42 protein-coding genes and 1 riboswitch (1 of these 43 running past the window's edge) are annotated in these 57,671 nt (G+C 49.9%); of the genes, 21 read left to right on the top strand and 21 right to left on the bottom strand.

Going from position 1 to position 57,671, the window contains the following annotated elements; genetic code table 11:
• Positions 1–793: the start of a sensor histidine kinase DpiB gene (gene dpiB / locus BN1044_RS00410; protein ID WP_072307081.1), read on the bottom strand. The gene continues 869 nt to the left of window position 1, outside the view; only the first 793 of its 1,662 coding nucleotides appear in the window; it begins with the start codon at positions 791–793; its stop codon lies beyond the left edge, outside the window.
• A 391-nt stretch (positions 794–1,184) separates the two neighbouring features.
• Here dpiB and citC point away from each other — a divergent pair, with 391 nt between their 5' ends.
• From citC to BN1044_RS00375, 7 genes are read left to right on the top strand one after another with little or no spacing between them, the layout of a single operon-like run.
• A complete protein-coding gene (gene citC, locus BN1044_RS00405) occupies positions 1,185–2,261 on the top strand; it encodes a [citrate (pro-3S)-lyase] ligase (RefSeq protein ID WP_072307080.1) in 1,077 nt (358 codons plus the stop codon).
• A complete protein-coding gene (citD, locus tag BN1044_RS00400) occupies positions 2,258–2,554 on the top strand; it encodes a citrate lyase acyl carrier protein (protein ID WP_046457562.1) in 297 nt (98 codons plus the stop codon). Before citC ends, citD begins: the two co-directional genes overlap by 4 nt.
• The gene (gene citE, locus BN1044_RS00395; RefSeq protein WP_025802426.1) at positions 2,551–3,459 is read left to right on the top strand and encodes a citrate (pro-3S)-lyase subunit beta; all 909 of its coding nucleotides are present in this window, start codon (positions 2,551–2,553) and stop codon (positions 3,457–3,459) included. Before citD ends, citE begins: the two co-directional genes overlap by 4 nt.
• Before the next feature lie 11 nt (positions 3,460–3,470).
• A complete protein-coding gene (gene citF / locus BN1044_RS00390) occupies positions 3,471–5,003 on the top strand; it encodes a citrate lyase subunit alpha (RefSeq protein ID WP_072307079.1) in 1,533 nt (510 codons plus the stop codon).
• A 3-nt stretch (positions 5,004–5,006) separates the two neighbouring features.
• Positions 5,007–5,561 (top strand): citrate lyase holo-[acyl-carrier protein] synthase, encoded by a 555-nt coding sequence (citX, locus tag BN1044_RS00385; protein WP_072307078.1) that lies wholly within the window; start codon positions 5,007–5,009, stop codon positions 5,559–5,561.
• Entirely contained in the window at positions 5,533–6,441 is a 909-nt protein-coding gene (citG, locus tag BN1044_RS00380) for a triphosphoribosyl-dephospho-CoA synthase CitG (RefSeq protein ID WP_072307077.1), read from the top strand. Before citX ends, citG begins: the two co-directional genes overlap by 29 nt.
• 31 nt (positions 6,442–6,472) lie before the next feature.
• On the top strand, positions 6,473–7,936 hold the full coding sequence (locus tag BN1044_RS00375) for an anion permease (RefSeq protein WP_072307076.1): 1,464 nt from the start codon (positions 6,473–6,475) through the stop codon (positions 7,934–7,936).
• An 84-nt stretch (positions 7,937–8,020) separates the two neighbouring features.
• Here BN1044_RS00375 and BN1044_RS00370 read toward each other — a convergent pair whose 3' ends face one another.
• Positions 8,021–8,386 carry a diacylglycerol kinase gene (locus BN1044_RS00370; protein WP_025802436.1) on the bottom strand — a complete coding sequence of 122 codons (366 nt, stop codon included), beginning with the start codon at positions 8,384–8,386 and terminating at the stop codon, positions 8,021–8,023.
• Positions 8,387–8,513: 127 nt separating this feature from the next.
• On the opposite strand from BN1044_RS00370, the gene plsB reads away from it, so the two are divergent.
• Positions 8,514–10,991: a glycerol-3-phosphate 1-O-acyltransferase PlsB gene (plsB, locus tag BN1044_RS00365; RefSeq protein ID WP_072307075.1), complete on the top strand. Its 2,478-nt coding sequence runs from the start codon at positions 8,514–8,516 to the stop codon at positions 10,989–10,991.
• A gap of 90 nt (positions 10,992–11,081) precedes the next feature.
• Here the strand turns inward: plsB and ubiA are convergent, their stop codons facing one another.
• The 5 genes from ubiA to malK all read right to left on the bottom strand — a co-directional run bounded on the left by ubiA (position 11,082) and on the right by malK (position 16,233).
• Positions 11,082–11,951, bottom strand: coding sequence for a 4-hydroxybenzoate octaprenyltransferase (gene ubiA, locus BN1044_RS00360; RefSeq protein ID WP_040044761.1), 870 nt, complete (start codon positions 11,949–11,951; stop codon positions 11,082–11,084).
• Positions 11,952–11,975: 24 nt separating this feature from the next.
• Complete coding sequence (gene ubiC / locus BN1044_RS00355) at positions 11,976–12,491, bottom strand: chorismate lyase (RefSeq protein ID WP_072307074.1); 516 nt, start codon at positions 12,489–12,491, stop codon at positions 11,976–11,978.
• A gap of 198 nt (positions 12,492–12,689) precedes the next feature.
• Positions 12,690–13,595 carry a maltose operon protein MalM gene (gene malM / locus BN1044_RS00350; protein ID WP_072307134.1) on the bottom strand — a complete coding sequence of 302 codons (906 nt, stop codon included), beginning with the start codon at positions 13,593–13,595 and terminating at the stop codon, positions 12,690–12,692.
• 132 nt (positions 13,596–13,727) lie between these two features.
• Positions 13,728–15,026 (bottom strand): maltoporin, encoded by a 1,299-nt coding sequence (locus BN1044_RS00345; RefSeq protein WP_139130858.1) that lies wholly within the window; start codon positions 15,024–15,026, stop codon positions 13,728–13,730.
• A 97-nt stretch (positions 15,027–15,123) separates the two neighbouring features.
• Complete coding sequence (malK, locus tag BN1044_RS00340) at positions 15,124–16,233, bottom strand: maltose/maltodextrin ABC transporter ATP-binding protein MalK (protein ID WP_072307072.1); 1,110 nt, start codon at positions 16,231–16,233, stop codon at positions 15,124–15,126.
• A gap of 505 nt (positions 16,234–16,738) precedes the next feature.
• Here malK and malE point away from each other — a divergent pair.
• The 3 genes from malE to malG all read left to right on the top strand — a co-directional run bounded on the left by malE (position 16,739) and on the right by malG (position 20,557).
• Positions 16,739–17,929: a maltose/maltodextrin ABC transporter substrate-binding protein MalE gene (malE, locus tag BN1044_RS00335; protein ID WP_025802450.1), complete on the top strand. Its 1,191-nt coding sequence runs from the start codon at positions 16,739–16,741 to the stop codon at positions 17,927–17,929.
• Between the two features lie 149 nt (positions 17,930–18,078).
• Positions 18,079–19,650 (top strand): maltose ABC transporter permease MalF, encoded by a 1,572-nt coding sequence (gene malF / locus BN1044_RS00330; RefSeq protein ID WP_072307071.1) that lies wholly within the window; start codon positions 18,079–18,081, stop codon positions 19,648–19,650.
• A gap of 16 nt (positions 19,651–19,666) precedes the next feature.
• Complete coding sequence (malG, locus tag BN1044_RS00325) at positions 19,667–20,557, top strand: maltose ABC transporter permease MalG (RefSeq protein ID WP_072307070.1); 891 nt, start codon at positions 19,667–19,669, stop codon at positions 20,555–20,557.
• A 105-nt stretch (positions 20,558–20,662) separates the two neighbouring features.
• Here the strand turns inward: malG and psiE are convergent, their stop codons facing one another.
• The gene (gene psiE, locus BN1044_RS00320) at positions 20,663–21,070 is read right to left on the bottom strand and encodes a phosphate-starvation-inducible protein PsiE (protein WP_025802457.1); all 408 of its coding nucleotides are present in this window, start codon (positions 21,068–21,070) and stop codon (positions 20,663–20,665) included.
• Between the two features lie 240 nt (positions 21,071–21,310).
• Between psiE and BN1044_RS00315 the strand changes: the two genes are divergently transcribed.
• Positions 21,311–22,558 (top strand): dicarboxylate/amino acid:cation symporter, encoded by a 1,248-nt coding sequence (locus tag BN1044_RS00315; RefSeq protein ID WP_040044755.1) that lies wholly within the window; start codon positions 21,311–21,313, stop codon positions 22,556–22,558.
• Between the two features lie 106 nt (positions 22,559–22,664).
• Positions 22,665–23,525, top strand: a complete 861-nt coding sequence (gene dinD / locus BN1044_RS00310) for a DNA damage-inducible protein D (RefSeq protein ID WP_052439879.1) — start codon at positions 22,665–22,667, stop codon at positions 23,523–23,525.
• A gap of 102 nt (positions 23,526–23,627) precedes the next feature.
• Here dinD and pgi read toward each other — a convergent pair whose 3' ends face one another.
• Positions 23,628–25,277: a glucose-6-phosphate isomerase gene (pgi, locus tag BN1044_RS00305; RefSeq protein WP_072307069.1), complete on the bottom strand. Its 1,650-nt coding sequence runs from the start codon at positions 25,275–25,277 to the stop codon at positions 23,628–23,630.
• A gap of 334 nt (positions 25,278–25,611) precedes the next feature.
• Between pgi and BN1044_RS00300 the strand changes: the two genes are divergently transcribed.
• Both BN1044_RS00300 and lysC read left to right on the top strand, forming a co-directional pair.
• Complete coding sequence (locus BN1044_RS00300) at positions 25,612–27,408, top strand: cation:proton antiporter (RefSeq protein WP_072307068.1); 1,797 nt, start codon at positions 25,612–25,614, stop codon at positions 27,406–27,408.
• Between the two features lie 221 nt (positions 27,409–27,629).
• Positions 27,630–27,828, top strand: a riboswitch (Lysine riboswitch).
• A gap of 117 nt (positions 27,829–27,945) precedes the next feature.
• Positions 27,946–29,295 (top strand): lysine-sensitive aspartokinase 3, encoded by a 1,350-nt coding sequence (lysC, locus tag BN1044_RS00295; RefSeq protein WP_072307067.1) that lies wholly within the window; start codon positions 27,946–27,948, stop codon positions 29,293–29,295.
• A 519-nt stretch (positions 29,296–29,814) separates the two neighbouring features.
• Here lysC and metH read toward each other — a convergent pair.
• On the bottom strand, positions 29,815–33,498 hold the full coding sequence (gene metH, locus BN1044_RS00290) for a methionine synthase (protein ID WP_072307066.1): 3,684 nt from the start codon (positions 33,496–33,498) through the stop codon (positions 29,815–29,817).
• Positions 33,499–33,801: 303 nt separating this feature from the next.
• On the opposite strand from metH, the gene iclR reads away from it, so the two are divergent.
• Entirely contained in the window at positions 33,802–34,641 is an 840-nt protein-coding gene (gene iclR / locus BN1044_RS00285) for a glyoxylate bypass operon transcriptional repressor IclR (RefSeq protein ID WP_072307065.1), read from the top strand.
• Between the two features lie 37 nt (positions 34,642–34,678).
• Here iclR and ynfE read toward each other — a convergent pair whose 3' ends face one another.
• The 9 genes from ynfE to nudF form a co-directional block, all read right to left on the bottom strand.
• A complete protein-coding gene (gene ynfE, locus BN1044_RS00280) occupies positions 34,679–37,120 on the bottom strand; it encodes a selenate/tellurate reductase subunit YnfE (RefSeq protein WP_072307064.1) in 2,442 nt (813 codons plus the stop codon).
• 174 nt (positions 37,121–37,294) lie between these two features.
• Positions 37,295–38,713: a cell division protein FtsP gene (gene ftsP / locus BN1044_RS00275; protein ID WP_072307063.1), complete on the bottom strand. Its 1,419-nt coding sequence runs from the start codon at positions 38,711–38,713 to the stop codon at positions 37,295–37,297.
• 128 nt (positions 38,714–38,841) lie between these two features.
• Positions 38,842–39,588: a 1-acylglycerol-3-phosphate O-acyltransferase gene (locus tag BN1044_RS00270; protein WP_046457543.1), complete on the bottom strand. Its 747-nt coding sequence runs from the start codon at positions 39,586–39,588 to the stop codon at positions 38,842–38,844.
• A 208-nt stretch (positions 39,589–39,796) separates the two neighbouring features.
• Positions 39,797–42,076 carry a DNA topoisomerase IV subunit A gene (gene parC / locus BN1044_RS00265; protein ID WP_072307062.1) on the bottom strand — a complete coding sequence of 760 codons (2,280 nt, stop codon included), beginning with the start codon at positions 42,074–42,076 and terminating at the stop codon, positions 39,797–39,799.
• 324 nt (positions 42,077–42,400) lie between these two features.
• Complete coding sequence (parE, locus tag BN1044_RS00260; RefSeq protein WP_040044745.1) at positions 42,401–44,296, bottom strand: DNA topoisomerase IV subunit B; 1,896 nt, start codon at positions 44,294–44,296, stop codon at positions 42,401–42,403.
• A gap of 88 nt (positions 44,297–44,384) precedes the next feature.
• Positions 44,385–44,966 carry an esterase YqiA gene (yqiA, locus tag BN1044_RS00255; RefSeq protein ID WP_040044744.1) on the bottom strand — a complete coding sequence of 194 codons (582 nt, stop codon included), beginning with the start codon at positions 44,964–44,966 and terminating at the stop codon, positions 44,385–44,387.
• Positions 44,967–44,968: 2 nt separating this feature from the next.
• Complete coding sequence (cpdA, locus tag BN1044_RS00250; RefSeq protein ID WP_072307061.1) at positions 44,969–45,796, bottom strand: 3',5'-cyclic-AMP phosphodiesterase; 828 nt, start codon at positions 45,794–45,796, stop codon at positions 44,969–44,971.
• 88 nt (positions 45,797–45,884) lie between these two features.
• Positions 45,885–46,310, bottom strand: a complete 426-nt coding sequence (locus tag BN1044_RS00245; protein ID WP_072307060.1) for a DUF1249 family protein — start codon at positions 46,308–46,310, stop codon at positions 45,885–45,887.
• Position 46,311: 1 nt separating this feature from the next.
• The gene (nudF, locus tag BN1044_RS00240; protein ID WP_072307059.1) at positions 46,312–46,944 is read right to left on the bottom strand and encodes an ADP-ribose diphosphatase; all 633 of its coding nucleotides are present in this window, start codon (positions 46,942–46,944) and stop codon (positions 46,312–46,314) included.
• Between the two features lie 218 nt (positions 46,945–47,162).
• On the opposite strand from nudF, the gene tolC reads away from it, so the two are divergent.
• Complete coding sequence (gene tolC, locus BN1044_RS00235) at positions 47,163–48,659, top strand: outer membrane channel protein TolC (protein WP_072307058.1); 1,497 nt, start codon at positions 47,163–47,165, stop codon at positions 48,657–48,659.
• Positions 48,660–48,874: 215 nt separating this feature from the next.
• Positions 48,875–50,764, top strand: a complete 1,890-nt coding sequence (gene dhaR / locus BN1044_RS00230) for a dihydroxyacetone kinase operon transcriptional regulator DhaR (protein ID WP_072307133.1) — start codon at positions 48,875–48,877, stop codon at positions 50,762–50,764.
• 126 nt (positions 50,765–50,890) lie between these two features.
• Here the strand turns inward: dhaR and gltP are convergent, their stop codons facing one another.
• Positions 50,891–52,195, bottom strand: a complete 1,305-nt coding sequence (gene gltP / locus BN1044_RS00225; RefSeq protein ID WP_072307057.1) for a glutamate/aspartate:proton symporter GltP — start codon at positions 52,193–52,195, stop codon at positions 50,891–50,893.
• Positions 52,196–52,933: 738 nt separating this feature from the next.
• Here gltP and acs point away from each other — a divergent pair.
• The 3 genes from acs (at position 52,934) to actP (ending at position 56,983) form a co-directional block, all read left to right on the top strand.
• Positions 52,934–54,892 (top strand): acetate--CoA ligase, encoded by a 1,959-nt coding sequence (acs, locus tag BN1044_RS00220; RefSeq protein WP_072307056.1) that lies wholly within the window; start codon positions 52,934–52,936, stop codon positions 54,890–54,892.
• Between the two features lie 124 nt (positions 54,893–55,016).
• Positions 55,017–55,328: a DUF485 domain-containing protein gene (locus BN1044_RS00215; RefSeq protein WP_040044737.1), complete on the top strand. Its 312-nt coding sequence runs from the start codon at positions 55,017–55,019 to the stop codon at positions 55,326–55,328.
• Positions 55,325–56,983: a cation/acetate symporter ActP gene (actP, locus tag BN1044_RS00210; RefSeq protein ID WP_072307055.1), complete on the top strand. Its 1,659-nt coding sequence runs from the start codon at positions 55,325–55,327 to the stop codon at positions 56,981–56,983. Before BN1044_RS00215 ends, actP begins: the two co-directional genes overlap by 4 nt.
• Before the next feature lie 34 nt (positions 56,984–57,017).
• Here the strand turns inward: actP and BN1044_RS00205 are convergent, their stop codons facing one another.
• A complete protein-coding gene (locus BN1044_RS00205; RefSeq protein ID WP_072307054.1) occupies positions 57,018–57,446 on the bottom strand; it encodes a YjaA family stress response protein in 429 nt (142 codons plus the stop codon).
• Positions 57,447–57,671 lie beyond the last annotated feature (225 nt).

Below are 57,671 nucleotides of genomic sequence, written 5' to 3'. Positions count from 1 at the left end.
ACCATTGCCTTCCTGGCGAGCGTAACCCTAACATTTTGCGCGCATTTCGGTTGATCGCAGTAATCAACCCATCGGGATCGACCGCAATAAGTCCCTCATATACTGAACCAAACAGCGCGTCTTGTTGGCGTACCACGCGCGCAATTTGGCGCGGTTCCATCCCTAGCATCTGTCGACGAATGTGCGAAGCAAACATCCACGATAGCAGCATCAAGATAATCAGAATCAAGACAAATACGCCTGCCAAAGGCAGTAAAAAGTCTAGCCGCCAGCTATCTATTTTGCTGACCAAATAGCCAAGCGAAACGACACCAATAATTTTGCCCTGCTCATCAAAAATTGGCGTTTTCGCGCGCATTGCCATACCGATAGAGCCTTTGCCGGTGATAAAATAACTCTCACCACGCTCCAGTGCCCCGGGCTTACTCCACTGCATAGGAAGACCAATTTTGGCCGGGTTGGGATGATATAAGCGGATAGAATTTTTATCCCCGATTACAACATAGTCAAAATCCGAACCGGTACCTAATTTATTGGCGATAATGGCAAGACGTTTGGTATCTCTATTTTTCACCGCCGTGACAACACTATCAATTGAAGCAATGATTTTGGCTTGGTTCATTGCCATATCACGTACATGATTGCTGAGATAATCTTCAAAAGAGGCGGATAGATATTTCCCCAACGCAGCGACCAATAATGTCGAGACTAGGAGTAATAAAAGAAATATTCGTAAAGGAAATGCGATGCGGCTAAAAAACCTAAATTCTTTAACATTTGGTTTGCCAAACATCGATATTTCCTCTTTTTTGCGGCGAAAAGATGGACTAGTATCAGGGAAATGTAATGAATATGTTTCCTTGTTTTCTACCCACTATGGATTAGATCGTTGCAGATTCTACGGATTAAATCAATTAAACAAATAAAAACCACGTTAGTTATGCAAATAAAGATAATTAAAGAAATAAAAACCATTAAGTCTATTTAATTCTGATAACTCTTTGTGAAATAGGTCAAGATTTCCCGCCTTAATACTCCTTACGATCATTCCGTCAACGCAAAAATATAAACGAATAAGATTAAAGCGTTGCGTCGAGCAATTGAAAATAAAACGTTATTAATATGCAACAAATCACAACAATTGTGACCCTACTGCACGCATGCGGCAAGCAACAGGAAACTTTATGTTTGGTAATACCGTATTTTCTCAGGTTAAGCGTTCGGAAAATAAGAAGATCGCTGTCATCGCTCATTTTCTTCGAGAAAATGGCCTGAGCATTGATTCCACGGTGGAAGTATTTATTACCGTCACCCGTGATGACCAGCTAATCGCCTGCGGTGGGATAGCGGGGAATATTATTAAATGTGTTGCTATCAGTGAATCTGTTCGTGGTGAAGGCCTCGCGCTCACCCTCGCCACAGAATTAATTAATCTGGCGTATGAAAAGCACTGCACTCATTTATTTATATACACAAAAACCCAGAACGAAGCGTTATTCAAGCAGTGCGGCTTTTATACCGTCACCAGCGTACCCAACGTCATGGTGCTGATGGAAAACAGCGCCACACGAATTCAGCGCTACGCCAGCTATCTCACGACGCTACGCCACGACGGCAATAAAATTGGCAGCATCGTTATGAATGCCAACCCGTTTACCAACGGGCACCGTTATCTGGTTCAGCAGGCGGCGGCGCAATGCGATTGGCTGCACCTGTTCTTGGTCAAAGAGGATACTTCACGTTTTCCTTATGAAGACCGCCTCGAACTGGTGCGTGCCGGAACTTCTGATATCAAGAACTTAACGGTGCACCGTGGCTCGGAATACATCATTTCTCGCGCAACATTCCCTTGCTACTTCATCAAAGAACAAGGCGTTGTTGACGATTGTTACACCGAGATCGACCTTAAAATTTTTCGTCAGTATTTGGCTCCAGCCTTGGGTATTACCCATCGTTTCGTCGGTACCGAACCGTACTGCCAGGTGACGGCCAAATACAACCGTGACATGCGCCACTGGCTGGAGACGCCGTCTCTGCCCGCACCACCGATTGAACTGGTGGAAATTGAGCGTTTGCAACACCACGACACCGCGATCTCCGCCTCGTGGGTACGCAAACTGCTGGTGCAAAAAGATCTTCCGGCCATCGCGCCTTTGGTGCCTGAAGCGACCCGCGCTTATTTACAACGCTTGCTCGTTCCTCGCTCAGAAAACGCGACTGACCGGCCGCAGGAATCCGCATTAGTAACAGGTGAAAAATGAAAATAACCCAAGCAGCCGTCGCTGGCACTTTGGAGTCTAGCGATGTGATGGTGCGAATAGCGCCTATCGACACACCAGAGATTGATCTGCAAATCAGCAGCAGCGTTGAGAAACAGTTCGGCGACGCGATCCGCGCTACCGTTATGGAGATTCTCAAGCGTCATGATATTAGCGGCGTTCAGCTCATCGTTGATGACAAAGGTGCCTTGGACTGCATCCTGCGCGCCCGTTTGGAAACGCTGCTAGTTCGCGCCAGCGATGTGAAAAACCTGCCTTGGGAGGAACGCGCATGACTTCCCGTATCGCACAAGAGCGTAAATCTCGCACTCGCCGCAGCATGCTGTTTGTACCGGGCGCAAACGCGGCTATGGTCAGCAACTCCTTTATCTATCACGCCGATGCGCTGATGTTTGACCTAGAAGACTCCGTGGTTCTGCGCGAAAAAGATGCCGCTCGTCGTCTGGTTTATCACGCATTGCAGCATCCGCTGTACCAAGACATTGAAACCATCGTGCGCGTCAACGCGCTGGATTCTGAATATGGCGTAGCCGATTTGGAAGCCGTAGTTCGCGGTGGCGCAGACATCGTACGTCTGCCGAAAACTGACACTGCCCAAGACGTCATTGATATCGAAAACGAAATTGCCCGCATTGAAGCCGAATGTGGCCGTGAAGTTGGCAGCACCGGCCTTCTAGCGGCGATTGAATCCGCTCAAGGGATTACTCAAGCTGTAGCCATTGCTCACGCTTCTCCACGTTTAATCGGTATTGCTCTGGGTGCAGAAGACTACGTGCGTAACCTGCGCACCGAACGCTCTCCAGAAGGTGTTGAACTGCTATTCGCTCGCTGTTCAATTCTGCAAGCCGCTCGCTCTGCAGGCATTCAGGCTTTCGATACCGTCTATTCCGATGCCAACAATGAAGAAGGCTTTCTACGCGAAGCTGCGCATATCAAACAGTTGGGCTTTGACGGTAAATCACTGATCAACCCACGCCAAATTGAGTTATTGCACAACCTTTACGCCCCAACTCAGAAAGAAGTCAATCACGCGAAACTCGTTGTTGAAGCGGCAGAAGCTTCTGCACGTGAAGGCCGTGGCGTTGTTTCACTGAACGGCAAAATGGTTGATAGCCCAGTGATTGAGCGCGCCCGTTTGGTTCTGTCTCGTGCAGAACTGTCTGGCATCCGTGAAGAATAAGGCGAAAAAAAATGACTCAGAAAAAAGAACTTCTTCAACGACAGGAACGCGTTTCGGCCTATACCCGCCAAACTGAAAGCGCACTGCCAAGCTATAAAAACGTTTCAAAATTAAATCTGCAGGCACAAAAGCCACGCGATAAAAAATTATGCAGCACGCTGGAAGAGGCGATTCGCCGCTCAGGCCTGCATGACGGCATGACCATCTCTTTCCACCACGCATTCCGCGGCGGCGATCTGACCATCAACTTAGTGATGGCTACTATCGCGCAGATGGGCTTCAAGAATCTTACATTGGCATCCAGCTCGCTGAGCGACTGCCACTCACCGCTGGTAGATCATATCCGCAACGGCGTTGTCAGCCGTATCTATACCTCTGGCCTGCGTGGCCCATTGGCGGAAGAAATCTCCCGTGGTCTGCTGGAAGAGCCGGTACAAATCCACTCTCACGGTGGCCGCGTACATTTAGTTGAAAGCGGCGAGCTGAATATCGACGTTGCTTTCCTAGGTGTTCCTGCCTGCGATCCGTTTGGTAATGCTAACGGCTACACCGGCAAAGCCTGCTGCGGTTCTCTTGGCTATGCCAAAGTCGATGCTGAAAATGCCAAACAGGTAGTTCTGCTGACCGAAGCACTGCTGCCGTACCCGCATAACCCAGCTAGCATCATGCAAGATCAGGTTGATTTGATCGTGCAAATCGAACAGGTCGGCGATGCCGACAAAATCGGTGCAGATGCAACCCGTATGACCTCTAATCCGCGCGAACTATTGATCGCTCGCAGCGCGGCTGACGTAGTGGTTAACTCCGGCTACTTCAAAGAGGGTTTCTCGCTGCAAACCGGTACCGGTGGTGCATCACTGGCGGTAACCCGCTTCCTCGAAGACAAAATGCGTAGCCGCGATATTCATGCTGGCTTTGCGTTAGGCGGCATTACGTCCACCATCGTTGATCTGCATGAAAAAGGTTTCATCAAGAAACTGCTGGACGTACAAAGCTTCGACCGTGCAGCCGCAGAGTCTTTGGCTCGTAACCCGAACCACATCGAAATTAGCGCTAATCAGTATGCAAACTGGGGCTCAAAAGGCGCCTCCGTTGATCGCTTAGACGTCGTGGTGCTGAGTGCGTTGGAAGTGGACACTCACTTCAACGTGAACGTGCTGACCGGTTCTGACGGTGTTTTACGCGGAGCCTCCGGTGGCCATTGTGACACCGCCGTAGCTGCTGCGCTGTCCATTATCGTTGCACCATTGGTGCGTGGCCGCATTCCAACGCTGGTTGATGAAGTCACCACCTGTGTCACTCCTGGTTCAAGTGTCGATATTCTGGTTACTGACCACGGTATTGCCGTTAACCCTGCGCGCCCAGAGTTGGCCGACCGCCTAAAAGCCGCTGGCTTGAAAGTGGTTTCCATCGAATGGCTGCGTGAACGTGCACAAATCCTTACCGGACAACCTCGTGCGATCGAATTCACTGACCGTGTTATCGCCGTTGTGCGCTATCGCGATGGTTCCGTGATCGACGTCGTTCGTCAGGTTAAGGAATAAACCATGTTTTACCTGCTCCCAACTTTGGCGACCAGCCACACCGTTACATTGCCGGAACTGCTATTCAGCCGTGAATGCAGGCAGTCCCGGCAAACGGAGTGGCTGGCGCGCCATACCTCAACGCTGCTCTCGTTTACCGTGGTCGCGCCTGGGCCGATTAAAGATAGCGTGATGACACGCAAAATCTTCAATCATGGCCTGAAAGCGCTGTGCCAGCGGGTTGAACAATCAGGTTGGGAATTGAAGGAGCAGGCTTCTTTTGCGTTGGCGACCGGCCCCGAAGGGTTGCTCGCCATCGACGCACCGGCTCGCGTGGTTAAAGAAGCCATGATCGCACTCGAACAACAACATGTGCTTGGGCGTTTATGGGACATCGACGTATTGAACCCGCTAGGAAAAATTCTCTCTCGTCGTGACTTTTTGCTGCCTAGCCGAACCTGTTTGCTGTGCCAACGCGAAGCGGCCGTATGCGCGCGCGAAAGAGCACACGCAATTCCCGATCTGATCACCCGCATGGAGGCATTACTGCATGATGCCGATAACGCAGCAGCCGTCTGATTCCACCGCTACCGATGAGCATTTCGTCGCTCATTGCAGCGAGCTTGCTTACCGTGCCATGTTGGCTGAGGTCAATCTCACGCCAAAACCGGGCTTGGTCGATAGAAATAACTGCGGCGCACATAAAGATATGGCGCTGGAAGATTTTCACCGTAGCGCATTGGCGATCCGCCAATGGTTACCGCGCTTTATAGAATTTGGTGCATCTAGCGCCAATCTTGCTGAATCAGACGTGCTCACCGGGCTACGTCCCATTGGCATCGCCTGCGAAACTGACATGTTCCGCGCAACTGTTGGCGTGAATACGCATAAAGGCAGCATTTTTTCTTTGGGGTTACTGTGCGCGGCTATCGGGCGTTTGCACCAAAGAAAAAGCGCTATCACACCTGAACTAATCTGTAACACCGCCGCCGCTTTTTGCCGTGGGCTGACCGAGCGTGAACTGCGAAATAACCATAACAATCAACAAAAAACCGCAGGACAACGGCTCTATCGACAGCTCGGTCTCACCGGCGCGCGCGGCGAAGCTGAAGCCGGCTATCCATTAGTTATTCAGCTCGCTCTGCCACATTATCAAGCCCGCCTCGCGCAGGGCACCGATCCTGAACTTGCATTGCTTGATACGCTGTTAGTGCTGATGGCACATAACGGCGACACCAACGTCGCCTCTCGCGGGGGCCAAAGCGGCCTCAGTTGGCTGCAACAGCGCGCTAAGGCATTGCTGCGTCAGGGTGGCATTCGCCAGCCCTCCGATCTCAAGCACCTCCATGATTTCGACCAGGAATGCATTCAACGCAACCTCAGCGCTGGCGGCTGCGCCGACCTGCTGATTATTACCTGGTTTTTAGCTCAAATTTCGCACTTCAATTATTCACATTAAACTTTAAAAATTCCTTCTTGGAGAATCAGTTATGTCTGTTTCAAAAGATAAGATATGGAAATTAGTTGCACCTCTGCTGGTTATGGCAGTGATGTTACTTATTCCTGTTCCTGATGGTATGCCTCCGCAGGCGTGGCACTATTTCGCCGTGTTTGTGGCTATGATCGTTGGGATGATTTTGGAGCCTATCCCTGCTACGGCGATCAGCTTTATCGCCGTGACTATCTGCGTTATCGGCAGCAATTATCTGCTGTTTGATGCCAAAGAGCTTGCCGATCCGGCTTTTGATGCTGGCAAACAAGCGCTGAAATGGGGTCTGGCTGGATTCTCCAGCACCACCGTGTGGTTGGTGTTTGGCGCATTCATTTTTGCTCTGGGTTATGAAGTCACTGGTCTAGGCCGTCGTATCGCGTTGTTCATGGTTAAGTTTATGGGTAAGCGAACACTTACTCTTGGCTATGCCATTGTTATCATTGATATCATGCTGGCACCGTTCACGCCGTCTAACACCGCGCGTACCGGGGGTACCGTATTCCCAGTCATCAAGAACCTGCCACCGCTGTTCAAATCATTCCCTAACGATCCCTCATCACGTCGCATCGGCGGCTATTTGATGTGGATGATGGTGATCAGTACCAGTCTGAGTTCTTCCATGTTCGTAACTGGCGCTGCGCCAAACGTTCTGGGCTTGGAATTCGTGAGTAAAATCGCGGGCATTCAGATTAGCTGGCTGCAATGGTTCCTGAGCTTCCTGCCAGTGGGTCTTATCCTGCTGATCGTGGCGCCATGGTTATCTTATGTGCTGTATAAACCAGAAGTTACGCACAGCGCAGAAGTCTCTGAATGGGCCGGTGGCGCATTAAAAGAGATGGGCCGCTTAACCAGCAAAGAGATCACCCTGATTGGTTTAGTGCTGCTGAGCTTGGCCTTGTGGGTCTTCGGCGGCGATTTCATCGATGCCACTGCGGTTGGTCTGTTAGCAGTATCTCTGATGTTGGCCTTGCACGTTGTGCCTTGGAAAGACATCACGAAGTACAACAGCGCATGGAATACGTTGGTTAACCTCGCCACGTTAGTGGTTATGGCAAACGGTCTGACTCGTTCAGGCTTTATCGATTGGTTTGCTAACACCATGAGCACGCATCTGGAAGGCTTCTCGCCAAATGCGACCGTGATTGTGCTGGTATTGGTGTTCTATTTCGCTCACTACCTGTTTGCCAGCCTGTCTGCGCATACTGCTACCATGCTGCCAGTGATTTTGGCGGTTGGTAAAGGTATCCCAGGCGTGCCAATGGAACACCTGTGTATTCTGCTGGTGCTGTCTATTGGTATCATGGGCTGCTTGACCCCATACGCCACTGGCCCTGGGGTTATCATCTACGGCTGCGGATATGTAAAATCGAAAGACTACTGGCGCTTAGGTGCCATCTTCGGTGTGATTTACATCTCCCTGCTGCTGCTGGTGGGTTGGCCGATTCTGGCACTGTGGAGCTAAACCGCTCTGTTCGACCTGCTTAGATAATATTAAGGCCACCCCAGGGTGGCCTTAATGCATTATGAATGTAAGTACACACTCACATTACATGTAGTGTCCCCACAGGATGCTGACCCAAATAAAAGCAGACAGCCATAGGGCAACAAATACGGCGGCAGAGCCCATATCTTTCGCGCGCCCAGAGAGTTCATGGAACTCAGACCCGATGCGGTCGACAACGGCCTCAATCGCGCTGTTAACGATTTCTAAGATCACCACCAGCGTGACGCAGCCTATTAGCAAGATACGTTCTACAATAGAGACATCCAACCATGCAGCAATCACCACGGCCACAATCATCAGCATCAATTCTTGGCGGAATGCAGCCTCGTGTTTCCACGCCGCTTTCAATCCCTTCACCGAGTAACCAGCGGCTTTAACAATTCGAGTCAATCCGGTAGTGCTATTCATTTTAATTCCATCAAAATTTAGAAGTCTTATGTGATTTTAGCGACTTCTCATTCACTCATCACCACAGATCTCAAACCGTGTTTCTGGTATCCTTGCGGCGAATGGCTAACAAGAGGCTTTCTGTTTTATGTCAGGTTGGCGTAAATTTTACTATAAGTTATTGAATCTACCGCTGAAACTACTGGTTAAAAGCAAGGTAATCCCTTCTGAACCGGTGGCTGAGCTACGTTTAGACACCACCCGCCCGGTGTTGTATGTCTTACCTTATAACTCAAAAGCGGATTTATTGACCTTCCGAGATCGCTGTTTGGCTCAGGACCTGCCTGATCCGCTCGACGATAATGAAATTGACGGCACTATATTGCCACGCTACGTCTTCATTGACGATGGCCCGCGCGTATTCCGTTATTACGCGCCGAAGCAAGAATCCGTCAAACTGTTCCATGACTATCTGGATCTGCACCGCAATAACCCTGCACTGGATATCCAAATGATCCCGGTGTCGGTTATGTTTGGGCGCTCTCCGGGTCGTGAAGGCCATCACGGAGCGCCGCAGCTGCGTTTACTTAACGGTATCCAAAAATTCTTTGCCGTTATTTGGTTAGGCCGTGACAGCTTCGTACGTTTCTCTAACGTCGTTTCACTACGTTATATGGCAGACGAACACGGCACCGATCAAACTATCGCCCAGAAACTCGCACGCGTGGCGCGTATGCACTTCTCCCGCCAGCGTTTAGCCGCGGTGGGTCCAAGCCTGCCCGATCGCCAAGCGCTGTTTAATAAACTGCTCTCATCCAAAGCGATAGAGAAAGCGGTTGAGGACGAAGCGCGTAGCAAAAAAATCTCCCGTGAAAAAGCACAGCAAAATGCGGTTGCTTTGATGGAAGAAGTTGCAGCCAACTTCACCTATGAAGCGGTGCGTTTATCCGACCGCGTGCTGAGCTGGACATGGAACCGTTTGTACCAAGGGATCAACGTCCATAACGCCGAGCGCGTGCGTAAATTAGCGCAAGACGGCCATGAGATTGTTTATGTGCCCTGCCACCGCAGCCACATGGACTATCTGCTGTTGTCCTACGTGCTTTATCACCAAGGCTTGGTACCGCCGCACATTGCTGCCGGTATCAACCTGAATTTCTGGCCAGCCGGTCCGATTTTCCGCCGCTTAGGTGCGTTCTTCATTCGCCGTACCTTTAAAGGGAATAAGCTTTATTCCACCGTATTCCGTGAATACCTAGGCGAGCTGTTTAGCCGCGGTTATTCGGTTGAATACTTTATGGAAGGCGGCCGTTCACGTACGGGTCGTTTGCTTGAGCCTAAAACGGGTACGCTGGCAATGACCATTCAGGCCATGCTGCGCGGCGGTAAGCGTCCAATCACGCTGGTTCCGGTGTATATCGGTTATGAGCACGTGATGGAAGTAGCCACCTATGCCAAAGAGCTGCGCGGTGCCACTAAAGAGAAAGAAAGCCTGATCCAGATGGTTCGCGGGCTGCGTAAGCTGCGCAATCTGGGACAGGGTTACGTAAACTTTGGTGAGCCAATCCCAATCAACAACTGGCTGAATCAGCACGTTCCTGAATGGCGCGAGTCTATCGATCCAATCGAAGCGCAGCGCCCTAGCTGGTTAACACCAACGGTTAACGCAATCGCCAATACCGTGATGGTGAACATTAACAAGTCAGCGGCAGCTAACGCGATGAACCTCTGTTCAACCGCGCTATTGGCTTCTCGCCAACGTGCGCTGACGCGTGAACAACTGTTAGAACAGCTAGACTGCTATCTGCAGCTGTTGCGAAATGCGCCTTATGCCGAAGATGCCACCACGCCGAACCAAACCGCTGAGGAGCTACTGCAACATGCTCTTCAAATGGATAAGTTTGAAGTGGAAAAAGACAACATCGGCGAGCTAATCATCCTGCCACGCGAACAGGCAGTATTGATGACGTATTACCGTAACAATATTCAGCATATGCTGGTGCTACCGTCGCTGATTGCCAATATGGTGATGAACCATAACAGCATCTCGCGCACGGAGCTGCTGCGTCAGGTCGATTTACTCTACCCAATGCTAAAAGAAGAGCTGTTCTTGCATAATGAGCGCAGCAACTTACCGCAGGTGCTTGAACCGATTATTACTGAACTATGTCGCCAGCAATTGATTTGCGCGAAGGGCGACGAGCTGGTGATGAATCCGGGCCGTATCCGCACGCTACAGCTTTTGGCTGCCGGCGTTCGTGAAACACTGCAACGTTATGCCATTACTTTCTCTCTGCTCAGCGCGAATCCAAGCATCAGCCGCGGTGCGCTGGAAAAAGAGAGCCGTATTATGGCGCAGCGTTTGTCGGTTCTGCACGGTATCAATGCACCTGAATTCTTCGACAAAGCAGTGTTTGCAACCTTGGTAGGGACCTTGCGTTCCGAGGGCTATATCAACGACGTCGGCGATGCGATCCCTGAACACACCATGGAAATCTATAACCTGCTAGGTGCCATGATAACGCCAGAGATCAAGCTGACCATTGAAAGCGTTAGCGCGCCTGAAATGGAAACCTTACCTCCAGCGCAAACCGCCGCCGAAGACGATAGTGATAAGAGCGAATAACGTCTCGTTAATCACTCTTGGGTAAATAAGAAAAGGCGCCAATTGGCGCCTTTTCTCTAGTTTAAAACCCGCGTTTTTTAGATTCTAATGTCAGATCCAAATTGAAAGCGCAATGCCGATAAACAGCACCAGTCCGGCATAGTTGTTATTCAAGAAAGCTTGGAAGCACGGCATACGCTCACGCAGTGCAATCAACTTCTGTTGGTGAATAAACAGCGCCCCAGCCAGTAAAATGCCCCAGTAATAAGCGCCGCTCAGCTGGTTTAAATAACCAATCCACACCATCAACAACAGCGTCGCCAGCTGTAACAGGCCAATGATGAGCTTATCGAAGCGGCCAAACAGAATCGCCGTAGACTTGATACCAATGCGAAGGTCGTCGTCCCTATCCACCATCGCATACTGGGTGTCATAAGCTACCGTCCAACAAATATTCGCCAGAAATAGCAACCAGCAGCTCAGCGGCAAACTTTCGCTTACGGCGGCATACGCCATCGGGATTGACCATCCAAACGCCATACCCAGTACAACCTGTGGCAAATGGGTAAAGCGCTTCATAAATGGATAGACCCAAGCCAGCGCAAGAGCCGCAACCGATAACCAAATCGTCATGGCGTTAAGCGTTAATACCAGCCCAAAAGAAACCAGCACCAGCGCCACAAACAGAATCTTGCTCTCTTTCTCCGTTACTGCACCGCTTGGCAATGGACGATGCGCCGTGCGCTTAACGTGACCGTCTACACGACGATCGGCAAAATCATTAACCACACATCCGGCGGCACGCATGAAAAAGACCCCTAGCGTAAATACCACCAGCAGCTTTAGGCTTGGAATTTGGCCGCCCGCTAGCCATAACGCCCAATAGGTGGGCCAGAGCAATAATAGCGAGCCAATCGGCTTATCAATTCTCATCAGGCGGCAATAGGCCTGCCATTTAGTTTGAGTCACGAATCCCTCCAGTCATTCATTCCAATGATGACGACATCACAATTCATTATTAACACCATACAACGGAGACTCAGACAAAAAAAGTTCGGTTAACAACAAAGGTTTACCCGACAAACGTAAACGGCTGCGCCGCGCCCACAGTTCTCTCTGAGAACCCACCTGAATAAAATCGCGCGTAAGCTCCGCGGCGTTGAATAAATAGCGCCCAAGTGGAACCGTGCCTAACGTCAATAAGGAAACCTCTTCCCCGGTAAGAGACGTTTCGGGGATCAGCGTACGGCCAAACAACCACGGCACATTATCACCACACAACAAAACTTCGCGTAGCCAAAAGCGCTCACAGTTTGGCAACAGCATGGCTTCTTCACCTAAAGATTGGGCAGTGATGAAACCTTCGCGCCGTGGAACGATAGTGACTTTGTCGCAGTAGCGCTCGAAGCGCGCGGTCATGGATTGACACTCGCCCAGCCAGCTGCGCTGCTGCGCAGTCAAATCGACTTCATGAATGGGGTGCCAATGAGTAACGTCCAACGACGGATGACAGTCAGTCATTCCGGTGACTCCAAAACAGAATTTAGCGCCGACCCTCGCCCACGCTGAAAATAGGACGTTCATTGTAACTCAGATTACCCGACGTAGGCAGAGCAGTAGCAATAGATGATCAATTTGGTAACAAGGAGGGAAAATATAAAATAAAAAAAGGTGCCCCGAAGGGCACCCAGTCAAAGAGCCAGCTTTCACAGCGCGGGTTTAACCCTTGCCTTTCACACTGTGAATAAAGGTTTCACGGGCAGTGGTTGAACCAAGTTGTTCAGCTTCATTCATCAATTTCAACGCTTTATCGATATCTCCGCCTTTCACTGCATCACGGATACCTTTATTGAAATATTCATCGGTATCTTTGAGCATTGGCTGAGCCGGTTTTGACGGCGCGGCAGCAACCGGTGCTGTAGCAGCGCCTACCACGATGGGCTGCTCTTTTTGGACCATAGGCAGGATCCCGCCGATCATCACGTTGCCGGTGTTCTGCTCTGCTTTCACTTTGATCTTGATCGTACCCGTAGACTGATGGATCGCGATCGGATCAGGAATATTTGGCACCGCATTGCCTACGCCAGCCGCGTAGGCTTTCGCAGGATCGACCATCTGGGTTGTTTTGGCTAAATCCTGCGACGTGGTGTAGATCACCATGTAGATCTGTTTTTGCCCTAATGCAGGCGTTAATTTCAGGGTACCTTCCAGACGATCGCCGCTCATCACGCCAGGTTGCTGATAGCTAAAATAGCTGCTTGGATAAAATGCCGCAGGACGCATATTTTCATCTAAAACCATTACGCTTGGGGCATAGACTCTTTTGCCTTCCACTAAGCTGCTGATGGTAATTTCAAGCGAGCCCCGATCGGCCGGTAATGCAAAAGCCCCTACCGCCCCTTGGATATCACCGACGTGCAGCTGCGCGCTGCTGCTGGTCAAGGTAGCCGTTTTCGTCACCGGAGGAACCAATGGCTCCCAAGGTAGCTGATGTAATGTATTGGCAGGGATGGCCGGCGCGGTAGCAACATTCGCAGGCTGGATACCGCTGTCCGCCTGAACGCTAAGCGGCATGGCGCTGAACATCGCCAAGGCGACGCTCAACGCGATGGTATTCTGTTTCATGACAGCTTTGATTTTATTATTCATTTTGCTTTTCATTATGAACCACCTTAGAGACAGCTCGGCTGCTATGGCAAGAAAGCCGCCGAGCTCAATCAAACGCGGCGGGATCACCCCGCCGCCGTCAAACAGCCGTTACCACCAAACTTCCATCTGCGCGCCGAAGGTGACTTCATCGTCATTTCCACGGCTGAATTTGTGGGTGTTGTTATCGTTGTATGCAACGCCGTCGCTGTAACCAGTATCGGTGTTAGTTGCATAGCCCCATTTCTCATCCCATTTCGCGTAGGTTGCGAACAGGCGGATTGCCGGACGTGACCAGATGCTGTCGCCAGCCTGCCACTGCTGCGCCAACGTCACTTTGTACTGGTTGTTGTTGTCACCAGTGCGCTGTGATTTCACGTTGTCATAGCCGAACTCCATCAAGGTGCTCATGATTGGTGTCCATTTGTACATCGGGCGAATACCCGCGGTGTACCAAGTAGTACCATTTTTGTCATCGCGATCGATGTCCTGATACATACCTACATACATCAACGCCCACTTGTCGTTGAAGTCGATGCCGCCGTGATCCAGAACGCGGATCATATGACCGTTGTTGTTGATGCTGGAGCCTTCGGAGTGACCTGAGTTATTTGAGGTCATGGAATCAGTCGCATACTGAACGACAAATTTGTTAAAGCCGCTGTAGATCGACTGGGTGTGTTCCGCGGTCACCATGAAGCCGTCTTTTGAGGCATCTTTGGCGCGATGGTAGCCATCGGTTGGGTTAGAACGACCGTAGTCAAAACCTAATTCCAGCGTACCGCCTGGGTTGGTTTCCAAACCGGCTAAACGCACGTCGTAAACGTCGTTGGCGGTGTCTTTAATTAAATCGCGTTGGTCTTGAGAACTGAAATTGGTTGAGCCGCCGGTTTCGGTATTACGAGTTGCGGCGATAGACAATTTACCGAAGCCCAGATCGATATTTTCTAAACCTGCGCCCGGGCCTGAAATATCCCAGTAGTAGAAGTCGATCATATGAACGTCATGACGTTGATAGAAACGCTTACCTGCCCACAGCGTTGAGCCTGGAGCCCATTCGATGACGTTTTTGGCTTGGATATTGGCTTCACGGAAGGCTGGATCTGTCGCTTCCCAGTCATTGGTCTGCTGCACGGAGTACGCTACGTTGGTGTCAAAGTAGAAACTCTTGTCGCCATCTTTCCACAGCTCTTGGCCCAGCTTCAATTCCGCATAGGTTTCACATTCGTTACCCAAACGATATTTGCTTTGAGCACCCGTCGCTTTGAAGCATTGTTGTTCGCCGCCGCTTGCGGTCCAGCCGATACCGGAACGAGCGTAACCGTGGAAATCTACAGCCAGTGCCTGTGTTGACAGCACCGCACTCGCAACAGCCAGTGCTAAAGGTACCTTGCGCAAAGTCATCATCATTCTCCTGAAGGGGTTGCCTGACGGCATAAAGTTATAAGTGTTCTCTGTCTAACGTATGGTCTAACGTACTGTTAACTAACATCTCTCTAACCCAGAGCTAGACGCCTAGCTCCTTATGCAGCCGTCGGCAAGCGACACCATCTTCTCGGAACAGATGACAGCGTTCAGGTGGCAGGCCAATGGCAAATTTTGCACCTTCGTTTACCAGCACCACGTCGTTCTGGCGATAAACGAGGTTTTGACGAATAGCGGGGATCTGAATATGGATTTGGGTTTCGTTGCCTAACTGCTCAACAACCTGAACATCGCCTTCCAAGGTGACTTCAGCATCATGGCTCGGCAGCAAATGCTCAGGGCGGATCCCCAATGAGAGATTGCCCCCAACCTGCACATTGGTGCCTTCAACCGGCAGCCATACTAATTGGCGGTTAGGTAATTCAATCTGAACCCGCTGTGGTTCTGCGGCAGTCACTTTGACGGGCAGGAAATTCATTTTTGGCGAACCAATAAAGCCCGCAACGAAGCGGTTAGCCGGATAGTGGTAGAGCTCCAGCGGCTTACCGATCTGCGCGACGCTGCCGCCATCCAGTACCACAATTTTGTCTGCCAGCGTCATGGCTTCCACCTGATCGTGGGTGACATAAATCATGGTGCGCTCTAGGCGCTTATGTAGGCGGGAAATCTCGATACGCATTTGCACGCGCAAAGCGGCGTCTAGGTTTGATAACGGTTCATCAAGCAGGAATACGTCGGGTTCGGCCACCAGCGTACGACCAATCGCGACGCGCTGACGCTGGCCACCGGATAATGCTTTAGGGCGGCGATCGAGCAAATGCGCCAGCTGTAGCACTTCAGAAACCTGATTCACCCGCTGGGTTATCTCTGATTTTTTGGTTCCAGCTAGTTTGAGGCCAAACGACATATTGTCGGCAACGGACAGATGTGGATACAGAGCGTAAGATTGAAAAACCATGCCAATACCGCGCTCAGCGGGGGGCACTTCATTCATGCGCTTGCCTGCAATGAGTAGCTCACCGGAAGTAATATCTTCTAAACCTGCAATCATGCGCAGCAAAGTCGACTTACCACAGCCAGACGGCCCAACAAAAACTACAAACTCGCCGTCTTGGATTTCAAGGTTAACGTCTTTAGAAATGACGACGTCTCCGTAAGCCTTATATACGTTTCGCAGTGCTACGCTCGCCATGCGTTACTCCTGTCTGTCACTAATGAGGTCCACTAACGCGACATCTCAGCCGGCCTAATCCTTAGCCATGCCGTTCAGCAGATGCGCCTTATCGATTGCTGCCGATAGTGCGCGTTAAGCAAAGAAGCGTAATCATCCGTAACAAAGTTTTTCATGGGGGAGGAGATAGGAGGATGAGAGAAAATAGCGTGCGGTGAAAAGTTCATACCTTTCAGTGAATTCGTGATCCTGCTTGCAAAAATAACCCTGTGATTTTGTGTCTACATCCACAGAATAGGCGGTAGTGTTAAGTAGATCACAAGAAACCCCCTTGGGGCGTAGAAGGGGGGAGGATGAGAAGCAATCTCGTGTAAAGGAGTATGACACTGCGTCAGAAATCCCCGACAAGCAGGGGCCTAACAACGATTCGTACTCTACGGCTTATCTGAACCGCTTCGGCTTCCATGCTCGGTGGCACAGACATCAACTCATACCTCGACAGAAACAGAACAAGAAGGATTGGATAATGACTAAGAAATCAGGCATCAGAACGCTCGCCCTTTCGGCACTGGCTACGCTGGTTCTCTCCTCTTCCGCGTTCGCTAAAATTGAAGAAGGCAAACTGGTTATCTGGATTAACGGCGATAAAGGCTATAACGGCCTGGCCGAAGTCGGTAAAAAGTTTGAGAAAGAAACAGGTATCAAAGTGTTGATTGAGCATCCAGACAAGCTGGAAGAAAAGTTCCCGCAGGTCGCGGCTACCGGCGATGGTCCTGATATCATTTTCTGGGCTCATGACCGCTTCGGGGGTTATGCACAGTCTGGCCTGTTGGCTGAAATCCATCCGTCTAAAGCCTTCCAAGAGAAGCTATATCCGTTCACATGGGACGCCGTGCGTTTTAACGGCAAACTGATTGCTTACCCAGTGGCTGTTGAAGCGCTATCGCTGATTTATAACAAAGACCTTCTGCCTGAGCCGCCAAAAACATGGGAAGAAATCCCAGCGTTAGACAAAGAACTGCGCGCTAAAGGCAAAAGCGCCATCATGTGGAATCTACAAGAACCGTACTTCACATGGCCAATCATCGCAGCCGACGGTGGCTATGCCTTCAAATATGATAATGGCACCTACAACATCAAAGACGTGGGCGTGAACAACGCGGGCTCTCAGGCAGGCTTACAGTTCATCGTCGACTTGGTGAAAAATAAGCATATCAATGCTGATACCGATTACTCCATCGCGGAGGCCGCGTTCAATAAGGGACAAACCGCGATGACCATCAACGGCCCTTGGGCGTGGTCAAACATCGATAAGAGCAACATCAACTATGGCGTTGCCCTACTGCCAACCTTTAAAGGTCATCCATCCAAACCGTTTGTTGGCGTACTCAGCGCAGGCATCAACGCCGCGAGCCCGAATAAAGAGCTGGCCACCGAGTTCTTAGAAAACTATCTGATGACCAATGCCGGCCTAGAACAGGTTAACAAAGATAAGCCACTGGGCGCGGTTGCGCTGAAGTCTTACCAAGAAACGCTGGAAAAAGATCCGAAGATCGCCGCCACCATGCAAAACGCCCAAAAAGGCGAAATCATGCCAAACATCCCGCAGATGAGCGCATTCTGGTACGCCGAGCGTAGCGCGATTATCAACGCGGTAAATGGGCGTCAGAGTGTGAAAGAAGCATTGACCGGCGCTGAGCAGCGTATCGCCAAATAAGTTCACCAGTAAATGACCCCACTCTACCCCTCCTCTTCACAGGGGAGGGGATTGCTCAGAGATCTCTGTATGGGCTGGAGAGGGTCTGAACACCGAAATTTAAGTTGTCCGTAACCGCCTCCGGCGTAAGAGAAATGAGGGAGAGTTTTATGTCGTTATCCCATACAGAATATCCAATCGCGAAGCCGGATAAATGGTGGCGGAGTGACATACTAAAATGGATAGTTATCGCCGCTATGTGCCTGTTTACGGGCTATCTCACCATTGTGATGTACGCACAGGGTGAGTACCTGTTTGCCATGCTGACGCTGGTTTTACTGGGTTCAGGACTCTACATTTTTGCCAATCGCAAAGCCTATGCGTGGCGCTATGTCTATCCGGGACTCGCGGGAATGGGGTTGTTCGTCCTGTTTCCACTTATCTGCACCATCGCCATCGCATTCACCAACTACAGCAGCACTAACCAGCTCACCTTTGAGCGTGCACAATCGGTATTAATGCAGCGCCAATTCACCACGGGTAAAACCTACGGTTTTGGCCTCTACCCCGTAGGCGATCAATGGCGTTTACAACTGACCAATCCCGACAATGATCAGCGTTTTATCTCAGAGCCCTTTAGCTTTAGCGCTCAAGAACAGCGCTTAACCATGAAGCCAGAAAGCGCTGAACAGACGGGCGATCGCGCTACGCTTCGAGTTATTACTCAAAACCGTCAGGCCTTGAATAACATCGTGGCGGTTTTGCCTGAAAGCGGCGAATTACGCATGAGTTCACTACGCCAATTTGCCGGTACCAGCCCGCTATATGCTCTTGAGCAAGACGGTGAAACGCTCAAAAATAATCAAACGGGCACCGTTTATCGCCCGAATACCGACGTAGGATTCTATCAGGCGGTGAATGCACAAGGGCAATGGGAAAATGAGCAGCTGAGCCCTGGATTCACCGTTTCTATTGGCTGGAAAAACTTTTTACGCGTAGTGCAGGACGAAGGTATCCGCCAGCCATTCGTCAGCATCTTTATCTGGACCATTATCTTCTCGGTCTTAACGGTGGTGTTCACCGTTGCCGTCGGCATGGTGCTGGCGTGTGTGGTTCAATGGGAGGCATTAAAGGGCAAGGCGCTGTATCGCGTGATGCTCATTCTGCCTTATGCCGTACCGTCGTTTATTTCGATACTGATCTTTAAGGGTTTATTTAACCAAAGCTTCGGCGAAATCAACATGATGCTCAGCCATCTGTTCGGAATTAAACCTGCTTGGTTTAGCGACCCACTCACCGCCAAGAGTATGATTTTGATCGTCAATACTTGGCTCGGCTATCCGTACATGATGATCTTGTGCATGGGCTTGCTCAAAGCTATTCCAGACGACTTGTACGAAGCCTCGGCAATGGACGGCGCAGGCCCAATGCAGAATTTCTTCCGCATTACGCTGCCGCTGCTGATTAAGCCGTTAACGCCGCTGATGATTGCCAGTTTTGCCTTCAACTTTAATAACTTTGTTTTGATTCAGTTATTAACTAACGGCGGTCCAGATATGCTCGGAACCTCTACGCCGGCAGGCTATACCGATTTACTGGTGAGCTATACCTATCGCATCGCCTTTGAAGGTGGTGGTGGGCAAGACTTTGGTTTAGCGGCAGCGATTGCCACGCTGATTTTCCTGTTGGTTGGTGCACTGGCGATACTGAATCTGAAAGCCAGCAAAATGAATTTCGACTAAGGAGAGGGACCACAACATGGCTATGGTTCAACCGAAATCCCAGCGTTTACGCCTGCTATTTACACATCTGATGCTGCTAGCCTTTATCTGCACCATCATGTTTCCACTGCTGATGGTCATCGCTATCTCGCTGCGCTCTGGCAACTTTGCAACTGGAAGCCTCATTCCTGAGAATATCTCTTGGGAACACTGGCAATTGGCGTTAGGTATGACCGTGACTAACGCAGATGGCAGCGTCACTCCGCCACCGTTCCCAGTCCTTTTATGGCTGTGGAACTCGATTAAAATTGCCGTGGTCACGGCGATAGGCATCGTGACACTTTCCACCACCTGCGCTTATGCCTTCGCTCGCATGAAATTCAAAGGCAAAAGCTCGTTGCTGAAAGGCATGTTGATATTTCAAATGTTCCCGGCAGTGCTGTCGCTAGTGGCGCTGTATGCACTCTTTGATCGTATCGGCCAGTATGCGCCATTCCTTGGTCTTAATACCCACGGCGGCGTGATTTTCGCTTACATGGGCGGAATTGCGTTGCATGTTTGGACAATTAAAGGCTATTTCGAAACGATCGATAACTCGTTAGAAGAGGCCGCGGCTCTCGATGGCGCTACGCCTTGGCAGGCTTTCCGCTTGGTGCTTTTACCGTTGTCAGTGCCTATTTTAGCGGTGGTCTTCATCTTGTCATTTATTGCCGCGATTACCGAAGTGCCGGTGGCGTCTCTGCTTTTGCGCGATGTGAATAGCTATACGTTGGCCGTCGGCATGCAGCAATACCTTAATCCGCAAAACTATCTGTGGGGTGACTTTGCCGCTGCTGCGGTGCTGTCTGCAATTCCAATTACGGCCGTATTCTTGCTGGCTCAGCGCTGGCTGGTGGGCGGACTCACGTCCGGCGGTGTGAAAGGGTAATGCGTTAAAACCTGTGTCTTTGTTGTGCCATTGCAGTTATTCGATCCCGTTATCGCTTTAGCTATAACGACTTTGGCGGCCTATTGGCCGCCTTTTCTTTTCGCCTTATTCTCGCTTGAGCTTTTCTGTATTCGCTAAAAATAGTGCCACCACAAGAACCAAAATGGCCGCCGAATAAATCAGCGTATCGGCCGGGTTTTTGTGGTCGACAATAATCAAACGAATGATTGCGGTTATACCGATGTAGATAAAATAACGTAAGGGAAAGTGATATCCCGACTGGAAATACTTCACGATTAGCGCAATAAACTCGAAGTAAAGGAAGTAAATAACAATCCCTTCAATGAGCAGATAAGAAGATGCGGTTTCGCTGGCGTTGAACAGCACCGTCCCCAGCGTGAAGGTTTCTTTCGCCAGAAACACCACTAAAATCACGGCCAGCATTAATAGGCCAGCATTCAAAATCCACTGCAAAATCTTCGCGATAGCGCTCGCTTGTTTGGTTCCTGGCATCGATGTTCCTCTGTGCCGTTAATCATTTTATGTGATCAAGTTAACAAAATGGCTATTTTGTCGTCTATCCCCAAACCAAAATAAATCTGCATATCCTCAGACAGAAACTTAACGGCCCTCACATTTCGCGACATTTTTTTGCTAATCGTTTTACTATGTCGTCCGGCCAACTTTCGCCTTATCGCGAATGATTACCGCAGCTTATGCCAGGGTGTTCTAACGATTGAGAAATAAAACAATATGAAAATACTACGTCATTATGGTTTTACTATTTGCTTACTGCTAGGGATTATCCTCGGTGGGCTATCCGGTATCGTTTTCGGAGAAAAGGCCGCAATTGTGCAGCCGATCGGGGATCTTTTCCTTAATCTAATGTTTGTCGTCATTGTGCCGCTGGTGTTTCTCAGCATTTCGTCTTCTATTGCAGAAATGAAACAGATGGCGCGTCTGGGTAAAATTATGGGAACGGTTTTTGCCGTATTCCTGAGCACCGCGCTCATTGCCGCGGTTATCGCCTTCATCGGCACCCAGATTTACAACCCATTCCAAAACGTTGACGTCAGTACGCTGATTGCACATTTACCACCTGCACCTGATTCACACGGCAAAAGCCTCGGCGAAATCATCGTAAATACCTTTACCGTTCCTGATTTCCTGCAGCTGTTTACCAAATCTAGCCTGCTGCCACTCATCGTGTTCTCCGTGTTGTTAGGATTAGCAACCTCGATGTCGGGGGAAAAAGGTCAGCCGATCGCCAACTTTCTGACCTCAGGTACCGTCGTTATTCTTCGCATGGTGAAAATCATCATGTATGCCGCACCGGTTGGCTTAGGCTGCTACTTTGCCGCTACCGTCGGTCATTTAGGGCCACAGATTATCAATGGCTATCTGAATGCTTTCCTGCTCTATCTCATCCTGACTGTGATCTACTTCTTCGGCGCAAACACGCTGTATGCGTTTGTTGCAGGTGGAAAACTGGGCGTTAAAGTCTTTTGGTCTAACGTACTGACGCCAGCGATTACCGCAGTCGCTACCTCATCCAGCGCGGCCTGTATTCCAGCAAACCTGATTGCGACTAAAAAAATGGGCGTCCCCCATGATATCGCTGAAACCGTCATCCCTTTGGGTGCCAACACGCATAAAGATGGCTCGGTAATCGGCGGCATCATTAAAATCGTATTTCTGTTTACGTTATTCCATAAAGATATGAGCGATCCGATGAATATCGCTGCCATCATCAGCGTCGCATTCTTGGTCGGTGCCGTCATGGGCGCGATTCCAAGCGGCGGAATGACCGGTGAATTGATGATTTGCTCAGTATTCGGTTTCTCACCTGAACTGGTCGGTACCATCATGATTATCAGCACCATCATCGACGTTCCTGCCACGTTGCTGAACTCCACAGGGAATACCGTCTGCGCCATGATGGTTACACGATTTGTGGAAGGCAAGGATTGGTTGAAGCGCAAAGCCTGTATGCAAGGTTAAATACCCTGCGATACGCTTCGCAAAGCTAGCGAAACACCGTGGAAGTCCCCCTCTGAACAAGGGATAACGCCCGTCTTTGGACGTTACTTTTTTAGAGGGATTTTCCATGGCATTAGATAAAAAACTTCAGATGTTACAACAGCATTTCGATTCACTCGCACAACGCACCGATTCTGATGGTATTGAGTTTTGGTTCGCACGCGATCTCCAACCTCATCTTGGCTACGCTCGTTGGGAAAACTTCCAAACCGCCATCATCAGATCCATTGAAGCCTGCCGTTTATCTGGCTTTAAAGAGCTCGACCATTTTCGTGGCGTCACGAAAATGGTTCTGCTCGGCAGCGGCGCAGAACGGGCGGTTGAAGATCTGATTTTGACGCGTTACGCCTGTTATCTTATTGCCCAGAATGGCGATCCGCGTAAGCCGGAAATTGCCTTTGCTCAGAGCTACTTTGCGGTACAAACGCGCAAACAAGAGCTTATCGAAGATCGTATGCGCCTATATGCGCGCTTAGAAGCAAGGGATCGATTGAAAGAATCAGAGAAGGCTCTATCACAGAATATTTATGAGCGCGGCATTGATGATGCCGGTTTCTCTCGTATTCGCTCTCGAGGAGACGCGGCATTATTTGGTGGGCATACCACTCAAGATATGAAAGATCGGTACGGAATTGTGAAAAACCGACCATTAGCCGATTTTCTTCCCACTTTAACCATTGCCGCTAAAAATCTAGCAACCGAGATGACCAATTATAACGTGCAACAAATTGACCTTCACGGTGAGCAGCCTATCACGTCAGAACACGAACAAAATAATGTCAGCGTGCGTGACATGTTGGGATTAAGGCATATAAAACCAGAGGAGTTGCCTGCTGAAGAGGATCTTAAAAAACTCCAGCGTCGAGTCAAAGCCCAAGACAAAAAGCTAGGCTCAAAGGGACTACAAACACCTATCACTAAAAAATAGGGACCATTTTCGTGGCGCCACGAAAATGGTCTTGTTCAACCAACAAAAACGCCACCCTCTCGGATGGCGTTTTTTATGTATTAATTTAAAGGGTTAGCTAAATTATGCGCGCCAGTTTTTAAAACGATTAATCAACGCATTAGTTGAACTATCGTGACTGTTTACCTCTTCGCTACCGCTCAACTCAGGCAGGATACGGTTCGCTAGCTGTTTACCCAGCTCTACACCCCATTGGTCAAAGGTGAAGATATTCAGAATTGCACCCTGAGTGAAGATTTTGTGTTCGTACAAGGCGATTAACAAGCCCAAGCTATATGGCGTGATTTCACGCAGCAGAATGGAGTTCGTTGGGCGGTTACCTTCAAACACTTTGAACGGTACGATGTGCGCCACTTCTGCCGCAGTTTTACCGGCTTTCGCAAACTCTTCTTCCACTTCTTCCCGTGACTTACCGAAGGCAAGCGCTTCAGTTTGAGCAAAGAAGTTAGACAGCAGTTTGCTGTGGTGATCGCCTAACGCATTGTGGCTAATCGCAGGAGCGATAAAGTCACAAGGAACCAGTTTAGTTCCTTGATGAATTAGCTGATAGAACGCATGCTGGCCGTTCGTACCCGGCTCGCCCCAAATGATTGGGCCCGTCTGGTAAGAAACTGGATTGCCGTTACGATCCACGTATTTGCCGTTAGACTCCATATTTCCTTGCTGGAAATAGGCTGGGAAACGGTGCATATATTGGTCATATGGCAGAATCGCTTCGGTTTCTGCACCGAAGAAATTGTTATACCAGATGCCAATGAGTGCGAGCTGTACTGGCAGATTTTGCTCAATTGGCGTATTGGCAAAATGTTGGTCCATCGCATGAGCGCCGCTCAGCAACTGTTCAAAATTATCGAAACCAATGCTCAACGCAATAGACAGGCCGATAGCAGACCACAGCGAGTAACGACCGCCGACCCAGTCCCAGAACTCAAACATATTGGCAGTATCAATGCCAAACTCACCAACCGCTTTACCATTGGTAGAAAGCGCGGCAAAGTGCTTCGCAACGTGGGCTTCATTACCAGCTGATTTCAGGAACCAATCACGCGCGCTGTGGGCGTTAGTCATGGTTTCTTGTGTGGTGAAGGTTTTAGAAGCAACGAGGAAAAGCGTAGTTTCTGGGTTTAAGGTTTTCAACGTTTCGGCAATATGAGTACCATCGACGTTAGAAACAAAATGCATGCTCAAGTGATTTTTGTATGGTTTCAGCGCTTCGGTCACCATGTATGGGCCTAAGTCTGAACCACCGATACCAATGTTCACCACGTCAGTAATGGTTTTACCGGTATAGCCTTTCCACTCACCGCCGATAACGCGTTCGCAGAACTGTTTCATCTTAGCCAGCACCGCATTCACTTCAGGCATCACATCTTTGCCATCCACGATAATTGGAGTGTTGCTGCGGTTACGCAAAGCAATATGCAGAACAGCACGGTCTTCGGTACGGTTAATCTTTTCGCCAGCAAACATGGAGGCAATTGCCCCCTGCAAATCCGTTTCTTTGGCTAATGCCTGCAGCTTTTCGAGGGTCTCTGTGGTGATGCGGTTTTTAGAGAAATCGACCAGCATCTGGTCATCAAAGGTAGCAGAGAACTTAGAGAAGCGGTCGGCATCTTGAGCGAACAGATCGCGCATCTGCACAGATTTCATTTGCTCGAAATGCTGCTGCAGCGCATGCCAGGCAGCGGTTTGACTAGGATTGATATTTTTCATAGCGACGCCTTTATGCTTGAGAATAAAAGAAAGTTTGTTCTTCAGACATGTGTTCTTCTGAACATCGAGGCCAGCAAGTGACCAAAACTCGGCGGTTCCACGAAAACTGGAGTGACGACGAGCGGGTACTGAGCCATCTTTTCCCAACGATTTACCAAATTGTATCCTTTTCCCCCCGGGTTGCGATCACTTTTGTTGCGATAGTTGAAAACTGTTAACCCCTTTTGCCACCTGATACTGACTCCTTTCAGCCAAACAGCTGCGCTCCGCCATATTGTTGCTAAACTGTCATGATAACCAACTGTTTTTGTTAACCGTTTCTAAGGTTTATATTATGGAACTATCAACCCCCTTAATGCTGGTGATTATCGGCATTAGCTCACTCGTGGCCCAGTGGTTAGCCTGGAGGTTACGAATTCCTGCGATTTTACCCTTGCTTATCATGGGCATCACGCTTGGCCCCCTCTCACATGTAGTTAACCCTGACGCCCTCTTTGGCGAGCTGCTTTTTCCACTCGTCTCTCTCTCGGTCGCCATTATTTTATTTGAAGGTTCGCTGACTCTACGCTTTGAGGAGATTCGCGGATTGGGCGGCGTTGTTCGCAATTTGGTCAGCATCGGAATGCTCGTAACCTTCGCCATCATTTCCGTTTCATGTTGGTGGCTGCTCGGTTTTTCTGCTGAGCTCTCTGCGCTAGTGGGGGCGGTGACGGTTGTGACAGGCCCGACCGTCATTGCGCCGCTAATGCGCGTGGTTCGCCCCAAAGCAAGTATAAACCGCGTACTGAGGTGGGAAGGGATTGTCATTGATCCTGTCGGTGCGATTTTCACCGTACTGGTATTTGAGTTTATCGTTCTGCGCCAAAACTCCGAGGCATGGACCCACCTGTTTGTCACCTTTGGCAAAACCGTGGTACTTGGCCTGCTGATTGGCGCCCTATTTGGCTATGTGCTCGGCGTGGCGTTGCGCAAGGTGTGGATCCCGCGCTATCTGCAAAATTTGGCGGTATTGGCGGTTATGCTCAGCGCTTTTGGGTTCTCGAACGCGGTCGCAGAAGAGTCCGGCTTATTGGCTGTTACCGTCATGGGTATTTGGCTTGCCAACATGCGCGACGTTGATATCAGCGACATTCTGGCGTTTAAAGAAGAGCTTTCGGCCATTTTGATTTCAGCACTGTTTATCATTTTGGCGGCGCGACTGGATGTCGATGCGCTTTGGAATATGGGCTGGCCGCTGGTCATCGTGTTGCTGATTGTGCAGTTTATTGCTCGCCCGCTGTGTATAGCCGTGTCAACCGCGGGTTCATCGTTGAAGTGGCGGGAAAAAGCGCTGCTGTCTTGGATTGCTCCACGCGGAATTGTCGCCGCCGCCGTTAGCTCTCTGTTCGCGCTAACGCTACAACGAATGAATTATCCTGAAGCAGATAAACTCGTCACGGTGGTTTTTGCGGTCATTATTGGCACGGTAGTTTTGCAAAGCTTAACCAGCTCACGTCTGGCGCGCTGGTTAGGCGTGCAACAACAAAAACCTCGAGGCGTACTGATTATCGGGGCCAACAGCGTTGCGCGCGCGGTCGCGCAGGCGTTGATTAAGCTGAAAATTCCCGTGATGGTGACAGACAGCAGTTGGGAATATTATCGTCAGGCCCGCATGGATGGTATCCCCGCCTATTACGGCCACGCTTACTCTGAACACGCAGAAAACTACCTCGACCTCAGCGATACGGCTCAGGTACTTGCCCTATCACCAAACCGGCATCAAAACGCGCTCGCGGTTTATCACTTCGGGCATATTTTTGGTGAGCGCAAAGTGTTTTCCATTCGTTCCAGCGCACAGCTCAAAGGCCGCAGCAACGGTGAAAGCAGCCGTTTCCGTCGTCATGAGATTTTGTTTAATCGCGAAGCGACCTATTCACGTTTGAGTACCTTGCTAAGCAAAGGCGCAGTGATCAAGGCGACCAAACTTAATGAAAACTTTGGCTGGGTGGAATATCTGGAAAAACATCAGGGAGTGATCCCCTTGTTCGCTCAAAAAGAAAATGGCGCCTTACAGCCGGTAAATGAAAATAGCGTTCCGGCGATGCCATGTACGCTAGTTGCATTAGTTCAGGACGATTCGGTCACCATGTAAAACTAACATTTTATTAGCATGGCTTATCAGCTTACCGGTAGGCCATGCGCACAGCTAATAACAGAGTCATTCGCTATTAAATTATATTATTCAAGAAGATATAACTTAACATTCGCCGTTGTAACTTATTCCCGTTCAAATTGAAAATCGCTCATGTTAATGACATTGACATAACTTCAATAAGTCGCTATTTCTAAAAACCTACTTGTACATCACGTGTACAAGCCAGAAGAGGCGCGTTGCTCAGGTAGCGTATCAGAGGAGCCGGTTTCCATTGACGATACGCGAGGGGGTGTGACGCCGAGGCGCAGCAGCCCACCGGAGAAACTGCTACGTCGGCTACAAGGGCTGAATCCCTTGGGCTGTCACCTCGATTCTCTGTATTCCGGGGGATCGGCAAGGTGAGGCGCTTCTGGGTGTATCGTAGCTTTAATCCCTACGTCTGCTCCCGTATACCGCTCTCTCCTTGTGCCAAGGTAATGGAATTTCTAGCCCGATTAAGTGAATTAACGCGGGCTTCCCTGACACGAGGCTTACATGAATAATACCATCGTCGCAAAATTTGGCGGCACCAGCGTGGCTAACGCTGACGCTATGCAAAACAGTGCCAATATTGTTCTTTCTAATTCGAATGTGCGCGTGGTGGTGTTATCTGCCTCTGCGGGCGTCACCAATTTACTGGTAGAACTGGCTGACGGCTGCGATCAGGAGAAGCGTCATGGCGTCATCGACGAAATTCGCCGCATTCAGTACAACATCCTCGATACGTTGCATCAGCCAAACGTGCTGCGCGATGAGATTGACCGCATGCTAGAGAATATCACCATGCTGTCAGAAGCCGCTGCGCTGGCCACCTCGCCAGCCTTGACCGACGAATTAGTTAGTCATGGTGAACTCATGTCCACCCTGCTGTTCGTCGAGCTGCTTCGCCAACGTGATGTAAACGCCGAATGGTTCGACGTGCGAAAAATCATGCGTACAAACGATCGTTTTGGCCGCGCAGAACCAGACACCCATGCGCTGTACGAATTAGCACAACAGCAGTTGGTGCCACGCATACGGGAAGCGATCGTCATTACCCAAGGTTTCATTGGTAGCGAAGCTAAAGGCCGCACCACTACGCTTGGCCGCGGTGGCAGTGACTATACCGCAGCGCTGCTTGGTGAAGCGCTGAATGCCGCACGCGTTGATATCTGGACGGATGTTCCCGGCATCTACACTACCGATCCACGCATCGTGCCCGCCGCTCGCCGTATCAGCGAAATCGGTTTTTCTGAAGCTGCTGAGATGGCAACTTTCGGCGCGAAGGTTTTACATCCAGCAACCTTATTGCCCGCAGTACGTCGCGATATCCCGGTGTTCGTCGGCTCCAGTAAAGATCCTGCCGCTGGCGGAACATTAGTGTGCAATAAAACAGAACAGCCACCGCTGTTCCGCGCCCTTGCATTGCGCCGCAAACAAACATTGATGACGTTGCACAGCCTAAACATGCTCCACGCCCGAGGTTTCTTGGCTGAAGTGTTCGGCATTCTGGCACGTCACAATATTTCCGTGGATTTAATCACTACATCTGAAGTCAGCATCGCCCTAACGCTGGATACCACCGGTTCTTGCACCAGCGGAGCAAGCTTATTAACCACATCACTGTTAACCGAGCTGTCTTCTCTATGCCGCGTAGAAGTGGAAGAGAATCTGGCGCTGGTGGCATTGATTGGTAACAAACTCTCCTCAGCCTGCGGCGTTGGCAAAGAGGTGTTTGGTGTCATGGAGCCGTTCAATATTCGCATGATTTGCTACGGTGCTAGCAGCCATAACCTTTGCTTCCTCGTTCCCGGTGAAAATGCCGAGCATGTCGTGCGCGCACTCCACAGCAACCTCTTCGAGTAGAGGCTAAAAGCTGAGTTTATGTCGAAACGGTGTAAGGTTTCGACCGCCTGTCAGTAACGGTTTCACATGAAACTGATCGCGTAGGCGTCCGATAAGGGTATGCCTGAGCGCATACCCTTAACCCGCGCTCTTTTTTACAGAGTCGCTTGGCCGACCAGTCTCGGAGCACACATCCCTGTGTGCCCTCAACCTACCGCCATCATCCTTGATGGCGGTTCTATCATGCATTTCACGCACTGAAAATCTAAGGCCAAAGCCTTACCAACTGTTTTAAATTCAAGTTTTGGAAGAAAGAGCCACGCCAACACGATGTTGGCGTGGAGTTTGGGGCGGCCATGGATGGCCGATACCAAACCGGAGCGGAGCGGAGATGGCATCTTGGACAAAAGCGCGAGAGTCGAGAGGTTGCGCGCTAGCAACCTTTCTTCGGGAGCCTTAGGCAAAAGTCACATGCAAACTCGGGGTATATGGGCTACCGAAACCACCCCCGAGTCTCACAAAAGCGAAGATGCCTCGCTATTAATCCGCATCATACCCAAGATTAGGCGCCAGCCATCGTTCAACCTCGCTAACCGGCATTCCCTTACGTTGAGCATAGTCTTCAACCTGATCGCGTTGGATCTGTGCAACGGCAAAATATTTGCTCTCTGGATGACTGAAATACCAGCCAGAAACCGATGCCCCCGGCCACATCGCATAGGACTCCGTTAGCTTCATGCCAACGCTATTCTCTGCATCGAGTAGCGTCCAGATCGCCGCTTTTTCAGTATGTTCAGGGCAGGCAGGATAACCAGGCGCAGGGCGGATCCCTTGATAGTTTTCACGGATCAACTCTTCGTTACTGAGATTTTCATTAGCAGCATAGCCCCAATGCACCTTACGCACTTTTTCATGCAGATATTCAGCAAAAGCCTCCGCCAAGCGATCCGAAAGTGCTTTCACCATGATTTTGTTGTAATCATCGTGCTGCGCTTCATACGCATCGGCTAACGTATCTTCTTCGAGCCCACCTGTTACCGCGAACGCCCCGATGTAATCTGCTTTGCCGCTAGATTTAGGCGCCACGAAATCAGCCAAACAATAGTTGGCGAAATCCGTTTTTTCCGTTTGCTGACGCAGATGATGCCCCGTAACCAACAGCTCGTTGCGGAACTCATTGCTATAGATTTCAACATCATCACCCACGCGATTAGCCGGGAATAGGCCATAAACCCCACGCGGATTCAGCTTACCGCTGCGAGCCAAATCATCGAGCATGGCATTAGCATCGGCAAATACACGTTTGGCTTCTTCACCCACCACCTCATCTTCCAAGATGCGCGGGTATTTTCCTGCCAGCGACCACGTCATAAAGAACGGCGTCCAATCAATATAATTGCGCAGCACATCAATGCTGGCCGTCACCTGATGTACACCCAAACGATGTGGAACAGGCGGCGTATAATCGGCCCAGTCCAGTGACATCGCGTTCTCGCGCGCGGCTTCCAGCGTCACCGGAGGCGTGCGCGGTTTCTTGCGTGCATGCTGAATACGCACGGTTTCATACTCTTTACGGGTTCGAGCAATAAAATCAGGCTTTTGCGTTGGCGATAGCAGCGCCGCAACTACGCCAACGGTCCGTGACGCGTTCGAAACATAGGTCGTTGGACCGCTATAGTTCTGCTCTATTTTGACCGCCGTATGCGCCTTCGACGTAGTTGCACCGCCAATCAGCAACGGCAGATCGAAACCTTGCCGCTCCATCTCTTTGGCCACGTACACCATTTCATCCAGTGAAGGGGTGATAAGACCCGACAGTCCGATGATATCAACGTTTTGCTCACGGGCCGTTTTTAGAATTTTATCGCAAGGTACCATCACACCAAGATCGATGATCTCGTAGTTGTTACACTGCAAAACGACGCCAACGATATTCTTACCAATGTCATGCACGTCGCCTTTGACGGTCGCCAACAGCACTTTTCCGGCCGATGTGCCTTTCTCTTTGCTCGCTTCAATGAACGGTTCGAGATAGGCCACGGCCTGCTTCATGACGCGGGCGGATTTAACCACCTGCGGCAAGAACATTTTTCCGTCACCAAACAGATCGCCGACCACATTCATCCCGTCCATCAGCGGACCTTCAATCACCTGAATGGGACGGTCGGCCTCAAGACGAGCTTCTTCGGTATCCAATTCAATAAATTCGGTAATACCTTTAACCAGAGAATATTCCAAACGCTTTTTCACTGGCCAGCCGCGCCATTCGGCCTGCGGTTTGGTGCTATCGTCGTCGCTTTTGCTACCACGATATTTTTCAGCCAGATCCAGCAAACGCTCAGTGCCATCTTCACGGCGGTTTAGGATCACATCTTCAACCGCATCGCGCAGATCCGCTGGAAGATCGTCGTAGATCGCCAACTGCCCAGCATTCACGATCCCCATGTCCATGCCGTTGCGGATCGCGTAATACAAGAACACGGCGTGAATTGCCTCACGAACCGGATCGTTACCACGGAAAGAGAATGAAACGTTGGAGACACCGCCAGAAATCAGCGCGTGCGGCAGTTCCGCTTTGATATCTGCGCAGGCTTCGATAAAGTCCACGGCATAGTTGTTGTGCTCTTCAATCCCGGTAGCAACCGCGAAAATATTGGGGTCAAAAATAATATCTTCTGGCGGGAAACCGACGGTTTCGGTCAGCAATTTATAAGCACGGCGGCAAATTTCAATCTTACGCTCGCGCGTATCCGCCTGTCCGACTTCATCAAACGCCATTACCACCATCGCCGCGCCGTAGCGGCGAACTTTGCGGGCATGTTCGATAAATTTTTCCTCGCCCTCTTTCATTGAGATCGAGTTAACAATGCCTTTGCCCTGAATGCATTTAAGACCTTTCTCGATCACCTCCCATTTAGAGGAATCGATCATAATCGGCACACGAGCAATATCTGGTTCACCGGCGATCAGGCTAAGGAAACGCACCATTGCCGCTTCTGCATCGAGCATCCCTTCATCCATATTGATGTCGATGATCTGTGCGCCGCTTTCAACCTGCTGTAGCGCAACTTCCAGCGCCTCAGCGTATTTATCTTCTTTAATCAGTCTCTTAAATTTTGCCGATCCGGTAACGTTAGTACGCTCACCCACGTTAACAAACAGCGTATTGGCATCAATGGTCAGCGGTTCTAACCCAGCTAAACGGCAGGCAACCGGAATATCGGGCAACACGCGTGGTTTTACGCCTTCGACGGCCTGACTGATCGCCGCAATGTGCGCCGGTGTGGTACCACAGCAACCACCGACAATGTTTAAGAATCCGGCCTGCGCCCATTCTGAAATGTGCTCAGCCATCTCTTGCGGGCCAAGATCGTATTCACCAAAGGCGTTAGGCAAACCCGCATTTGGGTGCGCGGTAACGTAGCATTCTGCGATACGCGAAAGCTCGGCCACATATTGGCGAAGCTCATCTGGACCTAAAGCGCAGTTGAGGCCGAAAGTCAGCGGTTTAACGTGGCGCAACGAGTTGTAAAACGCTTCGGTAGTTTGACCTGACAGAGTACGCCCTGAAGCATCGGTAATGGTGCCGGAGATCATCACCGGCAGCGCGATCCCCATGGCCTCAAACTCGGTTTCCACCGCATAGATCGCGGCTTTCGCATTCAGCGTATCAAAGATGGTTTCGATCATTATCAGATCGACTCCGCCTTCCACCAACGCATGTGTTGATTCACGATAGGCTTCAACTAACTGATCAAACGAAATATTACGAAATGCGGGATCGTTAACATCAGGAGAAATAGAGGCGGTGCGGTTGGTCGGGCCTAGCACCCCAGCAACATAGCGCGGTTTGTCTGGCGTACGCGCGGTCCATTCATCGGCACATGCCCGCGCCAGACGCGCAGCTTCATAGTTAATTTCAGCCGACAGGGATTCCATGTGGTAATCCGCCATCGCAATGCGCGTGGAGTTGAAAGTGTTGGTTTCCAAAATATCAGCGCCAGCTTCAAGATACTCATAGTGTATCGCGCTGATAATGTCCGGCTGAGTGAGAACCAATAGGTCGTTATTGCCTTTTAGGTCACTTTGCCAATCGGCAAAGCGTTCGCCCCGGAAATCCTCTTCGGTTAACCGATAGCCCTGAATCATGGTTCCCATACCGCCATCCAGTACCAAAATCCTTTGGGAAAGCTGATGACGTAATCTTTCAACGATTGTGCTCACTGTTGCTCCTAGTCTTTCATTTACCCTGATATCACCTGTCTTTTCGTGCAGGTTTTTTATTCAAAAAAGTAACGTTTCCTCATCCTAACATAGGTTTCAGTTCTGTTGGCGGAGGCGATCTTGAGACTTTTTCAGGTGACTTTTGCGTGCGGCCTCTGACTTTGAACACGTCGGAGCAGTTAAAAACCACGATCGCATCCATAATGTCGAAAACGAAAATAGATTCCATTTTTATAACATTTTTTTAATACGAATTTGTTCAATAAAAATAATTATTTATGACTGTCTCAGGAGAGCACTCAAATGGCGACTACCGTGCCCTTAAAACGTGGCAAGAAACCACGTACCGCAACGCCAGCCACCACTCCCGCAGCCACCGGACAGGTTCAATCCTTACAGCGTGGATTGAGATTGTTGGAATTAATTGCCGAAGCACACGGCAGCGTGGCGCTCACCGATTTAGCCCAACAGGCAGGTTTGCCCAACTCAACGACACACCGCCTTTTGAGCACCATGCAGCAACAGGGATTCGTCCAGCAAGTCGGCGATCTTGGCCTGTGGACCATTGCCTCACACGCTTTCTTCGTAGGAAGTAGTTTTTTGCAGAGCCGCAATTTACTGGCCATTGTCCATCCGATTCTGCGCCGCTTAATGGAAGATTCAGGTGAAACCGTGAATCTGGCCGTGCTCGACGTGAGCGATTTTCAGGCGGTGATTATCGATCAGGTACAGTGCACGCAGCTGATGCGTATGTCTGCGCCGATTGGCGGCAAGCTGCCAATGCATGCTTCTGGTGCAGGGAAGGCGTTTTTGTCGACGGTCAGTGATACCCATCTGGTTGAGTTGCTGCATAAAAAGGGTTTGCACAGCTATACCCCGCACACCCGCAGCAATCCCAATAGCTTGAAGGAAGAGCTGGCGCATATTCGTAAGCAGGGGTTTTCTTTTGACGATGAAGAACATGCTCTCGGCCTGCGCTGTATTGCAGCCTGCATCTATGATGAACATCAGGAAGCCTTTGCTGCCATTTCTATTTCTGGCCCCGTTTCTCGTATCACCGACGACCGCGTGATCGAAATCGGTGCCTTAGTGATTAAAGCAGCAAAAGAAGTCACGCTAGCTTACGGCGGCAGGCATTCGTAATGCCTATGGGCTCCCCTCTGGGAGCCCAATTAACCGATTATATCTTTTCAATTTCCACTAAATTGGTGTGCTGAGGGTTCCCTTTCGCCAACGGCGACGGGCGCATCGTGGTGAGGGTATTGATACAGCCGCCGTGATCGACTTTATCACCCGTCATATCCGCCTGATGCCAAGCCCCCTGTCCCATGGCGCTAACGCCCGGCATAATTCGCGGCGTCACTTTCGCGTTAATCACCACCGTGCCACGCTTGTTGAACACGCGAACTTTATCGCCGTTTTGAATACCTCGTTTCTGGGCATCAATCGGGTTCATCCACACTTCTTGTCTACATGCAGCCTGCAACACATCAATGTTGCCGTAAGTTGAGTGAGTACGTGCCTTGTAATGGAAACCAAACATTTGCAGCGGATAGGTTTGCCGCAAAGCATCGTCCCAACCTTCAAAGGTTGAGGCATAAACGGGTAAGGCGCTGATAGTTTCGTCTTTGTCCAAATGCCATGTGGCGGCGATCTCAGCTAATCGTTCAGAGTAGATTTCAATTTTTCCCGACGGCGTTTTTAGCGGGTTGGCATCGGGATCTTCACGGAATTTTTTATACGCAACGAAGTGTCCATTTGGATCTTTTCGTTTATAAATCCCCTGCTGGCGCAGAGTTTCATATTCAGGTAATAACGGATCGCGTGCCTGCATTTTGGCATACAGATAGTGCAACCAATCTGACTGAGTACGCCCTTCGGTAAACGCCTGCTCAACGTCTGGCCCAAGCCGTTTGGCAATCTCAGACATCATTTCATAAATGCCTTTACGCTCGAATTTAGCGCGGGTTGCTGGCTGGCTAAAAATCAGATAGCCCATGTTGCCCGCATAATCGTTTGGTACGATATCTTCTTGCTCGGTGGTCATGAGGTCAGGCAGTAAAATATCGGCATACTTAGCCGATGACGTCATGAAGTTTTCAATCACCACAATTTTTTCGCACAGCAAATCGTCCTGCAAGATCTCATGGGTTTGGTTGATGTCAGAATGCTGATTAACTAGCGTATTACCGGCATAGTTCCAGATGAACTTGATCGGAACATCCAGCTTATCTTTGCCCCGCACGCCGTCGCGCAGCGCCGTCATCTCAGGCCCACGGCGAATCGCATCAGTCCAGGTAAATACGGAGATCGAGGTTTTTACCGGATTTGTTAGCACCGGCATCAGCTCAATAGTGATGAGATAGGTCGATTCACGCGCCCCGCTGTTACCACCGTTAATTCCTACGTTACCGGTTAAGATCGGCAGCATCGCAATGGCACGCGCGGTTTCTTCGCCGTTGGCCTGACGCTGAGGCCCCCATCCCTGACAGATATAAGCAGGCTTAGCGGTACCAATCTCCCGCGCCAGTTTGATGATACGATCGGCTGGGATACCGGTAATACGCGATGCCCATTCCGGCGTTTTCTCAACACCATCAGGCCCTTGGCCAAGAATATAGGCTTTGTAGTGTCCGTTTCTCGGAGCGCTCGCGGGCAAAGTATTCTCGTCATAGCCGACGCAGTAGCGATCTAAAAAGGGCTGATCGACCAAGTTTTCACTGATCAAGACATGCGCAATGCCACCCACCAACGCGGCGTCAGTGCCCGGACGGATCGGGATCCACTGATCTTCGCGCCCCGCGGCGGTATCGGTATAGCGCGGATCGATGACGATCATTTTGGCATTGGATATTTCTCGCGCCTGTTCGAGATGATAGGTGATCCCACCTCCGCTCATCCGCGTCTCTGCCGGATTATTGCCAAACATCACCACCAGCTTGGAGTTCACGATATCCGAGGTGCTGTTGCCGTCGTTGCTACCGTAGGTATATGGCATTGCCGCTGAAATTTGTGCGGTGCTGTAGCTGCCATAGTGGCTAAGATATCCACCATAGCAGTTCATCAAACGCCCGATAATCGAGGCATAGGGCGACGAGCGCGTCACATTACCGCCGATAACGCCGGTGGCGTAATTCTGATAAACAGCCTCATTACCATATTTTTCAACGGTGTATTTCAAACTTTGGGCAATTTCATCATAGGCCTCATCCCAAGTGATACGCTTGAATTTACCTTCTCCGCGTTTACCAACGCGTTTCATTGGATATTTCAAACGCTCAGGATGATTCATCCGACGACGGATAGAACGCCCACGCAAACAAGCTCGGACCTGATGATCGCCATATTCATCTAAGCCGGTATTATCTGTTTCGACCCAATAGACTTCATCGTCACGCGTATGTAGGCGAAGCGCGCAGCGGCTACCGCAGTTTACCGAGCACATTCCCCACGTTACTTTATCAGCGGTCGTGCTCTGTGCTTCTTGGGCATAAACCGCTCGGCTAAAGGGCAGATTTAATGCCCCCGTTGCCAGTGCAAATCCACCTAAGGCACTCCCTTTAACCAAGGCTCGGCGCGTAATTGATATCCCTTCGAGATGGTTTTTTTCTTTATTATTCATTTTGATAATCCTTGTCCGTTCGATTGCTCAATCGGTTATAGCTATCAAATAAAATGCACGGGCAGCTTGGGATTTATCAAAGAGTGGATGTTTTTTGCAGCGAGAAAAGCAGAAGTGTGAGGCAAGATTGATTTGCAGAAATTTGCCCCTCCCTCGCAAGAGAGAGGCATTGCATTACTGAGCGGCGTTAACCACCAGTTGTCCAACGCTGCCGCGGGTCGCAAGCTCTAGCGTTTGGCTGTAGTAGATGAACGGGAAATGCTCCGATGAAGCCTGAGGGAAATAGACCATCAGAGAGACTTCGCCATCAACCCAAACGGTATCTTTCCAACCGCGATCTTCGACCATCGGCGGCGCATTATTGACGCTTTTCACCAAGAATTTGGCACCTTGAATATAGAAGGCCTGCGGCGTATCGGCGCGAACCGTCCAGCGTTCCCAGGTTCCCTGCTGCGCCTGAATATCGGTGCGATGCAGATCCCACGTTGCGCCGTTGATGCCCGGCTGCGAGGCGCTGCCTAAGCTAATGCTGCGCGTATTAGCGACGCTGCCTTCCATCATGTCATCAGCCAACAAGCGCGTTGGTAAATTGTCAGTAACCAGCGGCAACAGCCCCGTAGGACGCAGCGTCAATACCGTGGTCGAGACGAGGATAGACGAAGGTTCGAACAAACCGCGCAGGCGGTCCATTATCCCTGCGGCAACGCCTGCGGTGATAGAGACTTCTTCGCCTTTCGACATGTCTACCAGCACTTCTCGGCGTTCACCCGGAGCAAGCGTCAGGCTGCTGGCAACAACCGGCGCAGGCATATAGCCCTGATCGCTGGCAATCACGCTGAACGGGCGGTTATCGCTCATCGTTAACGTATAACGACGAGCATTAGAGGCGTTCAGCAAGCGCAGACGAACCCAACCACGAGAAACTTCAACAAACGGCTCTTGCACACCGTTAACCAACAGCGTGTCACCATAGAAACCACCCGATGAAGGCGCCTCATACTCTGGCGTACCAAAATTATCTAAGCGTTTATCTTGGATAATGACGGGGAAATCATCGACGCCATAATGATTCGGCAACGGAAGATTTTTGCTGTTTTCATCTTCAACCAGCCACATCCCAGCTAAGCCGTTATAGACATGCTCAGCCATGTGCTCTGGCGTATTGGCGTGATACCACAGAGTAGCGGCAGACTGGCGAATAGGTAGCACCGGCGACCAATCGACGTTAGGCGACATTAAACGCGCCGCGCCACCGCTTAACGCACCAGGAACCTGTAATCCACTGATTTCCATCGAAACAGGATCGGGCAGGCGGTTGCTGTAGATCAGCTTGACGTCATCACCGCTATAAACACGCACGGTTGGACCAAGATAGAGTCCATTAATACCCCATGCGCTAGCCTTACGGCCGCTCATGAAGGCCCAATGTGAGCGCTGTAGCGTTAGGAAGAGCGGCTGACCGCGTTTGGATTCCAGTAGAGGAGGAATGGGCAGCGAAACTTGCGATCCACTCGCATGCGCCCTCAGAGGCAATGCACCTGCACACAGTGCCAGACCCGAAGTCTGAATAAACCGACGTCGACTGAGTGACATAACTTCTCCATGAATTTGCTATGCAAACTGAAATTCCAAAGGGGGAATTCAGCATCAACGATTGAATTCAATCGTTTAAATAAGAAACCTGCCAAACGCTGGCAGGCCAAAATTATCGTATTTTAGGATCAGGACTTCGCTTCACGCATTTGGGCTTCACGCGCAGCAACTTCTGCGTTTAGCTCGTTAATTTTAGCTTCCATCAATGCGTGGCAGTGGGCCGAAAGTTCACGTACCTGATCTTTGCCGTACTGAGTCACATCGATTGGCGGCAACATTTCAACAATCACCAAACCGTTATTCCAACGATTAAGTTTAACTTTATCGTGGGTATTCGACGCACACACCGGAATAATCGGCACCCCAGCGGCAATAGCGGCATGGAAGGCACCGGTTTTGAACGGCATCAAACCACGACCACGGCTACGAGTACCTTCTGGGAACATCCAGAAAGAGATGGTTTTAGTGCGGAACTGATTTACCACCTGTGCAATCGTATTATGCGCTTTGGCGCGGTTCGCACGGTCAATCAATAAATTGCCCGTCAACCAATAGAGTAGTCCAAAGAACGGAACCCAAATCAGGCTTTTCTTGCCAACAGTAACCGTATTGGTCTGCACGGCATTCGATATGGTGACCATATCGTAGTTGTTTTGATGGTTAGCAATATAAATGGAGTTGCCGTAGTTCTTTGCTTCTGCAGGAATACGCGTTTCCACTTTCAAACCAAACAGCGGTGACAAACGGCCAAACATGTGGCCAAACGTCGCCACGTGGCGTGGATTTCGTGGGCTAAATAAGCAATAAATACAACCAAAGATGCAGGCCAAAATACAGTACAGCGTGACCAGCACAATGCGAATGATGGATAACATAACAACCTCGTAAACATTTAGCCGGGGTTAGTATACCGACTTAGCTGCAAAACACACCGGAGATTACTGGGCGGCAGCATCAAAACCATTATTTTCAATGATAATTTTCCCCCATTAGCGCCCTCTTGTTAATGAGGAAATAAAACATTACGCGCCCGTTTTGTCCTCCCCCTGCGAAGGGGGAGGCTGGAGGGGGTCTTACAACCCTTTACTCTTCGCTATCGCCCGGCCCCACTTTGAGCTGCTCTGGCATTTCCACATCAACGCGTTCGATACGTTGCAGGCCACGCGGTAACAGCGTGCCTTTACGTCCACGTTCAGCGCGGAATTTCTGCAATTCCTGTGGTTTCATCACCAGTTTACGCTTGCCAACATGCACCGTGATTGACGTTTGTGGTGGCAGTACAAACAGCCACGCCAGTTTATCTTCACCCGATGCGGCCTGCGCGGAAGGAATGGACACAATCTTATTGCCCTTGCCTTTCGATAGCTGCGGCAGATCGTTGACAGGGAACATCAACATACGGCCAGCCTGAGTGATCGCCAGCAGCATGTCGTCTGGTCCGTTAATTTCCAACGGTGGCAGCGCTTTGGCATTTTCAGGCAACGTAATCATAGCCTTACCCGCACGATTACGCGCAATCAAATCATTGAAGGTACATACGAAACCATAACCGGCATCCGACGCCATCAACAGTTTTTGGTCATCAGCGGCCATCAGCACTTGCTCAATGGTTGCGCCCGGCGGTGGTGTTAATTTACCGGTTAACGGTTCACCCTGCCCTCGAGCAGATGGCAACGTGGTTGGATCAAGCGCATAGCTGCGCCCCGTAGAGTCGATAAACACCACCGGCTGATTGCTCTTGCCACGCGCGGCGGCGCGGAAGCTATCACCGGCTTTGTAACTTAATCCCGTAGGATCGATATCATGGCCTTTCGCACTACGCACCCAACCGCCTTCCGATAGCACAATCGTCACCGGCTCAGATGGAATAAAGTCGTGCTCGCTCATGGCTTTCGCTTCTTCACGCTCCTGCAGCGGAGAACGGCGATCGTCGCCATACGCCTGTGCATCAGCCTGAATTTCTTTCTTAATCAGCGTATTTAGCTTACGTTCAGAAGCTAATAATGCCTGCAGATGATCGCGTTCTTTGGCTAATTCGTCCTGCTCACCGCGAATTTTCACCTCTTCCAATTTGGCAAGGTGACGCAGTTTTAATTCCAGAATCGCTTCGGCCTGCGTTTCTGAAATCGCAAAGCGTTCAATCAGTTTCGGCTTGGGTTCATCCTCAGTACGAATGATGTGGATCACTTCATCAATATTGAGGAACGCCACCAGCAAACCTTCCAGAATGTGCAGGCGCTTCAACACTTTTTCCAAGCGATAGTTCAAGCGACGGCGCACGGTATCACGGCGATACGCTAACCATTCGGTCAGAATTTCAAGCAGGTTTTTGACCGCTGGACGATTGTCCAAGCCGATCATGTTCATGTTGATACGGTAGCTTTTTTCCAGATCGGTGGTAGCGAACAGATGTGTCATCACCTGATCCATATCCACGCGGTTGGAACGCGGCACAATCACCAAGCGAGTTGGGTTTTCGTGATCGGATTCGTCACGTAAGTCCTCAACCATCGGCAATTTCTTCGCTCGCATTTGGCTGGCGATTTGCTCCAACACCTTAGCGCCTGAAGTCTGATGCGGCAGCGCACTGATCACCACTTCGCCGTCTTCTTTTTTCCAGATCGCACGCATGCGTACTGAACCACGGCCGGTGCGATAGATCTTACGGATCTCCTCGCGCGGCGTGATGATTTCAGCTTCCGTTGGATAGTCAGGACCTTGAACATGTTCAAGGATATCGTCCAACGTCAGATTTGGTTTTTCGATCAAATCAACCAGCGCAGCGGCCAGTTCACGCACGTTGTGCGGAGGGATATCCGTTGCCATACCCACGGCAATACCCGTGGTGCCATTCAGCAGAATGTTTGGCAAACGTGCAGGCAGCGTTTTAGGCTCCTGTAGTGTGCCGTCAAAGTTTGGCGTGTAATCAACCGTTCCCTGACCCAGCTCACCCAGCAACACTTCAGCGTATTTAGACAGGCGAGATTCGGTGTAACGCATTGCGGCAAACGACTTCGGATCGTCCGGTGCCCCCCAGTTTCCCTGACCATCGACCAACGGATAACGATAGGAGAACGGCTGAGCCATCAAAACCATGGCTTCATAACAGGCGCTATCGCCATGCGGATGGTATTTACCCAGCACGTCACCGACGGTACGCGCTGATTTTTTAAATTTGGCGCTGTTGCTTAAGCCCAGCTCTGACATCGCATACACGATACGACGCTGTACCGGTTTTAATCCATCACCGATAAAAGGTAACGCCCTGTCCATGATGACGTACATGGAGTAGTTGAGATAGGCGTTCTCTGTAAATGTGTGCAGCGCTTGGCGCTCGCTGCCGTCATGGATCAGATCGCTCATTAATAATCCTCTGGCCGCCGCCCTAACTGAATATATAAAACAGTCCGCAGCGGGACTTCACGACTGTCTTGGTCTGTACATACTCTAAAGAATTCACGCAGCCAACGCACATGCAACTCGAAGTATGACGGGCATAATTGCCCGCGATAGTAACTCATCTTTTATAGGACTGTCACAGGGATATAGGATCGCCCTCTATCCATCATGCAATGCGATACCTCACAAAACCGATCTTCATCACAGATAGCAGCGTTTTAAAGTATCGCAAAGCATAAAAAAACGGGCCGCCAAGGCGACCCGTTATCAGGATGATAGGCGTACGGACTAAACGTCCAGATCGGCCATATCACCTTTTTCCTGCAACCAGTTACGACGATCTTCGGAACGTTTTTTCGCCAGCAACATATCCATCACCGCCATAGTCTGCGCGATGTCAGTGTCATCAATGGTGAGCTGTACCAATCGGCGCGTATTCGGATCGAGCGTAGTCTCACGCAGTTGGAGCGGGTTCATTTCACCCAGTCCTTTGAATCGCTGTACGTTTGGCTTACCTTTCTTGCGCTTGAGCTGTTCCAGCACGCCCGCTTTCTCTTCTTCATCCAGCGCGTAGTAAACTTCTTTGCCCAGATCGATACGGAACAACGGCGGCATCGCAACATACACATGCCCACCGCGCACCAAGGCTTGGAAGTGGCGTACAAACAGCGCACACAGCAACGTGGCGATATGTAAACCGTCGGAGTCAGCATCCGCCAAGATACAGACTTTACCGTAGCGTAGTTGGCTGAGGTCTTCACTATCAGGATCGATACCAATGGCAACGGAAATATCGTGCACTTCCTGAGAGGCGAGCACTTCGTCGGAAGAGACTTCCCACGTATTCAGAATTTTACCTTTCAGCGGCATGATCGCCTGATATTCACGGTCACGCGCCTGCTTGGCAGAGCCGCCTGCGGAATCCCCTTCCACCAAGAAAAGCTCGGTGCGGGAAAGATCCTGCGCGGTACAGTCAGCTAATTTACCCGGCAGCGCTGGCCCACTGGTCAGCTTCTTACGGACAACCTTTTTCGCAGCACGCATACGGCGTTGAGCGCTAGAGATTGCCAGCTCTGCCAGTTGTTCCGCCACCTGTACGTTTTGGTTAAGCCAAACGCTGAAAGCATCCTTAACAATGGCAGAAACAAAAGCCGCGCACTGACGCGAAGACAGGCGTTCTTTGGTTTGTCCTGCAAACTGCGGATCCTGCATTTTCACCGAGAGCACATAAGCACAGCGCTCCCAGATGTCATCGGCAGAGAGCTTAACGCCGCGCGGCAGCAGATTGCGGAATTCGCAGAATTCACGCATCGCATCCAGCAACCCCTGGCGCAGGCCATTAACGTGCGTACCGCCTTGCATGGTTGGGATCAGGTTAACGTAGCTTTCGGTTAATAGCTCACCGCCTTCAGGCAGCCATAACAGCGCCCAGTCAACGGCTTCGGTATCACCTGAGAATGAACCGGTGAACGCCTGTTCTGGCAACGTAATCAAACCGTTAACGGCTTCCATCAGGTAGTCAGTCAGACCGTCCTGATAGCACCAACGCTGTTCGGTGTTGTTCAACTTGTCTTTAAAGACGATTTCTACACCTGGGCACAATACTGCTTTAGCCTTCAGCAGATGGTTGAGGCGAGAAACTGAGAATCTTGGGCTATCGAAGAACTTTTCATCAGGCCAGAAATGCACGCTGGTGCCCGTATTGCGTTTACCGCAGGTGCCGGTAACGTGCAGGTCTTCAACTTTGTCGCCGTTCTCAAACGCCATTTGGTACACCTGTCCGTCGCGGCGCACGGTGACCTCAACACGCTTAGAAAGGGCGTTAACTACCGAGATACCTACGCCGTGCAGACCGCCGGAGAACTGATAGTTTTTATTCGAGAATTTACCGCCTGCATGCAAACGACACAGGATCAGTTCAATAGCGGGGACACCCTCTTCAGGGTGAATATCCACTGGCATACCACGCCCGTCGTCAATCACTTCAAGTGATTGATCGGGATATAAAATGACCTCAACGCGAGATGCGTGGCCAGCCAGCGCCTCATCGACACTGTTATCTATGACTTCCTGACCCAAATGGTTTGGGCGCGTGGTATCGGTGTACATACCCGGACGACGGCGCACGGGTTCTAGGCCGCTGAGAACTTCAATAGAGTCAGCGTTATAGCTGGATTGAGTCATGGTATGAATCGTATAAGTCGTTAGTTAGCGTCGACCAAACGGCACACGCTGGTGTGTCGTTCAGTGGTGATAGACGTACCACGCAGAGTTACTCGGTGGTAAGCCCTAAAAAATCGACGATCTGTGGGAAGAATCGCTCGAAACCAACGAAGCTGTGTGAACCCTCAGGCTCAATGGTCTGACGGCATAACGCGTAGTAAGCCACAGCTTGTCGATAGTCCAGAACTTCATCACCGGTTTGCTGTAATAACCAGAGGAGATCTGGCGATTCCAATGGGTCAACCTGCATGACTTTCAGATCGTAAACGTGGCGAGACTCTAACACATATTGCTGGCCGGTGTAGGGATTCTCGTTTTGCCCTAAAAAGTCGATGAGCAGTTCATACGGCTTCACCGCAGGGTTCACAACAACCGCAGGCAAGGTAAAGCATTGTGAAAGCCACGTCGCGTAATAACCCCCTAAAGAAGAGCCCACCACGCCCAGCGGACGCCCCGCACGCGACATCACAATCTCCTCCAACATTTCAGCCGCATCGGAAGGATAAGGAGGAAGTTGAGGGATCAACATGGTGATTTCAGGATGGTGAACAGCAAGCCACTGCTTAAATGCGGTGGCCTTGGCGGAGCGAGGTGAACTGTTAAAACCGTGGAGATATAAAAGCGTGGGCATCATTAATAGCCGTCAGAGTCGAGATCCGGTCTGAATTCTGTACCTTCTAAGCGGTGCAGTTCAGTCGTGAGCGTCCCATCTGGATGCAGATCCAGATAACGCCAGCCGGGCGATAGAGTATCAATTGTGAAGTTAGTGCATAAAGGTTTGAACTGAATACAGGTCGACGGCGTAGCTAACAAACGACGCCCCTGCCATTCTAGATCCAAATCCTGATGAATATGTCCGCACAGCAACGTTTTCGCCAGAGGGTGATGTTGCAGAACCTCCCCTAGCATATGCGCATTGCGTAAACTGTGCTGATCGAGCCATGTGCAGCCAGAAGGCAGCGGATGGTGGTGGAGTAAAATCAACGAATGACGCGCTGGATACAGCGACAGAGTACGATCCAACCATTCGAGTTGATACTCGCTAAGTTCTCCGTGGGGAACACCAAAAACTTGGCTATCAAGCAGGATAATCTGCCAATGATCGCCCAGCAGCATATGCTTAGCTGGATCCACGCCAGCATCAGCTAACGTATCGACCATCGCGGGTTGGAAATCATGATTGCCCGGCAGCCACAGACAGGTTTTATTCAGCGTTGCGATACCTTTTGCGAAATGCTGGTATGCCGCCACAGAGTGATCCTGCGCCAAATCTCCCGTTGCGACAACGATGTCATAAGGGCGGGATTGGGCATGGATCGCCTCTAGCACTGCGTGGTAGCTGCGGTAAGTATTAACGCCCAATAACGTCTCATGCTCACCCGCAAACAAATGCGTGTCTGTGATTTGTAAAATCCTAACCGGAGCCCCACGTGCTACGGTTAGTTGAAACAGGCTTTCCAAATGGTGTCCTTTGTGACTTTAGTCTGCCAAAAATCTGTAAAAATAATCATTGCGCTGGTTGTTAGGGCTCAGTGCAGTAAAACAGGCTCTAATATACGGGAATTGCCATAACACCGTGCGTTAGGCAATGGTGCAACCAATCCGCAAGAAACTGGTTAATTTGATGCTTTTCGTCGCGCTGATGCAACTTTTTATTCGGATAATCATAGCGTGCTTTGAACCGAGAGATCTGTTGGCTTGCACACACTTCCGCAACCATAGCGTCATGATACAGACGCACACTCATCGAAGGTAAGCCCCAAGGGCCCGGTGCTGGCTCCGTCTGGGTAATTTCAGCCATTGATGTATAGCGCGTCGATTCGATAATTTTTATCTGATAACTCGCACCGTTGACCCGATATCCCTGCGATTCACCCACTTCATCCTTGCGCGGCAGTAAACGGCGCAATTGCGCATAATTAGTCTCGCACAGTCTCATCATTAGAGGAAAGTCTGGGGAATAACGCTTTATCATATTAAGAATTCCACTCGCGGCGAAGCGACTCATGGTGCAACGCCAGCCACTGTAATGCAATAACCGATGCGGCATTGTCTATCACGCCCTCTTCTACCCAGCAATACGCTTGCTCACGGCTGACCACATGCACGCGAATATCCTCGTGCTCTTCAGGAAGCCCGTGAATACCCGATGCTTTTGCTGCGTCAATCTCACCGACCATAATCGACAAGCGCTCACTGGTGCCGCCAGGACTCGCCAAATAGCTCAGCACAGGCTTACAACGTTGGACGTGGATCCCCGCTTCCTCCTGTGCCTCACGGCGCGCAACATCTTCCACTGACTCGCCGGGTTCAATCATTCCCGCCACCATTTCGAGCAGCCACGGCGTTTCGCTTGAGTCGTATGCCGGAATACGGATTTGCTCCACCAGCACCACTTCATCGCGTTTTGGATCGTAAGGAAGCAGCACCGCCGCATGGCCGCGTTCAAAAACTTCACGCACAACCTCACCGCTCATGCTGCCATCAAATAGACGATGCCGAAAACGATAGCGTTCTAGCGAAAAAAAGCCGCGGTAGAGTGATTCCCGTGCAATAATTTCAACATCATTTTGACCAAATGTGACGGGTGATGATTTATTTTCGCTCATACGGCTAAATTCCTAAATGTAGTGTGATTATTAGCATGGATATTATTGATTTAAGGTCAAAGTGAAAATACTCAATCACTTTACCCTTTATTTAGGTAAATTAAGGGGGATGGCACGTAAAGCCACGCTCCTTAAGATACGGTCTCTGTTAGAATCGGCGGCTATATGACTTTAGTCAGCGTTACAATAGCAACTTTGCTGCACAACAAGGAATGCAAATGAAGAAACTGCTCCCCCTTCTTATTGGCCTGAGCCTTGGTGGCTTTACCACGTTAAGCCATGCAGAAAACCTGCTGCAGGTATATCAGCAAGCCAAGGAAAGCAACCCAGATCTGCGTAAAGCTGCGGCAGATCGTGATGTGGCTTTTGAGAAGATTAATGAATCCCGCAGCCCGCTGTTACCTCAGCTCGGCTTGGGCGCAGACTATACCTATACCAATGGGATGCGTGATAACGACGGCTTGAACTCGAATAATTACGGCGCGTCGCTACAGCTGACCCAAACTATTTTTGATATGTCTAAATGGCGTCAGCTCTCTTTGACTGAAAAACAGGCGGGTATCCAAGACGTCTCTTATCAGTCTTCAGAACAGACTTTGATGCTGAACTCTGCGACTGCTTACTTCAACGTACTGCGCGCGATTGACGCGTTGTCTTATATTGAAGCAAACAAAGAAGCGATTTATCGTCAGTTAGACCAAACCACCCAGCGTTTTAACGTAGGTCTGGTTGCTATCACCGACGTGCAGAACGCCCGCGCTCAATACGATCTCGTTTTAGCTAACGAAGTCACCGCGCGCAACGATCTGGATAACTCTCTGGAAGCACTGCGTCAGATTACCGGTCAGTACTACGGTCAGTTGGACTCTCTGAACGTTGATCGCTTCACCACCAGCAAGCCAGATAACGTTAACAGCCTGCTACAAGAAGCTGAAAAACGTAACCTGTCATTATTGAGTGCTCGCTTGAGCCAAGACTTGGCGCGTGAACAGATTAAATACGCACAGACAGGTTATATGCCAACGCTGGATCTGACCGCATCTTCTGGCGTGAGCAACACAGATTACAACAGCTTGTCCAATAGCCAAAAAGCCCAGAACTCAAACGGCGCTAGCAGCTATCAGGGCCAGAACACCATTGGTTTGCAGTTTAATCTGCCGTTGTACTCTGGCGGAGCGACTAACTCTCAGGTTCAACAAGCGCAATACAACTTTGTTGGCGCCAGTGAATCTCTGGAAAGCGCACACCGCAGCGTAATTCAAAACGTTCGTTCTTCCTTTAACAACATCTCCGCGTCTATCAGCGGCGTTGAAGCTTATCGTCAGGCTGTGATTTCGGCGCAAAGCTCTTTGGAAGCAACCGAAGCAGGTTATCAGGTGGGGACTCGTACCATCGTTGACGTGCTAAACGCGACGACTACGTTGTACAGCGCAAAAGAAAGCCTGTCTAACGCACGTTATGATTATCTGATCAGCCAGCTCAATATTAAATATGCCTTGGGTACGCTGAACCAGAACGATCTGATGGCCTTGAACGGCGGTCTAACCAAGCCTGTTTCTACCACGCCGGACACCATTGCTCCGCAGGGTAAAGATCAAGCGGCACAGGTTAACAGCGATTACAACACAGCCGCTTCAGCCCCAGTGGCTCAACCGGCTTCAGCATCAACCACAACATCTAGCAGCAGCAAAGGTAAAAACCCTTTCCGCAACTAATGTTAGACGTTTGATGTCGTTAATCAGAAGGGCGGATTTCCGCCCTTTTGTTTTTTTGAACCATAAGCCCCTGTTAGCATCTAGCTCACGGAATTTATTCCCCTTTCTCGCTTTAATAGCTGCATATCTTTAATTGATGGATTTTATGAGTGCAGCCAGATACTTCTCTCGACCGTTGGATCTATTTCTTCTCTCACGGCAATCTGCCAGAGACAATGCGTCCTGCACAGCCCATTTATCAATCATGGATCCGCTGCCAAAAGCTGATGCAGCCTATGCCGTGGAAAATGCCACATCGTGCCGCAGGCGCAACGTTACGCTCTATTTGCCAACGTAAAAACGATCTGCTGGTTCTGGGCCAGGCCGCATTGGAAGATGCCTACGAATATATGGAATCTCGCCCCTGCGTTTTGCAGATCCTAGACGAAAGCGGCTGTTTACTTTGGCAGTGTGGGCACATCAAAACGCGCACGGCTCTCGCGGAGCTTGGGTTTGATATCGGCAGCTATTGGGCAGAGGGGCACATCGGTACCAATGCACCTGCCTTAGCGATGCGCGATGGAAATCCGGTGCAGGTTCACGGCGACGAACATTTTAAGCAAGCCTTACGTGCGTGGCACTGCTGCGCAACGCCGGTCTACGACAACAGTGGCCGGCAAAGAGCGGTGATTGTCATCGCATGCCTGAATCACGACTATGCCGCCAGCGATTTGCCTTTAACATTGGCGATTGCCCGCGAGATCGGTAACTCACTGCACACGGATGCTCTGCTCTCGGAAACCAATCGCCACCTTAATGAACTGTATGCTTTGCTAGACGGCGTGGAAGACGGCGTTTTAGCGTGGGATCACAACGGCTGCCTGCAATATCTTAACCATCGCGCCGCTGGCATCTTGCTGTTAGATGAGCAAAACAGCCTCGGCCGTCCACTTCCTTCATTGATCACGCTGCCTTCTCTACTTCAACACGCCATTGAGCAACGCCTGCCGCTCAATCATGTCGAGATGACGTTTGAAAGCCGTAAGCAGTTCATCGCAACGCTGATAACGTTGAAACCCGTGCCTGACGGTGAACACTGTGGATTCATTGCGTTACTACATCCATTGGACCAGCTACGACGCTTGGTGAACCATCAGCTTGGCAAAGTCAGCCAAACCTTTGAACAAATGCCTGCGGCATCGTTAGATATGCGACGGTTACTGCGATATGGTCGCCAAGCTGCACGAGGCCAGCACCCTATTTTACTGCTGGGCGAAGAGGGCGTCGGTAAAGAGCTGTTAGCGCAGGCGATTCATAATGCCAGCGAACGGGCAAACGGTTCGTACATCGCCATAAACTGCCAAACGTTGGTGGAAGGTCAATTTGCCAAAGAACTGCTCGGCAGCGATGCAACCGAAACCGATTCGGGTTTACCCAGCAAATTTGAGCTGGCAAACGGCGGCACACTCTATCTGGAACAAATTGAATATTTGCCGCCTGAAATGCAGTCAGTACTGCTACAAATTATCAAAACCGGCGTACTTATGCGGCAGAACTCCAGCCGCGTCATTCCAGTCGACGTACGGATCATTGCCGCAACCGGCGCCAATTTGCCGCTGCTAGTGAAACAGGGTCGTTTCCGTCGTCAGCTGTTCTACACGCTGCAATCCTTCGAACTTCAGATCCCACCACTTCGCCAACGGCAATCCGATATTCCGCTGCTAGTGACTCACCATTTGAATACGCTAGGCCAGCACTTCCATTGTCGTTACCACATCGATGAAGCCGTGCTATCACAGCTTCGCGATTATCCTTGGCCAGGTAACGACCAGGAATTAAAAGGCGTCGTTGAGCGTGCCGCGATGATTTGCCAGCACAACCATATCCGCATGGCAGATTTACCCGAGCATTTGATGACGGAAAAGTTGGCGGTTGAGCCAGAGAGCCAGCTGCTTATGCCCGTGATGTCGTTGCAAGACGCCGAGCGTCAGGCGATTATCCGAGCAGCGCACGCCGCACAGGGTAAACCACATGATATGGCAAGAATGCTGGGGATTGGGCGTACTACGTTATGGCGCAAACTAAAACAATATCAGTTAGAGATGGACCAGTTTAAGAATGAGTGATGTGGTCAGGTTAAGACCCCCACCCAGCCTCCCCCTTTGCAGGGGGAGGGGCAGATCGAGCTAATCTTAAATCTGTGAGCTATTTGCTCTGCCTCAGTAAGGAGAGAAACAGATCGAGTGTGATGTTTAGGCTTGCTCAGCCTTTACTAACATATTCGCTTCATAAGCCTTGGCTTTTTTACGATCGAACTGGTGTTCCCATTTAGCAATTACCAGTACCGCTAAAGCATTACCCACTACGTTTAGCGCAGTACGTGCCATATCCAGAATACGGTCAACACCGGCAATGAACGCCAAACCTTCTAACGGTATACCCACGCTGCCGAGCGTAGCCAATAGCACCACAAATGAAACGCCTGGCACACCGGCAATACCTTTAGAGGTCACCATTAACGTCAGTACTAAAACGATTTCTTGGCCGATAGACAATTCAATGCCGTACAGCTGTGCAATGAAAATAGCCGCAATACTTTGATAAAGCGTAGAGCCATCCAGATTAAACGAGTAGCCGGTTGGTACCACGAAGCTAGTGATAGATTTTGGTGCACCGTAGGCTTCCATCTTCTCAATAATTCGCGGCAATACCGTTTCGGAACTCGCAGTGGAATAAGCCAAAATCAGCTCATCTTTGAGGATCTTAATTAAGGTCCAGATGCTGAACTTACACAGTTTGGCGACCGAGCCCAAAACGACTAATGCAAAGAAGATAATTGCAAAGTAAACCAGCACAACCAGCTTGGCGAGCGGTACCAAAGACGCAAAACCAAAGTTCGCGACGGTCACAGAAATCAGGCCAAATACCCCGATAGGCGCGTAGCGCATAATCATATGGGTCACTTTAAACATGCTTTCCGAAACGGCTTTGAACACCTTCAGCAGTGGCTCTTTGGTCTCTTTTGGCAGCGAAGACAAGCCCAGACCAAACAGCACTGAAAAGAAGATGATTGGCAAAATATCGCCTTTGGCCATCGACGCAAATAGGTTGGAAGGGATCAGCGCTAGAATGGTCGAAACCAGACTGTGCGAACCGCTTTGCACCTGTTCTGTCGTCTTTTCGTATTGCGAAATGTCGACGGTGGCTAGCGTTGACATATCAATGCCGTGCCCCGGTTGGAAGACGTTCGCCAGCGTAATCCCCACGATAATCGCCACCGTGGTGATCACTTCGAAGTAAATAATGGTTTTAAGACCGATTCGGCCTAGTTTTTTGGCGTCACCAACGCCAGCGATACCCACGATAAGTGTCGAAATCACTATCGGGATAACAATCATCTTGATCAAACGAATAAAGATATCACCAGCAGGGCTCAGAATATTATTCACCAGCCAAACGCGAGACTCTTCCTGATTGTGCAAAACAGCGCCAACAATAATACCCAAAATTAATGCAGCGACGATTTGCCAAGCGAGCGTAAACTTAAATTTTTTCATTCCAGAAAATGTTCCTCAATTATAATAGAGCCTACCCAGCTTCTTATATTTATCTGCAGATGTAGTTTTATAGTCTAAAGGATTGACCTCGTTCCTATCACGACCTGTCCAACCGTGACCTATATTCTGTACCATTTTGCACGGGCTTTCCGCAAGCCAATATTAAATCGGAATGTACGCTGAAACCGCGTCAGAATAGACTTCCTCTAAAATAAAATCACAAATAACCAATTGTTATAAAAGAAAATATTAAATCAATACAACACAAAACACGCGTGCATATTCATGCGATTAATTATGCATATGTTTTAGTATAATTTTGAGCTGAAACGAATAATTAGTCGATTGATAGCGAGGTATTATGCACCATCATGGTGCAGTCATAGATATATTCCTACCTCATTATCTTTAATATGGAGAAAAAATAAACTTATCACACCCTATTTTCTATTCTCTGATAATTCTAATAATAGATTCTTCTCTTTATTTTCTTATAGCTCGATTATTAGCGGATATATTGTTACCCCACGTAATTTCATTCATTTTCTTATAATTGAGCACCACTCCATTTATCAATCTTAGATGAGCAAATACTAAGCCCACTCTTCTCTCTATCGCCTTGCTAGATATCAATATTTTTATTGCGTGATCAATCGCGCAAAAAAGACACAAATAGAGCGCGCAAAACAGATTTAACCTTATATTGACATAATATTAACATCCGCAAGGAGGATAACGATGAGCCAGATCCATAAACATTCGATTCCTGCAAACATTGCAGAACATACCCTGATTAATCCACAGATGTACCGTGAACTCTATCAACGTTCAGTTAGTGACCCCGATGGTTTTTGGGCCGAGTACGGAAAAATTGTTGATTGGATGAAGCCCTATAGCAAAGTAAAAAATACTTCATTCGATCCCGGACATATCAGCATTCGCTGGTTTGAAGACGGCACCTTGAACTTGGCAGCTAACTGCCTTGACCGCCATTTAGAAGAGCGCGGCAACCAAACGGCGATCATCTGGGAAGGTGATAACCCGCAGGAAAGCAAAACGGTTACCTATCGCGAACTGCATCACGATGTCTGTCGTTTCGGCAACGTGCTTAAAAAGCTCGGCGTGAAAAAAGGCGATGTAGTCGCCATCTATATGCCGATGGTGGTTGAAGCGGCGGTGGCGATGCTTGCATGCGCACGCATTGGTGCCATCCATTCCGTGATTTTTGGTGGTTTCTCTCCAGAGGCCGTTGCAGGACGCATTATCGATTCCAATTCAAAGGTGGTGATTACCGCCGATGAAGGCCTGCGTGCAGGCCGCCCTATTCCACTCAAGAAAAACGTCGACGACGCACTGAAAAACCCAAATGTTAAAAGCGTTGAACACGTGGTGGTCTTCAAACGCACTGGCAAGCAGGGGGAATGGAATGAGAAGCGCGATTTCTGGTGGCATGACCTGATTGAGCAGGTTGATGCTAATTGTCCAGCCGAAGAAATGAATGCCGAAGATCCGCTATTCATTTTATATACCTCTGGTTCAACCGGTAAGCCTAAGGGCGTGTTGCATACTACCGGTGGCTATTTGGTTTACGCCGCAACCACGTTCAAATATGTCTTTGACTATCATCCTGGCGATATCTATTGGTGCACCGCCGATGTGGGTTGGGTCACTGGTCATAGCTATCTGCTGTACGGCCCGCTTGCGAACGGTGCGATTACGTTGATGTTTGAAGGCGTACCTAACTATCCCGGCGTAAACCGTTTATCACAGGTCGTGGATAAGCATCAGGTAAACATTCTATACACTGCGCCGACCGCAATTCGCGCATTGATGGCGGAAGGCGACAAAGCAACCGAAGGCACACAGCGCACCTCTTTACGCATCATGGGGTCGGTGGGCGAACCTATTAACCCAGAAGCATGGGAATGGTACTTCAACAAAATCGGTAATGGGAAATGCCCGATTATGGACACTTGGTGGCAGACCGAAACCGGTGGTTTCATGATCACACCGCTACCGGGAGCCACCGAGCTTAAAGCAGGTTCCGCAACGCTGCCTTTCTTTGGTGTACAACCTGCATTGGTGGATAACAGCGGCGTACCGCAAGAAGGTGCCTGCGAAGGCAATCTGGTTATGGTTGATTCATGGCCGGGTCAGGCTCGCACATTATTCGGCGATCATGACCGCTATGAGCAAACCTATTTCTCCACCTTTAAGGGCATGTATTTCAGTGGGGATGGTGCACGTCGAGATGAAGATGGGTACTACTGGATCACCGGACGCGTTGATGACGTGCTCAACGTTTCAGGACACCGTTTGGGAACAGCTGAAATTGAGTCGGCTCTCGTCTCTCATCCAAAGATCGCAGAGGCTGCGGTGGTCGGCGTTCCGCATAATATTAAAGGACAGGCGATCTACGCTTACATCACGCTCAATCACGGAGAAGAGCCAACGCCAGAGCTCTATACCGAAGTGCGCAACTGGGTGCGTAAAGAGATTGGCCCGATAGCCACGCCGGATATTTTGCACTGGACTGATGCACTACCTAAAACCCGTTCTGGGAAAATTATGCGCCGCATTCTACGCAAGATTGCCGCCGGTGATACCAGCAACTTGGGGGATACCTCAACGCTGGCAGATCCGGGCGTTGTCGAGAAGTTGTTAGAAGAAAAACAATCAATGGAAGTTTCATCTTAATTAGTCGTATGACCTGTCGCCGCCTGAGCGCGGCAACGAGTTGACTTCATGGGCATATCCCCTCAAAAGGCTATGCCCACGGGGCAGCTTTTATTCAATCAATGCCTTACTAGGAGTCGCTCTGATGAATGATGCCATTTATCAAAGGATTGAAAATAACCCGCGCTTCAAGGAACTGGTGCAAAAACGTGAAAGATTCGCTTGGACACTTTCATGGATAATGATGATCCTGTATTTCGGCTTTATCCTACTCATCGCTTTTGCGCCCGGCTGGCTAGGGACACCGATATCTGAAGGTTCTAGCGTAACCCGTGGGATCCCTATCGGTATAGGCTTGATTGTGGTTTCTTTCCTGTTAACTGGTATCTATGTTATTCGGGCAAACGGCGAGTTTGATCGTCTCAACCATCAATTATTGCAGGAGGTTGAGCAATGAAATCTCGCCTTTTAACCCCGTTATTTTTGGCAATACTGCCTTTCTCCGGTCATGCCGCCGACGCCATTACGGGCGCAGTTGAAAGACAGCCGCTAAACATTCAAGCCATCGTTATGTTTGTCATATTTGTTGGCGCGACGCTTTACATCACCTATTGGGCCTCCAAACGTACTCGTTCGCGTAAGGACTATTACACCGCGGGTGGCAACATTACCGGCTTGCAAAATGGCCTCGCTATGGCGGGTGACTTCATGTCAGCCGCATCCTTCTTAGGTATTTCCGCGCTGGTTTATACCTCTGGCTATGATGGACTGATTTACTCTTTAGGCTTCTTAGTTGGCTGGCCAATCATGCTATTTCTGGTTGCAGAACGCCTGCGTAATTTAGGGCGTTATACCTTTGCCGATGTGGCTTCTTATCGTCTTAAACAAAAACCGATTAGGACACTTTCAGCCTGTGGATCGCTGGTGGTTGTTGCCCTCTATTTGATTGCACAAATGGTGGGTGCCGGAAAGCTTATCGAGCTGCTGTTTGGCCTGAACTACCATGTCGCCGTCGTTTTAGTCGGTGTGCTTATGGTGATGTATGTACTCTTTGGCGGCATGCTGGCGACAACATGGGTACAAATCATTAAGGCAGTTCTACTACTGGCTGGCGCATCTTTCATGGCCATCATGGTGATGAAATCAGTCGGTTTCAGCTTCAACACGCTGTTCAATCAAGCGATGGAAGTCAATCCCAAAGGCCCCGCGATTATGCGACCCGGCGGATTGGTTTCGGATCCCATCAGTGCATTGTCTCTTGGCTTAGCCTTGATGTTCGGCACCGCAGGTTTGCCTCATATTTTGATGCGTTTCTTTACCGTTAGCGATGCGAAAGAGGCTCGTAAGAGCGTGTTCTATGCCACCGGTTTTATGGGGTACTTCTATTTTCTAACCTTCATCATCGGTTTTGGCGCTATCGTATTAGTCGGCTCGAATCCAGCCTTTAAAGATGCAGCAGGCGCACTGATCGGTGGTACCAACATGGCAGCGGTTCACTTAGCCGATGCGGTAGGAGGAAGTTTCTTCCTTGGCTTCATCTCTGCAGTCGCCTTCGCCACTATTCTGGCGGTAGTTGCAGGACTGACCCTAGCCGGAGCATCTGCGGTATCTCATGATCTCTATGCCAACGTATTTAAACAAGGTACAGCAACCGAACGTGATGAGCTGAAAGTCTCAAAAATCACCGTATTGGTGCTTGGACTTGTGGCTATTGGTTTAGGTATTTTGTTCGAGAATCAAAATATCGCCTTCATGGTCGGCTTAGCATTTTCTATTGCCGCTAGCTGTAACTTCCCAATACTTATCCTTTCAATGTATTGGTCAAAGCTCACTACAAGAGGTGCGATGGTCGGAGGCTGGTTAGGTCTGTTGACCGCGGTGATACTGATGATTTTGGGGCCAACGATTTGGGTCAAAGTGCTCGGCCATGCTGCTCCAATCTATCCCTATGAATATCCGGCGTTATTCTCAATGGCCGCCGCTTTTATTGGGACATGGCTATTTTCTATCACGGATAATTCAGAAGCTGCAGTGCAAGAACGCGGACGTTTCTACTCACAGTTTGTGCGCTCACAAACGGGTGTAGGGATCTCACAGGGCACGTCTCATTAATCTATTAGGGCTCTTCGGAGCCCTATTATCAAAATCACTCCATATCTTGCCGCTGATCAAATACCTCTCTAGCCTCCGTGTCGCTCATTGTCCTATCGCTGGAAAATACAACTAATCCATTGTTAACAAAAGCAAACCTAGCGGTTATCTCTTTTAATACACGCTCTTCAACCTGTGATAATCCTCCATGATTCATTTCAAGCGCATGTACTAATAAATCGCAGTATAGGCCAGGAAACAATATACGAAGTAGGCTAGAAAGTAGGCCTGGGCGACTAAGGAATTGGTTGGTTCTAGACATTACTTGGCTGCTGAGCTCACGTACTAGCTTCTCTGCCTCAAAGAAGTTACCAACGAGTAAACGCTCTGTCGTAAATGCCGCGGAACCTGACACTTCCCGCTGTGTATCAACGTTACGCACCGTCATTTTATTTTTACGAATTTGAACATAGATGAGAGCCATACAGCATATCCTTGCTTATTAAGTCTGCGCTAAAAATGCAGGATACAGGGTGAGAGAAAAAATAAAACTTACGATTGAATTTAGCTAAGGCGGGCAACCTTTAAGGTTATTTTGGGATTTATAAAAGCAAAAAACCCCAGTCTTTCGACTGAGGTTCTTTACTTGATTTAAAGCCTAGCAGTTTACGCTGGGCTTCCTGCCCAGCGCCCTTCGGGCCAACGCTTC

The sequence above is a fragment of the Hafnia alvei genome (assembly GCF_900095695.1).
In the GTDB taxonomy this organism is placed as follows: Bacteria; Pseudomonadota; Gammaproteobacteria; order Enterobacterales; family Enterobacteriaceae; genus Hafnia; species Hafnia alvei_B.
Note: the sequence above shows the minus strand (reverse complement) of the source record. Positions and strands in the feature narration are given on the sequence as shown.

What these genes read in the sequence shown, in the direction of transcription:
- citC (WP_072307080.1), top strand. Translation starts at nt 1,185, where the DNA reads ATGTTTGGTAATACCGTATTTTCTCAGGTTAAGCGTTCGGAAAATAAG.
- citD (WP_046457562.1), top strand. Translation starts at nt 2,258, where the DNA reads ATGAAAATAACCCAAGCAGCCGTCGCTGGCACTTTGGAGTCTAGCGAT.
- citE (WP_025802426.1), top strand. Translation starts at nt 2,551, where the DNA reads ATGACTTCCCGTATCGCACAAGAGCGTAAATCTCGCACTCGCCGCAGC.
- citF (WP_072307079.1), top strand. Translation starts at nt 3,471, where the DNA reads ATGACTCAGAAAAAAGAACTTCTTCAACGACAGGAACGCGTTTCGGCC.
- citX (WP_072307078.1), top strand. Translation starts at nt 5,007, where the DNA reads ATGTTTTACCTGCTCCCAACTTTGGCGACCAGCCACACCGTTACATTG.
- citG (WP_072307077.1), top strand. Translation starts at nt 5,533, where the DNA reads ATGATGCCGATAACGCAGCAGCCGTCTGATTCCACCGCTACCGATGAG.
- BN1044_RS00375 (WP_072307076.1), top strand. Translation starts at nt 6,473, where the DNA reads ATGTCTGTTTCAAAAGATAAGATATGGAAATTAGTTGCACCTCTGCTG.
- BN1044_RS00370 (WP_025802436.1), bottom strand. Translation starts at nt 8,386, where the DNA reads ATGAATAGCACTACCGGATTGACTCGAATTGTTAAAGCCGCTGGTTAC.
- plsB (WP_072307075.1), top strand. Translation starts at nt 8,514, where the DNA reads ATGTCAGGTTGGCGTAAATTTTACTATAAGTTATTGAATCTACCGCTG.
- ubiC (WP_072307074.1), bottom strand. Translation starts at nt 12,491, where the DNA reads ATGACTGACTGTCATCCGTCGTTGGACGTTACTCATTGGCACCCCATT.
- malM (WP_072307134.1), bottom strand. Translation starts at nt 13,595, where the DNA reads ATGAAACAGAATACCATCGCGTTGAGCGTCGCCTTGGCGATGTTCAGC.
- BN1044_RS00345 (WP_139130858.1), bottom strand. Translation starts at nt 15,026, where the DNA reads ATGATGATGACTTTGCGCAAGGTACCTTTAGCACTGGCTGTTGCGAGT.
- malK (WP_072307072.1), bottom strand. Translation starts at nt 16,233, where the DNA reads ATGGCGAGCGTAGCACTGCGAAACGTATATAAGGCTTACGGAGACGTC.
- malE (WP_025802450.1), top strand. Translation starts at nt 16,739, where the DNA reads ATGACTAAGAAATCAGGCATCAGAACGCTCGCCCTTTCGGCACTGGCT.
- malF (WP_072307071.1), top strand. Translation starts at nt 18,079, where the DNA reads ATGTCGTTATCCCATACAGAATATCCAATCGCGAAGCCGGATAAATGG.
- malG (WP_072307070.1), top strand. Translation starts at nt 19,667, where the DNA reads ATGGCTATGGTTCAACCGAAATCCCAGCGTTTACGCCTGCTATTTACA.
- psiE (WP_025802457.1), bottom strand. Translation starts at nt 21,070, where the DNA reads ATGCCAGGAACCAAACAAGCGAGCGCTATCGCGAAGATTTTGCAGTGG.
- BN1044_RS00315 (WP_040044755.1), top strand. Translation starts at nt 21,311, where the DNA reads ATGAAAATACTACGTCATTATGGTTTTACTATTTGCTTACTGCTAGGG.
- dinD (WP_052439879.1), top strand. Translation starts at nt 22,665, where the DNA reads ATGGCATTAGATAAAAAACTTCAGATGTTACAACAGCATTTCGATTCA.
- pgi (WP_072307069.1), bottom strand. Translation starts at nt 25,277, where the DNA reads ATGAAAAATATCAATCCTAGTCAAACCGCTGCCTGGCATGCGCTGCAG.
- BN1044_RS00300 (WP_072307068.1), top strand. Translation starts at nt 25,612, where the DNA reads ATGGAACTATCAACCCCCTTAATGCTGGTGATTATCGGCATTAGCTCA.
- lysC (WP_072307067.1), top strand. Translation starts at nt 27,946, where the DNA reads ATGAATAATACCATCGTCGCAAAATTTGGCGGCACCAGCGTGGCTAAC.
- iclR (WP_072307065.1), top strand. Translation starts at nt 33,802, where the DNA reads ATGGCGACTACCGTGCCCTTAAAACGTGGCAAGAAACCACGTACCGCA.
- ynfE (WP_072307064.1), bottom strand. Translation starts at nt 37,120, where the DNA reads ATGAATAATAAAGAAAAAAACCATCTCGAAGGGATATCAATTACGCGC.
- ftsP (WP_072307063.1), bottom strand. Translation starts at nt 38,713, where the DNA reads ATGTCACTCAGTCGACGTCGGTTTATTCAGACTTCGGGTCTGGCACTG.
- BN1044_RS00270 (WP_046457543.1), bottom strand. Translation starts at nt 39,588, where the DNA reads ATGTTATCCATCATTCGCATTGTGCTGGTCACGCTGTACTGTATTTTG.
- parC (WP_072307062.1), bottom strand. Translation starts at nt 42,076, where the DNA reads ATGAGCGATCTGATCCATGACGGCAGCGAGCGCCAAGCGCTGCACACA.
- parE (WP_040044745.1), bottom strand. Translation starts at nt 44,296, where the DNA reads ATGACTCAATCCAGCTATAACGCTGACTCTATTGAAGTTCTCAGCGGC.
- yqiA (WP_040044744.1), bottom strand. Translation starts at nt 44,966, where the DNA reads ATGCCCACGCTTTTATATCTCCACGGTTTTAACAGTTCACCTCGCTCC.
- BN1044_RS00245 (WP_072307060.1), bottom strand. Translation starts at nt 46,310, where the DNA reads ATGATAAAGCGTTATTCCCCAGACTTTCCTCTAATGATGAGACTGTGC.
- nudF (WP_072307059.1), bottom strand. Translation starts at nt 46,944, where the DNA reads ATGAGCGAAAATAAATCATCACCCGTCACATTTGGTCAAAATGATGTT.
- tolC (WP_072307058.1), top strand. Translation starts at nt 47,163, where the DNA reads ATGAAGAAACTGCTCCCCCTTCTTATTGGCCTGAGCCTTGGTGGCTTT.
- dhaR (WP_072307133.1), top strand. Translation starts at nt 48,875, where the DNA reads ATGCGTCCTGCACAGCCCATTTATCAATCATGGATCCGCTGCCAAAAG.
- gltP (WP_072307057.1), bottom strand. Translation starts at nt 52,195, where the DNA reads ATGAAAAAATTTAAGTTTACGCTCGCTTGGCAAATCGTCGCTGCATTA.
- acs (WP_072307056.1), top strand. Translation starts at nt 52,934, where the DNA reads ATGAGCCAGATCCATAAACATTCGATTCCTGCAAACATTGCAGAACAT.
- BN1044_RS00215 (WP_040044737.1), top strand. Translation starts at nt 55,017, where the DNA reads ATGAATGATGCCATTTATCAAAGGATTGAAAATAACCCGCGCTTCAAG.
- actP (WP_072307055.1), top strand. Translation starts at nt 55,325, where the DNA reads ATGAAATCTCGCCTTTTAACCCCGTTATTTTTGGCAATACTGCCTTTC.
- BN1044_RS00205 (WP_072307054.1), bottom strand. Translation starts at nt 57,446, where the DNA reads ATGGCTCTCATCTATGTTCAAATTCGTAAAAATAAAATGACGGTGCGT.